We start from the raw sequence: 57,671 nt of genomic DNA, 5'->3' as shown, positions 1-57,671 counted from the left end.
TGGTTTGTGTACTTGTCGAGCCATCACCGAAGTCCCATAAGACGCTGACGATCTTCCCGTTTGGGTCTGTACTGTTTTCACTGCTAAATGTAATGCTTTCACCGACTTTCCCCTTGTTGTTTGCGGTTATGACTGCATTAGGTGCACCATTTGAGACAAGGGCTTGCTGCCACTGCTCAAACTCACTTTGATATAAATTCGCCCATTGGGTGATCGTTGCCTTGTAATTGCTCCAATTCCCTTGGCGTGTTTCCACCAGCATTTGGTTTACGTCATCTTTATGATTTTCAAACATAAAACGTACAGCTAAGTACCCCCAACGATAAATTCGATCGACATCAAACCCATCATAAGTAGTCTCGAAAATCTCACTTAAGGTATATGTCGAGCCGTCTAAAATCGTCTCAAGTGCTGCTTGGTTGTCATTTTCTTGAGCGACATACTCTGCAATGCCTTCACTCCACCACACTATTTTTTCAGTTGGATGACTAAACCCTCCATAGAGATCAAATCGACCATCTAAGTAATGCACGTATTCGTGCTCTAGGTTCCAGACAAAGTGATCCGCGTTCGCATAAGAGGCTTCATAAGCAATAAAGTTGGGAATATTCCCCGGCTGGGAAGGGTCGCCCTCCAAGTACATACCGCCATTGTCAGTACTAATATCGAAAATTGGCCCTGCGTACTTACCATAATCAGTGCTTGAATCGAAGATATTGACTTGGAGCTGAGTGTTGTGGTCATCTTTTACTGGCTGTTCACCCGTTTCTAAAGACTGATGAAAGTAACCCTCTTCGTAACCCATTTTAGAACATGCGGCCGCGTGTTGCTCTTGCGTCATATTCTGGGACAATATTCGAATTGTCGGACTACAGGTATAAGTTTGCGATAGCACCAAGCCTTTTAGCTCAGTTTCGAAATTACAAATTCCGAACTCACTACAATCTGCGTAATATGAGGCGGTGTCCGCCGCCGCAAGCCAAACCGCGTCACCCCGACCATACATTTCATACTGTTCAAAGATTCGACTCAGCTGACTCTTCACAACAGAACTCGCGTTACCTGTATACTTGGTCAGACGCCCGAGCTCTCGCCCCGCATTCGCGGCCATAAACTCATCTTCAGCACCGATTGATGACGCCCTCAGAGCAAAATCGCCTAAAGCTTTGGCAAGGTCCGTTTGGTTGCCAATTATTTGCACAAATTGCTCGTTCCACTGCCCACCAAACAAAATAGTGAAAACACCGTTAACTGCATTGCGCATATACCAGTGCTGGGCGTATTGATCATTCCAACGTGTAAGCCACTGGGTCACTTGCGGTAGGTACGCGTGCTGCAAGCCCGCACTATCCATAGTGATGATGACTTCACTAAGCACTTTGCCGTGACGGTCGCTGTTCTCATAGAAGTTTGCGTTATTAACAAACGCATCCACGGATTCTTTCACCGCTGGGGTAACCCATTCAATAAATGAGATGTTGTCATTGTAAAACTCGGCGTAATAACCCGCGCGCAAGTATAAGAAAAACGTTTCGAGTTCATCGCTCCCGCCACCTGTATACCCCTTCGCCAATGTCGTAGTGCGCTTCGCAATGTTGTACATATGATCGGAGCTAAATACCGACTCCTGAATCCGACTTTCAGCAGAGAATAACTGGTTCACGCACGTCGCGCCCTGACTTAAAATTTCGCTGATCAATTGGTTACTGCTTTCGGTAACCAATGCTTCCAAATCACAAGCAGTGCTCGACTCATCAAGGCTTTCAAGTGACTGTACTCGAGTTGCCTTGGAGGGCTGAATAGGGAGAGTTGCGGTTGGTTGGTATTCAACTCGATTGGATTCAACACCGTGTGTATGAGCCGAATGTGCATGTTGCTCTGTAACTTGAGAAACTGGCTCGCTTAACGCAAATACGCCAGTGCTGGTTAATGTTGTCGCAATCGCGACACTCAAAGTCTTCAGTTCCATCTAATTTCTTCTATATTGAGTTTTCCTTAAATGCATTACGTCTTTTGCATCGCCACTGCCCTTATTACTGCAAGAGCATCTCCATATAATCTACTCGCAAGACAAGATGAAACATTTTGTTAACAACTGAACGTGACGGTGTCAGTTTTTGGTACTCGAGTTGCCGTTGCACGAGCTTGCCAGAAATCGATTTGCTTTAGTAATATTGATCAACTAGTTGTTTATCTTTCCATTCAAATATCTTTTATTGCTCCTCACAAAAGCGATAAAATGGTTTCTTTTCTTTTTGCTAAACAACTCCTATGACCGACGCTGATATTGAGCTACAACATCTTTGGTTAGAAGTCCAAGCCGAACGCTGGCAAAACCTGCCACGCTTTTTATTCAGTTACTACTGCTACAAGCACAACCTTGTCAGTAAAACCAACAAAGTTTGTTGGGAGACGGCACGTGCAAGACTGCCCGCTTCAACATCAATAAAAGAGCGAAAAAAGGCGGTGGTTGAACCGTTAGTCTCTGAGGAAACCGTCGTTGGGTTATTGAAATCCATCAGCAAAGATGGGGAAATGACGTTTAACGTGATGGTAACCACACTTAATGCGTTTTTGCACTATGTTGTGATTAGCAAGGAAGAGAAAGCCCGACTTAAACCAAACATGCCAGCTAGTTGGTATCAGCGATCAAACAAGTCGCCTTTGGCACGTTTCGAGCAGGCTGGCATTAATCTACAGGAGTGACATGTCAGTCATCGCTGATGATAAACACAAAAGACAAGCGCCTACAATGAGGCGCATTTGGTCAAAAATTGAGGAGCACCTAAACAAAAGTGCGTAGCGAGCAACAAAGAAAAAGTTTGGTTATTCTTGAATGCCTCGAATGCGTACATTACGCCTACGTAGAACTTCTAAAGTCACGAGCAAACACACCGACATAAAAATCAGCAACGTAGCGACCGCCAATATAGTCGGACTGATTTGCTCTCGAATTCCTGACCACATCTGCCTAGGAACGGTTTTTTGTTCTGCCCCAGTCAGGAATAACGCCACCACAACCTCGTCGAACGAAGTGCCAAAAGCAAACAAGCCGCCAGAAATCATCCCCGGACGAATCAGAGGAAAGGTAATGTGTCTGAAAGTATAAACAGGGTTTGCTCCTAAGCTAGCCGCCGCTTTTACCAAGCTATGGTCAAAGCCGCTTAACGTCGCAGTAACGGTAATGACGACAAAAGGCGTACCTAACGCAGCGTGTGCCAAAATGACGCCTAAATAAGTTTGTGATAAGCCAAGGCGTGTGTAGAAAAAGTACATCGCAGCAGCAGAGATAATGACTGGTACGATCATGGGCGAGATCAACAGCGCCATAATCGTATTGCGAAAAGGCAAGTTACTACTTGCTAAACCCAACGCCGCCAGAGTTCCCAGCCCTGTTGCAACGAGTGTCGCCATAAAAGCAATGAACGTGCTATTTTTCAGCGCCAACAGCCACTGATCACTAGTAAACATTTCTTGATACCAGCGAGTAGAATACGCTTCCGAATCAAGGTTTAACATCCCCTCGGTAAAAGTAAAGTAAGGCGTTGCATTAAACGATAACGGGATGATGGTCAGAATTGGAGCGATTAAAAAGAACAGCACCAACCCACAAAAAGCTAAGTAACCTGCGTAAGCAACTCGCTCTACTTTTGATGCATAGTTTGGTAATGCCATGGTTATCCTCCTACCTTAAGGTTATTAATACCAACCACACGGTTGAATATATAAAACAGAACCAGTACAACGAACAAAAGCAGTCCACCCAATGCGCCAGCCATCCCCCAGTTCAGTGATGTCTGCATATGATAGGCAATCATATTGGAGATCATCTGTCCGCTTCTTCCACCAACCAAAGCGGGCGTAATGTAGAAGCCAATAGAAAGAATGAAAGTAAGCAAGGCCCCCGCACCTATCCCCGGTAACGTAAGCGGCATATAAACTTTGATGAACGCAATGAAAGGCGTCGCGCCTAGAGAACGAGCGGCACGGAAATAAGTTGGGCTAATTCCTTTCATTACGCTATACAGAGGCAGGATCATAAAAGGCAACAGAATGTGCACCATAGACACCACCGTTCCGAAGGTATTGTGAATCATCTGAATTCGCTCAGAAGTAAAACCCGACCAAATAAGGAGATCATTAATGACCCCTTGGTTTTGCAGCAGAACAATCCAAGACGTGGTTCTGACTAACAATGATGTCCAAAATGGCAGCAGCACAATAATTAAAAGTAAGTTCGCGCGCTTATCAGGTAAATTGGCAAGCAGGTAAGCAACGGGGTACGCCATCACCAAACAAATTAAGGTGATTGAAATAGACATCCAAAAAGTTTTAAAGAAAAGGTCGACGTATATTTGGCGTTTTTCTGGTTGGGGCTCAATGTCTCCAAACTCATTCACTTGCAAGTCTAGCGCTGCAAGATAGTGACTGAATGTTAATGCGCCACTAAGATTCTTAAACGCCGCCCAATATTTAGGATTAGTCCATCGCTTATCCAGCTTAGCCAACTGTGTCACCGAGCTCGGCAGCGACGTCAAACGAGACAACTTTCTGCCGGTTTTCATGAGTAAACTGCGCATACCAGACTCTTCAATATTCATCCGGTTGGCTATTTTCGGCAGCTCTTTGCTTTGATAAAGCGCAAGTACTTCAACAGAGAATGCCTCAATGACTTCTTGATGAGGCTGACCTTGATAATCCCAACTTTCTAAGGCTTGAATAGTTTGTGGTAGTGACAGGGATATTTCTCGGTTATCCACGCTTCGATAAAGCATGTCGAGGATAGGAAAAGCAAACGTAAGCAGAATAAAACACACCAATGGCGTTGTGAGCATAATGGAGCGAAGCTTTTTTCGGCGCTCGGCCTTTTGCAACTGCGCTTTCAAATTGGTTTCTTGCTCATGAACTTGGCGTTCGATTTCCAATACAGAATCTAATGCGGTTAGCTCTCGACTCATGCTGCTACCTCGCTACTTTGAGTTTGTGTCCCATCAAGAGCATGGCAATCGTCACTTTGCCAACCAATACGACAAATTGAGTCAGGCGTTAACTGCAAGTGTTTACGATTATCGTTAGGTACTTTAACGATGAAGTGACCAACGCTCTCTACTTCGACGACCAGACGATAATGATCACCGTGATAAATCAATTCTCGTAGGACGCCCGAGACTTGGTTCTCACAAGACGCTTTCTCTGGTTGAATAACAATCTTTTCTGGTCGAATGGAAAGTGTTGTTCTCTGCCCTTGCTCAGAGACTCTGACAGGTTTCGCAGTAAATAACTCTTTCCCAACGAGCACTTGGCAATACTTTCCGTTCCACTCTTTGACTAAACCTGAGAGTTGGTTGTTTTCTCCGATAAACTGCGCAACAAACGTATTACTCGGAGATTCATAAAGCTCGGTTGGTGTCGCGAGTTGTTGCACTTCGCCGTGATTAAAAACCGCAATACGGTCGGACATAGTGAGAGCTTCGTCTTGATCGTGCGTCACATACAAAATGGTAATGCCAAGCTTTTCATGCAAATGTTTAATTTCCATCTGCATTTGCTCACGCAGCTGCTTATCTAACGCGCCTAGTGGTTCATCCATCAACACGAGTTTAGGCTCAAACACTAATGCTCGCGCTAACGCAACACGCTGTTGTTGACCACCTGATAACTGCTTCGGGTATCGAGTCGCAACATGCTCAAGCTCGACCATTTCTAATACACTCTGAACTTTGCTTTGAATCGTGTCACTGTCGAGTTTTCGCACCTTTAAAGGAAACGCAAGATTCTCAGCAATGGTCATATGTGGAAACAACGCATAGTTTTGAAACACCATACCAATATCGCGCTTGTGCGGCGCGAGATGATTGACAGGAACGCCATCGATATAAATGTCTCCACCGGTCGCAGTTTCAAAGCCTGCTAGCATCATCAAGCAAGTGGTCTTGCCCGATCCTGACGGCCCCAACATAGTAACGAACTCTCCAGGAGTAATATCTAAGTTGAAGTCTTTCACCACCAAATTCGTGCCATCGTAGGTTTTCTTAACGTGTTGAAAGCTGACATAGTCCTTGTTTTCCGTGCTCATGACTTCCCTCTTCTCATTTTTTGAATATTACGAATGAGTAGAGCGTCAGTTAACGCTCTACTAAACAGCACAATTACAGATTGTATTTGGATAGGTCTAAGCGGGTTTCTAACGCATGTTCAACCATTTGAATGACTTGTTGACGCTCTTCACCTTGTAAGAGTTGGCGTGGCGCACGAACTTGTTCAGAGCCACGTCCGCAGACTTGCTCGGCCAATTTTATGCACTGAACCAGCGTAGGAATGGTGTCTAAACGCAGTAGCGGTAAGAACCAACGGTAGATTTCTAACGCTTCAGCATAACGACCTTGGCTTGCCAGTTTATAAATCGCGACGGATTCTTCTGGGAATGCGTTGGTTAAACCAGAAATCCAGCCGGTCGCACCTAGCATCAATGATTCAAGAGCGATGTCATCAACACCACTGAACACGGTAAAGCGGTCATCAAATTTATTGTAAAGCTCAGTGATACGACGAGTATCAGTGGTCGACTCTTTGATAGCTACAATACTTTCAAACTCAGCCAGTTTCGCCATAATATCGAGGTTTACATCGACACCATAAGCAACCGGGTTGTTGTAAATCATGATTGGCATTTCTGGCGTTGCTTCTGCTAGCGTGCGGTAATATTCGAACGTTTCGCTCTCAGACGTGCGGTAAACCATGGCAGGCATCACCATACAACCATCGATACCAATTTTGTGCGCATCCTGCATGTAATCAACAGCTGCTGTGGTAATAGACTCTGCTGTACCAGCAATCAAAGGCACACGGCCATTTACGACTTCTTTTGCCGCTTGCAAGACCTGGCGTTTCTCCTCCGGGTACAACGCACAGTTCTCACCGACAGTACCCAAGCAGATAATGCCATTCACACCATCTTTAATTTGGTTATCTATAACAGTTTGCGTTGCGTCTAAGTCGATTGACTGATCTTGACGGAATTGCGTACTGACCGCCGGATAAACACCTTTCCAATCAATTTTCATGAACTACCTTCCTTATATGTATATTGTATGCAATTTAAATGAACGAGCGAAAATGCTCAGACATGGCTATCTATGCCATTTTCTAACAACACCGCCTTTACAGCGGCCAAATCAGCCAAAGCACTGCCAACTGATTTGTATAAAGTAATGACCTCATCGTTTTGACGTCCTGAGATTTGTTGGGCGCAAAGCTGCGGTAATTCCCCTTTGATATCGTCTGAAGTGAACACGCCCTCTTGAATTGGAATGAGAAGATCGCCCGCTTCGGCTAATACATTAATACGGCTATCAACATACACCTGTGCTCGTTGCACTGCTTTAGAGTCGCATTCACGCTTGTCCAAATCATGATTACCGACCAAATCAATATGGGTGCCCTGCAGCACGTCTGCGCCATTAAACAAAGGCTCTGCTGATGCGGTAATACAGCTGATGATGTCAACGTGTTTGATAACGTGGTCCACTTTTTCTACGACTGAAACACGGAACCGACGCTCATCAGGAAGCGATTGATACTCTGAAGATGACACAATGGCATCTACCGTCGCCTCGGCTTTGTCTGAGTTACGCCCCCAAATATAAACCTGCTTAAGTGGGCGAACCGCAGCGTATGCCCACGCAAAATAAGGCGCAAGATTGCCCGTTCCGCAGATCAACAGACGATCAGCACCGGGACGCGCCAAATAGTCCGCTGCCAACGCAGAAGCTGCGGCGGTGCGCCAAAACGTTAAAACTTTACCGTCCACGAGTGCGAGCGGCTCACCATCGTTTCGTCTAAAAACAAGCAGCTTAGATGCAAGCGTATCTTTTCCTTGCTCGGGGTTATGCGGGAAATACGTAAAGGCTTTCACCGCAATTAACTCCTGGTTCCAAGCAGGAAGTAGCGCAAACGCCTCGTATTCTCCCTCTTCTAAGGGCATGACTCGGCGTTGAGGTATTGTTGCTGGCCGCGAGTACATTTCACGCATCGTTTCAATAAGAGACTTCATTGTTAAACATTGCGCGACTTGCTGTGCTTCGATGACTTTCATCATTTCTCCGAAAACATAAATACAGTTGAGGAAAAGTACGGAACCTCGCTTATGGATGAAAACTCGGCCCCATACAAAAATTAACGCCTAGTTAAGCAGCCAGGTGTTGAACTCTTCATTGAGTTCATCCGCGTAGTCTGACCACCATTCATCGTTAATCAGGAAGGCGGTTTGGAAGTTTTGAGGTGCGGTAGGAAGGTTCGCTAAAATGTCTGGGTTCACCTCCGCCGAAGACGACTTACGCGTAGGCCCATAGGCAACGTACTTAGCTTGATCAGCTAATGGTTTTGTTCCTGAAGAAAAAGCAATAAAGTCCAATGCAAGCTTTGTGTTCTCACTCCCTTTAGGTATCGCCCATCCATTCATGTAACCCATTTGACGGTCCCATATAATCCGAAATGGTTGACCTTCATCTTTACGGGCATTGTGGATTCGGCCGTTAAACGCCGAGGCGATCACCACTTCTTTGTCTGCAAGCATTTGAGGTGGCTGGGCACCTGTTGTCCACCACAGTACTTCTGATTTGATCGTATCCAACTTAGCAAAAGCACGCTCACGCCCCGCTTCGGTTTCGAGCAGGCTGTAGACCTCTTCTGGCTTTACACCATCAGCCAATAGTGCCCACTCAAGATTGCCCTGAGGTTGTTTTTGCAATGCACGTCGACCTGGAAAAGTTTTTAGGTCAAAAAGATCGGTCAACTTGCTTGGCAAAGCCTTACCTTTAAACGCGTCTTCGTTCACCGCTAATACAGTGGACACAACGATGGTATTGATTGCGCATTCGTGAATCGCACCATCAATAAAATCCTCTTGTGCTGGTGTTCCATCAGCTCCCGGAGGCAAAATACTTGGGCTCACTGGTTCTAATAGCCCTTCTGCACAACCACGAACAATGTCCGGCTTGTCGAGAGAAACCAAATCCCAGCGCACATTGTTCGCTTCCACCTGTGCTTTAATTTCGGCTAATCCGCCGCTGAAATCCTCGGATACGATCTCAACACCTGTTTTTTTAATGAAAGGCTTATGATATGCCTCCACTTGGCTCTTGGTGAATGCACCACCCCAAGATACGACCGTCAATTTGTCTTCAGCATAAGCAGAGGTCCCCAACAGCATTCCTGAGATCAACAGCGCCAATGGTGCTTTGGTCATTCGTGACATGTTTTACTCCTTTTGGTTGTTTTTCTGGAGGCATCCGAGTACGGCTGTTGGATACCAGTTTTTGTTAAAATTAAGTTAACATTAGCATTTAATATATTTTATACAATATTTAATATTAAATTTTTCAGGCAAATCGTTGTAATGAAAAAGGTGAAAGATCAATCGATGTCGGCTTTCCTTCGATAAGCTCTAAAAGGAGATCTGCCGTAATCGCCGCTTGAGTTAATCCAAGGTGTTGGTGGCCAAATGCCAGTAATACATTTCCATCCCAAATGCTATCAATAACCGGTAACGAGTCGACTGTTGAAGGCCGATTACCCATCCACTTTTCTCCTTGCTTGAGTGAATGTAACCCCGATTCAAACATCTCATCACCTAACTGAAAAAGCATTTCTGAACGTTTCATATTGGGTGGTGATTCTACATCGGCATACTCCACAGTGCCTGCCAAGCGTAGCCCACCTGACATCGGAGTCATGATGAATTTTCTATCGGCAGAGCTAATAGGAAATGGCAGTACATCACGCTTGTCATCCACCATTAGGTGATAACCACGCTCGGCTTGAATAGGCACTTTGACTCCGGTTAGTTGCCGTATCAAAGGCTTAGAATGTACACCAGCGGCAACAATGATTCGGTCAAATGAATGTGTTTGAGACTCAACCAGCACATCGCCATTTTTCGCCAACGCAGATACACCTTTTTGTAAAACCTTACCGCCAAGAACTTCAAAAGCTTCACTTAGCTCAGCACAGAGCTGATAAGGGTCTAGCGTATGACCGGTTTCGGGAAAAAAGACTCCGATACGAACCTTATGGCTGAGATCAGGTATTCGCTCTCGAATCGCCTCTTGTGTCCAAACTTGATGCGTCACACCGTTTTTAGCCAGTGAGTTAAGCGTACTTTGATAATTCTGAAACAGTTTCTCGTTTTCAAAAGTGAGCAATGAACCATTCATTTTTATTAGATGCGCTTTTCCGATTGAATCAAGCACGCCACGCCAACTTGCCACTGACCGCTCGTTAAGACTCTTAATCGCGTTTTTTGCCCGCTCCGCGGCTGATGGCTTGGTTTGTAATAGAAAACGAATCATCCACCCGATTGTGTTTGGAATATCTTGCCAACGGATCGAAACCGGACTTTTGGAATCTAGCAGCATTTTAGGTAATTGTGGAAGCAGCGCTGGCGTTGCAAGAGGGAAGATTTGCTCAGTCGCGATATGACCTGCATTTCCCTTAGAGCATCCATTCCCCACGCCATTGGGATCAAAAATCGTGACTTGATAACCTTGCTGCTGCAACTTCAATCCAATTGATAAGCCAATAATCCCCGCACCTATCACGGCGATCCTTTCCTTTTTGGTTTCATCCTTGACCAACATAAATATGCTCCGAGTCACACTTGAAAACGTAGATTGTATACAATATATTTTACATTACGTTAACATCACTATTGTTTAATTCAACCATTTTTTCAGCAAGGAGCGAAAAATGAGACAAGGAACTTTTTTCTGTATTGATGCCCACACCTGCGGCAACCCAGTTAGGCTGGTCGCAGGCGGTGTGCCTCCACTCGAAGGCAATACCATGAGCGAAAAGCGCCAATACTTTCTTGAGCATTATGATTGGATTCGTCAGGCACTCATGTTTGAGCCTCGCGGACACTCAATGATGTCGGGGTCAGTTGTCTTGCCTCCTTGCAGCGATAACGCAGACGCTTCAATTCTGTTTATTGAAACTAGTGGCTGCTTACCAATGTGTGGCCACGGCACCATTGGAACCGTCACTACCGCTATCGAGAATCGCCTTATCACTCCCAAAAAAGAAGGCCGTTTGATACTTGATGTCCCAGCAGGACAAATCGAAGTGCACTACCAAACAAAAGGTGACAAGGTCACGTCGGTGAAGATATTTAACGTACCAGCTTACCTTGCCCACCAAGACGTAACCGTGGACATAGAGGGCTTAGGTGAGCTCACTGTCGATGTTGCTTATGGCGGAAACTATTACGTAATCGTCGATCCTCAAGAAAGCTACGCCGGACTTGAACACTACTCTCCAGATGAAATTTTGATGCTTTCACCAAAAGTCCGCGAAGCGGTATCTAGAGCGGTTGAGTGCGTACATCCAGAAGATCCTACAGTATGCGGTGTTTCTCACGTGCTATGGAGCGGAGAGCCCACACAAGAAAACGCCACCGCTCGAAATGCTGTGTTTTACGGTGACAAAGCGTTGGATCGCTCGCCATGTGGTACGGGCACAAGTGCACGCATGGCGCAATGGCATGCAAGAGGCAAACTCAATCAAGGGGAAGACTTTGTTCACGAAAGTATCATCGGCAGCCTATTTCAAGGACGTATAGAAGGCATTACCGAAGTGAATGGCAAAGCCGCTATTTTGCCAAGTATTGAAGGATGGGCACAAGTATACGGTCACAACACGATATGGGTAGACGATGAAGACCCATATGCGTACGGATTTGAAGTGAAGTAATAAGGATAGTAAGGAAGAATGATGAACCCACAAGAACCAACCACTTTTTACGCAGTCAACGCCTTTACTGGTGAGCCTCTACCCACAGAGTTTCCGGTGCATGGGGAGCAAGAAGTTAATCAAGCAGCCTCAGCCGCCCAAAGCGTTGCGCGTGAGTTTCGCCAACTAAGCAATGCAAAGCGAGCGAGCTTACTTTGCTCTATCGCCTCTGAATTGGAAAAGAAGAGTGAAGAAATCGTTGCTCGTGCTCATTTAGAAACTGCCCTTCCCGAAGCACGTTTAAGCGGTGAAATAGGACGTACCGCCAACCAATTACGACTATTTGCCGAGGTTGTGAGCTCGGGTAATCACTATCAAGCAATCTTCGATACGCCAAACCCAAACCGTCAACCACTGCCAAAACCAGATATTCGCCGTCAACAAATCGCAATTGGCCCTGTCGCCGTGTTTGGTGCGTCTAATTTTCCGCTCGCATTTTCTACTGCAGGTGGTGATACGGCTTCGGCACTGGCTGCTGGCTGCCCTGTGATTGTAAAAGGCCATACCGCCCACCCTGGCACCAGTCAACTTGTTGCTGAGTGTATTGAGGCTGCACTTGAGAAAGAGTGCTTACCGCAAGCCATCTTCACGCTATTGCAAGGTAACAAACGTGCACTTGGCCAAGCACTCGTTACCCATCCAAAAATTAAAGGGGTTGGGTTTACAGGTTCAGTCGGTGGTGGCCGTGCGCTGTTCAATCTAGCCCAGCAAAGACCAGAGCCAATCCTCTTCTATGGCGAACTAGGGGCGATTAATCCAACATTTATTCTCCCTTCAGCCATACGGGCAAACGCATCATTGGCTGAAGAATTTGTGGCTTCTATGACTTTGGGCTGTGGACAATTTTGTACAAAACCAGGCGTTGTATTTGTCTTGAATAGCCCAGAAACGCAAGCCTTTATCGAAATCGCTCAAGGGTTAATTCGACAACAATCAACGGCCACTTTGCTAACGCAAGGAATCCGAGAAACGTATGAATCCGAAGTGGATAAGCGAGCTTCCGAAACAGGCATTAACGTCACTCGTTCTGAACAAGCAGAAGCGACCAATGTCTCACCAGCACTGTTCGTGACGGACAGTAAAAACTGGCGTGAAAACCCGCAATGGGAGGAAGAAATATTTGGTCCTCAATCGTTAATCGTAATCTGTGAAGATTTCGATGACATGTTGAAACTGAGTGATTCACTGACTGGATCGCTCACCGCAACCCTTCACGCTACCGCTGAAGACGAAGAACAAGCCAAGCAACTGCTTCCAAGTTTGGAAGAAATCGCCGGACGCCTTGTATTCAACGGTTGGCCAACTGGCGTCGAGGTTGGTTACGCTATGGTTCATGGTGGACCATATCCGGCTTCAACCAATTCTGCCTCAACATCTGTCGGTGCGGAGGCTATTCATCGTTGGTTGCGTCCGGTCTCTTATCAAGCTTTGCCAGAATCTTTATTGCCGGATTCATTAAAAGCGTCGAACCCACTGGGTATCCAACGCGCCATAGATGGCAGTGTGTCCCAATAAGCCCACCAAATGGCTCAAAAAGGCATCAACTGATGCCTTTTATTTCACTCTACTTCTCAAAACCTTCTTTCCTAGTTGGTTTGTGCCAGAAAAACAATAAACTACTAAAGTAAAATGGATTGGATACAATATTAATTTCACGGGAGACTTCAATGTCACAGAAACCTGTTTTTAAAACGCGCACTCAGCTCGTTGAGGAAGCAATTCGAACTCAGATCTTGAAGGGCGAGTTAAAAACTGGTCAACCTTTACGTCAAGATGCGTTAGCAAAAGAGTTTAATGTTAGCCGAATTCCTGTGCGTGAAGCGTTAGTTCAATTGGAAGCACAAGGACTCGTTAGCTTTGAACCTCACAAAGGTGCGACGGTCACTGAGCTATCTCCAGAGAAAATCAATGAGCTATTTGAACTGCGCGCTGTCGTGGAATGCCACATTTTAGAGCGCGCGATTCAAAATATGACAGACGCTGACCTTGAACGCGCGCGCGAAGTTCGTGAACGTTTCGAGTCAGTAGTGAACAGTGGCGACGAAGTAGAAGAATGGAGCAACTACAACTACGAGTTCCACAAAGCCCTATATGCGCCAGCCAACATGCCTGAAACTATGGACGTCATTTACAACCTGAACACAAAGTGTGACCGATACATACGCATGCAGCTATTGTTTACTACAGGCATTAAAAAGGCAGAAGAAGAGCACTTAAACTTGTTTGAAATGTGCCAAAATCGCGATATCGAAGGCGCCAAGTATCTACTGAAAAAGCACATTCTAGAAGCGGGCACAGCGATTCGAAACCTGCTGCTTGAAAGGCAAAATATCAGCCAGTAAATGGAATAACGAATAAGGTGATATTCAAGGATGAATGTTGGACCAAAGTTTTTACTTGCAGCGCTACGACAAAAGATTAAAGAAGAAGGGCTTTGCTACAATTCCTTGTCAGAGAAAAGTGGCATCCCTTTATCTAGTATTAAACGCCACCTACATAATCCAGCTTTAGGTTTGGATAAAGTACTTATTTATCTGAACTACCTGAATACCGATCTCATCGAACTCGCAACCTTAGCCAACGAGCTTCAGCACCAAAACGAGCAAATGCTAACAGATGAAGAGAGCGCCCTTTTCGTTGAGCATCCTTATTTACTTGATTTTATTTATATGCTGACTTCTCGTGATATTAAACCGCAAGAGATAGCCCAAACTTACGGACTTTCTGATACAAGCTTACGATTCTATTTGCGTATCGCGGAAATTCTAGGATATGTCGAAAACTTCGGAGACGGCTTGTTTTACCGTTCTGGTCGTCGATTTATTATGGAAGAAGGTACGGCATTAGACACCTTATTCAAAGAGCGATTTCAACAAGATTCGCTTTCTCATGATATCAACCCAGGCGTATGTATAGGTCGCATTAGGCTCACCGAAGAGCAGAAAGTGCAAATAGAGGACGAGCTTTGTAATAAATTAGCGAAACTTAACGCAGTTAACACTTCCAACAATGAAGGTGAACTAACAAATATATTAATGCGCTGCACTCCCGGTGCTCAGATATTTTTCGCTGATGATTTACCTAACATTGACGGAAGCCTATTAAAGCACGTCGCTCAACTCACTAAATTAAGTTAAAGCATCAGACAAATAAATCAAACAAACCCCAGATAACATCATATACCCCTACCAAACTATTGATTCAAAGCGTTTCCTGAATCTAATTCTGATTTTTTATTTAGCAAGCGTCGCTTAGTCAACTAAGAACTTGTCTTAATTTCACACTTATTAATTGTCTTGTTAGCTCTTTTGAAATAGACAGAAAACTTAAGTAATGACTAATTTAGCTTAAGTATAAAAGACAACTTTTTTACGTTATTTACCTCACACTATTTAACTATAAATTTGCAGACGAACAAATTAAATTAATACATTCACCTAGCTAATAAAAACAAAAGCAAAACACATAATTATAATTCTATTATTTATAAGGACATAGAAAAGTGAAATTTAAGTATTCTTTAGCAACGGCAGTCACTCTCGCATTATTACAAGGCTGTGGCGGTGGCGGCGGTGATGGTTCATCACCTACTCCGTCCACTAGCAGTGCAAACGGTCCAACATGGAAAGTTCATGATTTTAGCCAACCGTCGAAAACGTTTATCAACCAATGTGAAACGCCCCGCGTCGGACTGGACCCATATGACAACTATGCCGCCTATCCAGATAAATTGGGCTCTGCATTACACGAAAAACTCTTTTTAAGAGCTTTTACTAACGAAACGTATCTATGGTATGACGAGGTTCCTGATAATAATCCAGCAAACTACAAAACTGTTACTGATTACTTCAATACGCTGGTCACCTCTGCTACTACCGCGACGGGTAAACCAAAAGATCGCTTCCATTTTACCGTCCCTTATGAAGATGATATGAAATCATCGCAATCCGGTTTAGTTGCTGGATTTGGTTTTAACTGGGCATTCCTACGTGGCGTACAACCTCGAGACGTTCGTATTTCCTACACTGAAGAAGCCTCGCCAGCTGATAGAAGCGGCATTGCTCGTGGTGATAAGCTTCTGAAAATCAATAATATTGATGTGGTTAACACCGGTAGTCAGTCCGACATTGATTTTATTAATAAAACGCTTTTTAACCCTGACATCAATCAAGATTACACCTTCACATTTGAGAGTGTCGACGGTCTAGAGAAAACCGTGACGCTTACCGCCTCTGATGTCATGACCTCTCCAGTTAAAAATGCCAAAGTGATTACACACAATGGTATGCGAATCGGCTATCTGCAATACAACTCCTTCGAACCAAGCGCTCAAGCCCCGCTTATTGAGGCGTTTAGTACGCTCTCAGCAGAGAATGTTGACGAGATCGTCGTTGATTTACGTTACAACGGCGGTGGTTTAGTCCTTCAGTCCTCGCAAGTAGGCTACATGCTAAGCGGTGCTGGTCAGAACCGAGTCTTCAGTGAATTGATTCACAATGACAAAGTGATGCGTACCATTAAGGATGGGGATAACATCTATCGCTTTACGAATCTAGCAATAGACTGGGCAGCACAGAAATATTCGGACCAAGTGCTTCCGACACTGAACAAAAAGCGCGTATATGTACTGACTTCAGGAGGCACGGCTTCCTCAAGTGAACTGTTAATCAACGCTTTGCGCGGCATTGATGTGGAGGTTATCCAAATAGGCTCAACAACCACAGGTAAACCGTATGGGTTCTCACCAGAACAAAACTGCGGCACTATGTACTACACTATTCAGTTCAAGTCGGCGAACGAGAAAAAATTTGGCGACTTCGCTGATGGTTTTATTCCTACTCCAAAGAGCCAAATCAATACCGAGCTAGGCTTAAACAATAGAGTGGAAGGTTGCTGGGTCAATGACGACCTAACAAAACCATTAGGCGATCCGTCTGAAGGTATGCTTTCTGCGGCGCTAAACTACATGGAAACTGGAACCTGTCCGCCAGTCTCCTCTTCAAGTTTCAACGCCATGCCGCGTAACATTTCATCTCCGGAGTTAAGCGATCTTCGCTCTCCGCTACGAACAGAGGCAATTCATGTTGAGATCAACTAGCTTTTTACGAATGCTGATTCGGGTTGCGCTTTTCTTAGGCACTTCGATTTCTTTGATTGGATGCCAAGCTATGTCACAAGAACCCGTTGAAGCATTGAGTAAAAAGAACTCTCCGGAAACAGTCATAGAGATTCAAAACGCGATCGCAGAAATCCAAGGGACACCAGCACCTAGAATCGCAAATAACGTATTTGAATCCTCACCGCATGTGTTGATTGAAAAAGGACGAGTAAAAGGGAAAAACAATCAACTGTTGGATGGCAGCTATACGGATCTTCCAGACCAATATACGTTGCAGATCAGAGGTGAAACCTGTGGCTTGTACTATGCCAAAACAGATACTTTTGTCTCTCTCAGTTCACTAGATTGTGAGCCCATCATTAAGTTTTAGATCTCCCAAAATAGAAGCCCGCTGATATCAGCGGGCTTTCTACTTTATTGCTCAGCGTGAAACGGTCAATGTTACTTTAATTCAATCCATGCTTTACGCTGTTGTTTATCCATGTATGACCAAGCTACAAAGCGGCTCACTTTCTGTCCTTGACTCATTTCAACCACACGAATGGCTTTCACACCCAATTTTTCAAGCTGCTTGCGCATCGGGCGAACGTTGTCTTTTTTGGATATAAGTGTTGTAAACCACAAGACCTGCGCAGCAAAAGCTTGGCTTTCATTCGCCATTTTTCGGATAAACGCCGCTTCTCCGCCTTCACACCACAATTCAGCGTTTTGACCGCCAAAATTCAACGCAAGCTTACTTGTCTTTACTTGTGCGGTTTGAGGTTTTAGCCCTTTCTTACGCTGGTTTGCTTTTAGATTATCGATTTTACGCCGGCTGCCCATAGCGGCATCTTCCGCCGAACGGTGGAATGGCGGATTACATGTCGTCACATCATAACGATCATTCGGTTGAATGATACCTCGATAAATATTGGCATCATTGTGTTGCTGTATTAGTGCAATTTTTCCCGTCAAAACACGATTGTGCTCTACGATCGTTTGAGCCGATTGGATGGATTTTGGATCGACATCGCTGCCCGTATAGTGCCAACCGTATTTTGTTACACCAACAATCGGATAAATACAGTTTGCTCCCACGCCAATGTCCAACGCTTTCACTTTTTGGTGCGCGTACTGACCTTTTACTTCACCATCAAGTAGTTCTGCCACTCGGTGAATGTAATCAGCGCGGCCCGGAATCGGTGGGCAAAGGTAGGTGTCGGGAATGTCCCAGAACTCGATACCATAATACGCAGCAAGCAATGCTTTATTGAGCATTTTAACAGCATTAGGATCAGAGAAGTTTATGGAGTCTTCCCCTTTCGGATTTTTAATAACGAATGGCTTTAACTGTGGTTCACTTTCCACGAGTTTTTTAAAATCGTAACGACCTCGATGAACATTACGCTCATGCAAACCATTCTTCGCTATTTTTATGAACTCGACTTCGCTCTTTCCTGCAGGCTGCGAGGATTTGCGCGCAACTTTGTCTTTAACACGCTTCGGCTTGGCTTTATTCGCGTCTTTATTCTGACCCGCCATTGAAGTCTTTGGCTTTGCTTGCTTCGCGTTGTGATTATTGTTCTTCATTCAAATTCGCTTTTAAATCGAGGTAAATCATAAACAAACGAGCATCAAATTCGAGTTGGTGATACTCAGGCTCCATATAGCAACATAGCTGATAGAACGCCTTGTCGTGGTTTTTCTCACGAGTATGCGCCAACTCATGTACCACCAGCATTCTTAATAGTGGCTCGGGCGCATCCTTAAATACATTGGCAATGCGAATCTCGTTTTTCGACTTCAGCTTACCGCCATGGTTTCTACTGATTACACTGTGCAAACCAAGCGCGTTGTTTACCGCGTGAATTTTCTTATCGTAGACAACTTTACTGATTGGCGCGGCTTTCTTCATGTAGCGGTTTTTGATTGCCATGGCGTACTCATAGAGCGCCCTTTCGCTTTTGATTTGGTGCCTATCGGGATAACGCTTTTCGAACCAAGGAACAAACTTGCCACTCGCTATCAATGAGCTCACCTGCTCTACGATGTTTTGTGGGTAGCCCTGAATGTATCGAAGTGACGGATGCATAGAGTTAACGTCTGTTATGACAAAATAAAGGCGCTCAATATACCTGAGATAAAAGACAGTTTCACCTTAGCTTTCGCCTTTCATTTATGGTGAAAGGCCGTTAAACTTCGCCTCCCAATGATAATGGAGAGAAATTCAATGAAACGTGTCGTTCTTTATGTCAAAGACAAATGCCCTCACTGCAAAGATGCTCAACGTTATCTGGATTCGAAAAATATTAACTATCGTTTGTGCAATGCTAAGATGCAACGCGGTCGCAAAGAACTTGATGCGCTTGGTGCTCGTTCAGTGCCAGTTTTAAAAATTGGTGATCGGGTAATGATTGGCTGGAACCCAAAGAACTTCGAGAAGATGTACAAAGGCGACTAGTGCTCGGACGATGAATCTGCGCTGCGTTTAAACGTAGCGCTTGATAAAGTCGATAAACGTTCGATCTGCTATTGATAAGTACCCCTGCTTGCGCCAAGCAAGTGCCAGATCCAGCGTCACTGGTGGTTCAAACGGTAAGCCAACAACGCCCGACTCATGTTGAGTCACCAATTCCAGTAACGCGGTAATCGCAAACTCTTGTTTTACAATACTCAAAATCAAAGGCAGTAAGTTGGTCTCGAATGATGACTTCATGGTAAACCCATGCTCCTCACTCACCTGATCCAAAAATTCGCGGTGAAAATAGCCATGCTGAAACATAACCAAATCGTGTTCAAAGAACTCATCAAAAGTAAGAGCGTGTCGCTGGGCTAACTCATGCTCAGGTGAAACAACTGCGACCATTTGGCTAGTAAACAAATGGTCAGTTTCTAGGTCATCAGGCACGTTATCACAACTGATCACACCGATATCGAGTTGACCATTGAGCAGCATACGACGAATCGATTGAGTCCCAGCTTCGACCAAGGTCAATTTTAACTCCGGGAATTGGCTTTTAAACGCCATCACAATTCGTGGAAAGAAATAACTGCCCATCATTGATGGCGTTCCGAGTCGTACTTCTCCTTTCGCTAAGCCTTTCAACTCATCAATCGCGAGCTGCGCGTCGTGCAACTGTTGAATCACCCGCTTGGCATGTATAAGTAGCGTTTCGCCCTCTTTCGTTAAGCTGATTTTTTTATCATCACGGCGAAATAGGGTAACGCCCAAAGACTGCTCAAACTTTTTGATAGAAATGCTTAATGCGGGCTGGGCAATATGCAGGGCTTTCGCTGCATGGGTAATGTTTCCATGTTCAGCGACCGCCAGAAAATGTTTAAGTTGTTTCGATTCCATTAGATCAAAAATATATGGTGTCCATATTTTTAATATATTTTTTTAATTTACAACGAACTGATAGATTGATCACAGTCTCTCCATTTGCTCACATTAGGCAGGATTCATGGTCAGTTTTGGCACACCGGAATACAAACGCATTACGCTCTCGCTAGCGCTTGGTTCCTTCTTGGTTTTTTCAAATTTATACCTACTACAGCCAATGCTGCCCACTTTTGCCCAAATTTTTACGATCTCAGAAACGCAAGTGAACTGGTTATTTGCGGCCTCAACACTCGCTCTCTCTTTTAGCCTCGTTCCAATGGCTGTGTTATCAGAATCAGTGGGACGAAAACCAGTCATGATGGCCGGTCTGTTTTCGATTCCTACCCTTTCCGCTTTGATGCTGTTTGGTGACTCATTCCTGTTTTTGGTGGTATGTCGAGCACTGATCGGTGTCGCGCTCGCAGCTTTTGCTGCGGTCGCCGTGGCTTACATGACAGAAGAGCTCGACAAGCACGCTTTCTCGATGGCAATTGGAACGTACATTGCGGCTAACTCATTAGGCGGTATTGCAGGACGTATTAGCGGCGGCTTATTGGCGGACAATTTCAGTGTTGATGTCGCCATTGAAGTTATGATGGTGTTCACTCTTCTTGGTGTCATTGGCGTTCACTATTTATTGCCAACACAGCGCAACTTCACCCCGTCATCAAGCAGCTTGCGCCATCAAAATCGTGCGCTTATTGGTCATTTTAAAAACCAACGCGTGTGGTTCTCGATGCTGATAGGAGGACTCAACTTTGCTTTGTTCGTCAACCTTTACTCCGTCATGGGTTTCCGTCTGGTGAGTGAACCTCACAATGTGCCCGTCGGGTTGGCCTCACTGATCTTTATTTGTTACTTGGGAGGGACTTTCTCCTCTCGTTGCGCAGGCCACTGGAGTAAACGTTATTCCTCAATCCTAGGTATGTTCTTAGGCGCGATAGTAAGCATGACGGGAATGTGGATTGCGGCGGTTGAAAGCCTGACTGCAATGCTAGTTGGGTTGTTGCTGATAAGTTTTGGTGCCTTCTTTACTCATACCCTCGCCTACGGGTGGGTCGGTCAGAATGCCACTCGCGCCAAAGCCACCGCAACAGCGCTCTACTTAGTACACTACTACGTAGGCGGTAGCTTGGGAGGATTCTTACTTCTTTATTGTTGGCAGCATGGAGGTTGGTCGAGTGTTCTTATGGGGGGAAGCGCAGTCTACCTAGCGATGTTTGCTGCGATTGCGTATTTGAAACACATTGCCGAAAGAAAGCATACTGACCAAACACCTGACGCTGCGAGTTTAAAGAGTAGCTAAGGTACGCTCATTTGCGTAATACCTCTCTGGTTACTTGGATAACCAACTCTGCTATGCTTGGGCTACTTTAATAAAAACCAGAAAGTCGTATGTCAACGCGTTCAACACAAAACACAGATATCGAAGCGATCACTCAACAGGTCGCTCAATGGCTCAACGATGTGGTAATCGGACTCAACCTTTGTCCGTTTGCTGCCAAGCCGCAACGTAATAAACAAATCAAAATCTTTGTTAGTGAAGCGACTCAAGAAGAAACGCTTCTTGAAGATATTTTATTGCAACTGATTGAGCTGAGTAACACAGAGCCCGAACAACTTGAGACCACGTTGGTTGTGGTTCCCAACATGCTACAAGATTTCTGGGACTACAATTTTTGTATCGATTGGGTTGAAGGGTTAATTAAGCAGCAGAACTGGGAAGGCATTTTCCAAGTAGCGACTTTCCATCCTGATTACTGTTTTGGCGGCGCTAGGCCTGAAGACGACGAAAACCTGACCAATCGTTCTCCTTACCCGATCTTCCATTTGATTCGCGAAGAGAGTATGGAAAAGGTACTAAAACACTATCCTGATCCTGAATCCATTCCCGATACGAACATCGCTCGTGTTTCCGCCCTTTCAGAGGAAGAACGTAAAAAGCTGTTCCCTTACCTATTTCGTTAAGCCCCACCATTCCCCAAAGGCAGATTTATCACCAGTTAGATGCAATGCCCTTGGGGTTCAAAGTGCGGTTTGGTATCATTGCCGCTTCAATCGATTCAATGGAAATTAGAATGCAACTGTCAAAGCTAACCCAAGAGATTTTTGATCACTTATACCGTGATATCACCGAGTTCCGTAGTACGTTCGACTTACCAGTCGCAGACGCTGCAAGCCTTGATACGCAAGCAGACACACTACACACCTCTTTGGCGATCGAAGAGCTAACAGAGCTAGCAGAAGCAGATTGTAAAACTGAGCAAGCAGATGCCATCGTAGACAGCGTGTATGTATTAATGGGCCGTCTCGTTCATCTTGGCCACAGCAAAGTAGAAGACAATCTGGCGATCAGCTACTTAATTGATCTTCTATTAAACGTTGCGGTAAACCGTGGTATCGAGTTTATTCCTTGCTGGGATGAAGTACATTCAAGCAACATGAGCAAAGTATGCCGTAACGAGCAAGAGTACTCAGAAACAGAAGCATTCTACGCAGAACAAGGCATCAAGTTGATGGCGGTGCAGAAAGGTGAATACATCATCGCGAAATGCGCCGAAGATTTCGTATCGGAAGGTAAAACCATTCGTAAAGGCAAAGTACTCAAATCTGTTTACTACCGCCCAGCAGATCTAAAACCGCTAACTCAGTAAGCGTTGAGTTTGGCTTTCTCGATTAAAAAAACGACCTCAAGTAGGTCGTTTTTTTATTGTCCCTAAATACTAATCAAAGATTAAATAAGGTTGCTCATCTACGATGACCTTTTTGACTTGAGTATTGAACACTTCCCCGAGCGCTTCTTCCGTTAGCACAGTATCGGCACTTCCTGATGAGTGCAGCACACCGTTGTTAAGCAGCAATACTTTATCTGCGTGCTTTAATGTGCGATTGAGATCGTGATTAGCAACCAATACTCCAATTCCCTGCGCCGCCATAGCGTTAATCAATTGATAGAGCAGACCCTCTTGCGCAATATCTAACGGTGCTGCTGGCTCATCCAAAATTAAAAACTGCGAAAAAGGATTAATAGTACGCCACACCTGCAAACATACACCTGCTAATCGGACACGCTGCCACTCACCACCGGATAATGTTTGAATACTGCGATGAAGCTTATCTTGCAGTTGTACCAGCTCCACCACCATATTGACGGCATCACGCACTTTGATATCCGCAATCTCAGCACCACTTGGCAGAGATAAAGCGAGATACTGAAACACATCAACATTAAACGCTGGGCGCGATTGCTGACACAAATAACCTCGAACATGAGCTTGCTCTGACAACGGTAAAGTAAGCAAGTTTTTGTTGCCAACGTACACTTCACCACTCATACCGTCTCGGTGACTTAACGTACCAGAAATCGCAGCCAATAAAGTGCTCTTACCGGAACCATTAGGCCCAACTACATGTACGATTTCGCCAGCTTTGCATTCAAAAGAAAGAGGCAATAATCGACTACCGACCGACATATGTTTAACGTGCATCATGACTCTTCACCAGCATCCAGATGAAAATAGGTGCGCCAATCGATGTTGTCATGACACCTAAAGGTAACTCTGCGGAGTCCAATAACAATCTTGCGCCGATGTCAGCAAATACAAGCAACGCAGCACCAGATATTGCAGAAAGTGGCAATAAATAACGGTTTTCCGTACCAAAAGCCAAACGCAACAAGTGCGGGACCACCAAACCAACAAAACTGATGATGCCACCCAAAGCGACTGAACTACCCACCAAAACAGAAATGGCGAGGATCAATTTCCAACGCATTTGATGCACATCGACACCCAATTGGGTCGCATGAATCTCACCCAGCATCAATTTATCAAGCGACTTGCCTTTACAACATAACCAGATAAGCACCGGTAACATCACTAAAGTAACGGTATGTTGATACCAACTTGCACCGCCAATACTGCCCATTAACCAATACATCAGTTGGCGTAAACTGAGATCATCACTAAAGTAAAATGCCCACGTCACAATCGCGCTCGATAAAATACCCAATGCGACCCCAACCAAAAGCAATCGAGCCGTCGTCAGGTGCATTGCCCTTGCTATCGCCACCAAAACAAACGTGAATACCATCGAGCCTGCAATCGCTGCCAACATAAAAACAATCGGGGTAGGAAGAACAGGTGACGCGAACATGATTAAGACCATTGCTAAGCTTGCACCACCAGATATACCAAGCACGCCAGGTTCAGCCAACACGTTCCCAAGCAACACTTGTAACGTCGCGCCAGATACCGCTAACGCAGCACCAATAATTGCCGCAGACACTAACCTCGGTAAACGCAAGTCCACCAATAACTTCTGTTCAAATGCAGATAAGGATTGAAAAGGAGAAAGGAAAATTTCTCCGACCATCAAGTGAATGGCAGAGAGTACAACGAGCACGATCGACATAACCATCAGGTTACGTTGCCAGCGTCGTTCCTTGTTCAGGATAAGTTGTTGAAAATCCATAGCGACCGATAAAAACAAACGAGGCTTAACCTTACAGTTAAGCCTCGGTAAATTGCAATTAACTTCTCAAAGCAATGTTGGATTAATCGTAAACCAACTCACCCTCTTCAAAACGGGTTTTCACTTCACAAACCATCAGAGCTGCACGTTGACCTATTGCGACGTGGCGGTTCGGGAAGACAATCGCTTCGTTTTCATTCTTCGCCATTAATGGTTTGTCGCCATCATGACCAAACACTTCGCCGTGAACAAATGAGGTGAAGTTTTCAACATTGTCGTCGAACATAAAGTCAAAGTCTTCGTTCAAACGAACGATTGTGCGACTTACGCGATACTTAATGCATGGTTTTGGTAGGTGTTCTGGCTTCGTTTCCGCAATCAAATTACGTAAAGACAAATCAAACGCGGTCAGTTTATCGAGGTCATTTTCACCGATACGAGCCACACGGCCAAGCTCCATTGTGAGAGCCTGCGCACCAAAGTTCTCGGCACTGTACCAGCTAAACGTGCTCGATGGTGAGTTTGACAGGAGCACTGCTTCAATGTGTGCACTGTCCAAGAAATCGATCAATGCTTTGCTGCGCACAGGATGACGAGTCTTGGGACTTACTGCAAACGTATAGTGCTTCGAGCCTCTAATCGCGCAGTGTAAATCAAGGTGCCAGCGTGTTGTCGGGTCGGTATCCTGATAAAAATCTCGAACAAGCAGCTTAAGCGTATCGGCGATAACAAGCTCTTTTGTCTGTTTGTGTTCTTTTTCGTCAAACAAACGGTTGAGGTTTTCTTCAAGGAATCGCGTGTGCGCCAGAGTGGACTCTGGGTGAGCGATAATGAACAGACAACGGGTATCGACCGTCTGGAACCCAGATTCTATGTCTTGAATAATGGAATCCACCAGCTCCATCGGTGCGGTTTCATCTCCGTGAACCCCACAAGAGATGATGATGTTCTTCGTATCCTGAGTATAATTCGCAGGGATTACTTCTAATACACCACGCTGATAGAGTTTAAGTTTTACACCGTTAGAAAGCACCTGCTCCGCTGGTGCGACATCAATATGAACATCTAACGTGTCAGTTAAAAACGATTGGCGAAAGAGAGACTTCGTCATGCGTTACTCCTTAATAGCACGGCGGATATGTTAATAAATTGTACAAAGGATTTTTGTTGCTGCGATCTCACTTATGAGTAGAAATCACTATTTCCCTCGAAAATCCGATGCCTTTTCGCGCCAGGCACTCAAATCAAGCATTGAGGCGTTTAATTTTCAAACAATTACAAAGTGTTAGGGCTGTGAACTTTACCACAGCCCTGATTAAGATCATTATGATTTGATCAAATTTTTGTAGCTATAAAGCAGATTATGCATCAACACTGCGAAAAACTTAGCCGCGCTGTGCGAGCAAACGCTCAAACTCATCGACTTTTTCACGCACTAGCTCAACACTCTGCTGCCAAAACGTTGGCTGGGTTAAATCCATCGACAGATGCTTTTCGACGACATCTTCCGCCATCATGCAGCCTGTATCGCGCAGCAAATTGATGTAATCGGTGTAAAACGCTTCGCCTTTGGTTTCTCGCTGTGCATAGATACCCTTGCTAAACAAGAAACCAAATAGGTATGGGTAGTTATAAAAGCTCACGCTATCAATAGAAAAGTGCAGCTTGCTTGCCCAGAAGTACGGATCCGGTTCGCTCATTACGTCGCCATACCATTCTTTCCAAGTTTCTGACATCAACTCACAGAATTCATCTGCGGTTAACTCTCCATCCTGGCGGCGTTCATAGAACGATTTTTCAAACTCGTAGCGAACCGGAATGTTGATCATTAAAGCTAGCGCAGATGACAACTCTTCCCACAACATCTCGAGCTTTTCATCAACGCTCTCCGCTTTCGAAATCAAATGATCACGAACGATGTTTTCTGCAAAGATAGAGGCGGTTTCTGCTAACGTCATTGGGTAGTAAGTTTGGCAAAGTGGCAAATCACGAATAACCCAGTTATGGAACGCATGGCCAAGTTCATGTGCCAGAGTCATAAGGTCTGAACGGCTGCCACTCCAAGTCATAAACACAAGTGGTGTTCGCGTTGCTGGCAGTTTGGTGCAGTATGCACCAAGACGCTTGTTAGCATTTGGCGCGGCATCAATCCAACCATTTTGTACCATCAAACGGACAAATTCCGACATCTCAGAGTTTACTGTTTCAAATGCTTCACAAATAACATCAATCGCTTCATCAAAGTCGTAGACCTTCGCTTCACCGCTCAAGGCGGGCATAGCTGCCAGATGATTCCAAGGTTTCATCTCATCCAGACCATGTACTTGCGCCATCAATAAACCCGCTTTCTGACCAATAGCTCGACTGTCTTTGGCTACGGTCATCATCGCATTTAAAGTTTCAGCTTGGATTCGGCTACCATGCAAACTCGGCTCTAGGAAGTGAACTTCACGCTTCGTAGAACGCTTTTTGTTTTCAGTTAAGCGCCATCCTGCTAACGCATTCAAAATCGCAGCGAATGATTCTTGGTGCGTTTGCATTGCATCTTGTACGCCTCGCCACGCGGCTTCTTGACGCTCGAATTCAGAACCATAAAGAATGCTTGCCGCTTGAGAAAACCCAAGCTCTTCACTATTACCATCTGTGTACTCAAGCTTCACTTTCAATGAGCCAGTCAGGTTATCGTATAGGTTACCCCAAGCCGATTTGCCATCCACACTCATCGCAGCCAGTAACTGTTCTTCTGCGTTGCTAAGACGAGTATCCGCCAACTTTCTAGAATTCAAGATAGAAAAAGCTTGCCCACTGATATCAGGATTCTCATGGTCTAACACGCGCAAGATAAACTCTTCGTCGGCATGCGTTAGTGTCAAATCAAAGGGACTGAACGCTTGGGAAAGCTCCGAAAAGATGCGGGTCATTTTACCAAGTAACGATTTCGCTTCGGCGTTTGTTGCATCAACAGAAGCATAACAACTCGCAAAATTTGCAACTGTACCCGCTAAACGACTCGCGGCTTCATTGGTCAAAATCGCATTTTGCATGATCTCTACGTTGCCACAATCTGCTGATTGTTTATTCAAAAGATCAATACATTGTTCCACAAGAGCAATATCGTCTTGAATTCGTGGGTCAGAAAGGTCGTTATAAACGATGGACAAATCCCAACTCGGCGTTGTCATTTCTATATTTCCTTTTTATGTAACTGAGTCAATTTTCGCTTCCTGCACCTAGCAGATGGGCTTCCACTGACATCTTCCGTGACTATGCCCGTAAGCAATATCGTTCTGGGCATTTTAATATTTATAAATTAACGAGTTAAAAGAGGTACGCCAATCGAACGCACCGAGGCGTAAATTTGCTCATCTATGGTAACTGTTACATGCGTGACAGAAGCGTTTCCTATCGACAACGTCGAATACCACTTTGGGTTACGCCAATCTAACTCCAATACATGAGCAAGAATCATACGAATGACGCCACCATGCGTGACGATAAGTAGATTGTCATTGATATCGTTGATGATTTGAGACCAAACGCGACATATGCGCTCAGAAAATGTGCTTAAGCTCTCAGCATTCGGCAACGTATGTTGTGCTGGCGATTGCCAAAAAGCATCTAGCTTTTTCCACTGCTCAGTGAGCATATCAAAAGGCATACCATCAAAATCACCAAATGCCATCTCTTGTAAAGACTCATCCGTCATTACTGGTAATAATTGCTGTTCAGCAATGATGTTTGCCAGTTCTTGACAGCGTGAAAGCGGAGAAGAAATTATTCCACCCACACCTCGTCCACTCTCGGCCCAAGCCCGAGCAATACTCTCTTGATCAGCAGGCGTAACTTTTACATCTGTTTGGCCATGGAGTCCTGGTGGAGCGTCTACTTTTCCATGACGCACAAGATAGATATTGAGTGTTTTCATTTTGTTCCATCCTACTCTTTAAGAACCAACGGCAAACCAGCAGAAACAAAGGTAACGCGATGGCAAACACTGGCTAGTTTTTGATTCATCCGTCCTGCATTATCCACAAAATAACGACTAACCGCCCCCAAAGGTACAATTCCCATTCCAACCTCGTTAGAGACGAATATTAACGTCGCATCTGAGCCACATACCACCTGTATAAGCTTTTCAATTTCTGCTTCTAGCTTCTCATTGGAACATTCATCACCTAACTCAAATATCCAATTGTTGAGCCACAAGGTTAAACAGTCGATCAATACAACATCGGTGATAGCGAAATTTGTCAGTAACTCAGATAAATGAAGGGGGCATTCATGCTCTTGCCACTCGCCCCCGCGTTGCTTTTGATGATGCGCTATTCGCTCTCGCATTTCTTGGTCAAATGGCAGCGCGGTTGCAACATAGTGTAATGATCGATGAGAAGCGACCGATAATTGCTTAGCTGTTTTTTCTGCCAAATGCGACTTCCCAGAGCGCGCGCCACCGAGTATCAATTGCTTCATGAGGAGTGATACAACCCAATCATAGTGAGATAAATAAGCAGTTCCGACAACTGTTGCGCTGCGCCAAGGCAATCCCCCGTAAAGCCGCCAATTCTCTTGGTTAACCAACGTTTGAACATCAAACGAAATACCACGAGAACAAGCGATATCAAGATCGCATCCGCGATACCAAGCACAAGCAATGTTACGCCACCAGTAAACAACAAAATGGAGACTTCTAGAGAAGACTGGCGACTTGCTAGCGGTTTACTTTTCGACGTATCACTGTCACTGACATAAGGCATGTCATAAATAAGCGTCGCTGCTAGTGATCGGCTTGCGGTGTAAGCGACGACAATGACCAACCAAAAGTGCGGCAAGTTAGCCAGTTCACTCCAAAAAACATACTTAGCCAATAACGCCATAATGAGAGTGGCGGCACCATAAGTGCCAATACGACTGTCTTTCATAATAGAGAGGCGTCGCTCTACGGTCATGCCACCGCCAATGCCATCCGCCATATCGGTCAAGCCGTCTTCGTGAAAAGCCCCAGTTAACAATAAGCTAAACACCATCGTTAATACTATGGCAACCGACTCTGGGAAAAAAATTGAGGTGAGCGAGAATACTAAAGCGCAAAGTGCTCCAAGCACGAGACCAACTAACGCAAAGTAACGGCCTGCCTGATTCATGCGTTCTTCACTGTAAGGCAACGCTTGGGGCACGGGTAAGCGGCTAAAAAAACTGGTAGCTAATAGAAATAACTCCCACTGGTATCTTAACGATGACGGCGTGACTTTCTCAGAATTATCAGGGACTGACACTAAACTGTAACTCCTGCACTCTCAAAGCTCGCCATTTTGTTGTAAAACTGGGCAGCAGCTTTTAACAGAGGCAAGGCAAGAGCGGCTCCTGTTCCCTCCCCTAGCCGTAAACCAAGGTCGAGCAGAGGTTCTGCTTTAAGATGTTCCAATACAAATTTATGTCCATTTTCTTCAGAGCGATGGGCAAACAACATGTATTCACGCGTTTCTTCGTCTAACAACGTCGCAATATAAGCCGCTACCGATACGATAAACCCATCCACTAAAACTGGAGTTTTAAGCCGCTTGGCTTCTAAAAAAGCGCCCACCATTTGTACGATTTCAAAACCCCCAACCTGTGCGAGAATCGCTTTGGTATCAAGACCTCGACATCGGTTTACCCCCTGTGCTGCCAGTTTATATTTGCGGCTCAACTGCTGTTGATTGATTCCGGTGCCAACGCCAACACAATAATCAATATCTAATGAGCTCAGCGCCGATAACAGTGCTGAGGCCGAACTGGTATTACCGATGCCCATCTCGCCGAACATTAAGAGGTTTGAACCATGCAAAATGGTATGCTCAGCAATCTTCGCACCATATTCTAAACCTAACGCCACTTGTTCTGGGGACATCGCGGATTGTTTAGAAAAATTAGCCGTACCGTTACCCAACCGTTGTTCAACCAAGTTGGGATGGGATTTAAATTCTGGAACCAGCACATCAATAGGAGCCAACATGCCGCAATCTATTACTTTGAGTTGAATGCCATTAATGTCGCAAAAACAGTTGATGGCTGCGCCGCCAGCGAGAAAGTTAGCCACCATTTGCTGAGTGACTTCGCTTGGCGCAATGCTCACACCCTCCTCTGCAACGCCGTGATCTCCAGCAAATACCAGCATGCTCGGTTTGCAGATAGCGATGGAATCAACTGGCTGAGGTTTATTCTGACTTTGAATAAGAGCTAACTGCAGTGCCACTTTTTCCAATAAGCCTAAAGAACCAACGGGTTTGGTTTTGTTATCTATGCGTGCTTGTATCTCCGCAGCAAAAGAGTCATCCATTTTTTACGTTCCTTTGATGTTGTCTGGGTGAGAGGTGTTCTGTTGTTCAAGAGGTCTTGTTCAGCGACAGTTTTTGCGCGCCCACTATTGTATACACTTGCATCCAATTGGGGCAGCGCTAATCAAGTTTATCTCAGGATAGTCTGCCGAGTTCGCAGAGCGTCTCACCTTTCTTGCACGAGATTATAAGTAACTCGTTGAAATCCGCTACAATAGCTTAGACTATGTTCCCATATAGGAGAAAAGATATGGACAACAACACCTGCGCAATCATCGCCGGTGCAACTGGCTTAGTAGGCTCAAAAGTCATTGCAAACCTCATAAATCAATCAGGTGTTGGAACATTATATTATCTTTCTCGCCGCCCACTCGATGGCGTCCTAGATGTGGACAACAAGCTTATTCCTCTCATTGATGCAGACCTTTCTATCCACCAATGGGATGAGAACCAACCAACACCAACCATCGGCTTTATCTGTTTAGGCACGACCCTTAAGCAAGCAGGCAGTAAGGATAATTTGCGTAGAGTAGATGTTGATCTGGTGTGCAAAGTCGCCCAACAAATGAAAACAATCGGAGTCAAACGCCTTGCGGTTGTTTCTAGCCTCGGTGCAAATAGTAAATCGCCATCCCATTACTTAGCTTGTAAAGGACAAATGGAACAACGAATCGAAGCTATGGATTTTGAGGAAATCGTATTTGTTCGCCCAGGCCCGCTTGTTGGTCAACGTCAAAACCCAAGAATGGACGAGAAGTTAGTACAAACTCTGTTTAAGGTAATTCGCCCACTTATGCTAGGCAAACTGTCCAACTTTTTACCTATTCGAGCAGAAGATGTCGCCAAAGCGATGATTTATCAACTTTTCAGTTATCAAGAAGACTCGGTGGTTTACTTACAAAGGAAAGAAATGCGTGAATTACTGCATCACTACGAATAACCATTTTGTACAATTAACGTGCTAATTCACACTCTCACGCGACTTAGATCTCGTTTTTATATTCATTTTAGATCTAGCTAATACCCGTTTGTCATTTTTAAAGTTATATCACGAGCGTTATCTTACGCTCCATAAATAAATCCGTATAAAACCCCGTATAAAAAACAACCGCCACTTCGGCTGGTTGATAAGGTCAAATTATGAATTTTGCAGTGATAGCCTCTCTAGCCGTCTTTGTTGGAATATTGTTCTTTCTATTTAATCAGCAACAAAAGAAACACACTCTTTCACGTCTCGTTTTGATCGGTCTTGTTACCGGTTCTCTTTTTGGTCTTGCTTTGCAACTCATTCACGGTGAAGGCAACAGCGCAATTGCTCAAACACTTGAATGGGTAGGCATTGTAGGCAGTGGCTACGTTGGTCTACTGAAAATGGTCATCATGCCACTAGTATTGGTATCGATGATCTCTGCAGTTGTTAAGTTGGAGAAAGGTGGATCTTTAGGTAAAATTTCTGGCCTGACCATCTCTGTTCTTCTAGTAACGACTGCAATTGCTGCACTTATCGGTATTTTGGTGACAACGACATTTGGCCTGTCAGCAGAAGGGTTAACTGAAGGTGCGCGTGAAACCGCTCGTATCGCCGTTTTAGAAAGCCGTGCCGGTACAGTAAGTGACTTAACTATTCCTCAAATGCTAGTTAGCTTCATTCCAACCAACCCATTTGCTGATCTAACAGGTGCTCGCTCGACATCAATTATCGCTGTTGTGATTTTCGGCGTGTTAACTGGTATCGCCGCTCGTAAAGTGATGATGGAAAAAGCAGAGTTGGAATCACCGATTCGTACTTTCGTAGAAGCTGCTCAATCTATCGTTATGCGACTAGTGAAGATGATCATGGCCCTAACGCCATACGGCATCGCAGCACTGATGGCAAAAGTGGTAGCGACATCAAGCGCAGGCGACATCCTAAACCTACTTGGCTTTATTGTGGCGTCTTATGTTGCTATCGCACTGATGTTTGTTGTTCATGGCGTATTAGTCTCTTTTGTCGGCGTTAGCCCTGCGGAATACTTTAAGAAAATCTGGCCTGTACTGACCTTCGCGTTTACATCTCGTAGCTCAGCAGCAACAATTCCACTAAACGTAGAAGCGCAAATCACGAAGCTTAACGTACCACCAGCGATTGCAAACCTATCAGCATCGTTTGGTGCCACTATCGGCCAAAACGGCTGTGCGGGTATCTATCCTGCAATGCTTGCAGTGATGGTAGCTCCGACAATGGGCATCAACCCACTTGATCTACACTTTATCCTGTCATTGATTGCGATTATCACCATCAGCTCATTTGGTATTGCAGGTGTCGGCGGCGGTGCGACGTTTGCAGCCTTGATTGTTCTTCCTGCAATGGGCTTACCTGTGACCATCGCGGCACTGCTTATCTCTATTGAACCACTGATTGACATGGCACGTACCGCACTAAACGTTTCAGGCTCAATGACTGCGGGTACAATTGCTAGCCGAGTGCTGAAGTCACCAGAAAGTGAAGCAACATTGGAAGAAACACGAGCATAGAACTCAAATTCCTTCCAAAGCGATAAAACATAAAATATCAAGCCGATGGTTCGCCATCGGCTTTTTTCATTTTCAAAAATTCAACTTGCATCTTTCGTTGCTAGTCAAGGCGTTGAATGGTCTAATACTGTCATCGGTTTTGTAAACGGTAAGCAGAATGCACCAAGATAATCAGCCCACTTTTTTCTTCTTTGATTATGAGACATGGGGAACCAACCCCGCGAAAGATCGCCCAAGCCAGTTTGCTGGTGTTCGTACAGATGAAAACTTTAATATCATCGGCGAGCCTTTAGTCATGTACTGCCAGCCACCTGCTGATTATCTTCCGTCTCCTGAAGCTGCACTTATTACTGGTATTACTCCGCAAAAAACGGTTCAAGAAGGCCTTTCTGAGCCAGAGTTTATCGCTAAGATTCACGCTGAACTCGCGAAACCAAATACTACCAGTTTAGGCTACAACAGCATTCGCTTTGATGACGAAGTGACCCGTTATACTTGTTATCGCAACTTTATCGATCCATACGCATGGAGTTGGCAAAACGGTAACTCACGTTGGGATTTACTCGATGTACTACGCGCGTGCCATGCCCTTCGCCCAGAAGGCGTAGAATGGCCAGAAAACGAAGATGGCTTCACTAGCTTTAAATTAGAACACTTGTCTGTGGCTAACGGCATAGAGCATAGTAACGCGCACGATGCCATGGCAGATGTGGTTGCGACTATCGAAATGGCAAAGAAAGTAAAAGCAGCGCAACCAAAATTGTTTGATTACTTTTTTTCTATGCGCCAAAAGCGCAAGCTCAATGATTTAGTCGACATCGTCAACATGACACCGTTGATGCACGTTTCAGGCATGCTAGGGCGCGAATGCCAGTACACTAGCTGGATTGTGCCTGTTGCTTGGCATCCAACCAATAATAACGCCGTTATCACCATCGATTTAGCGAAAGACCCTCAACCTATTCTTGAGCTATCCGCAGAAGAGCTGCACGAAAGACTCTACACTAAGCGCGAAGATCTTGGTGAATTGCTACCAGTGCCAGTTAAACTAGTTCATTTGAACAAATGCCCTATTCTCGCCCCTGCAAAAACGTTAACGGCTGAAAATGCGGAGTCTATTGGCATTGATCGCCAGCAATGTCTCGCTAATCTCGCTTTGTTGCGCCAACATCCTGAAATTAGAGAAAAGCTGATTAGCCTCTTTTCAGTCGAGCGTAAATTCGATAAAAGTGATGACGTCGATACACAGCTTTACGACGGGTTCTTTTCTCCGGCTGATCGCGCAGCTATGGATATCATTCGAGAAACCGACCCGAATAATCTTGCTGCATTAGACATTGAATTTGATGACAAGCGTATTAAACCTCTATTGTTCCGCTATCGTGCGCGTAACTTCCCAGGCACATTAGACGAGCAAGAACAAAGACGCTGGGCACTACACTGTCGAGAAGTGTTTGAAAGCCAAATTGAAGAGTACATGCTGAATTTAGAAAACTTAGTTCACGAACATGAAAGTGACGAAAAGAAGATTGCGATATTAAAATCCGTGTACCGTTATGTAGAGAGCTTAGCTTCCTAACTCCTCCTAATACAAGCGCACCTTATGGTGTGCTTGTTGTTTATATACTGTCAAAATGATTAAAGAACGATTCTTACAACTGATCCAACTGCTCATTTCAATCTTCCTCATCATGGGAGCACTTGGCATCGGAATTACCATTCAAAAGTTCACTGGCGTTTCCGTTCCAGGAAGTGTCATCGGTATGCTCGTACTGTTTTTCTCCATGACTCTTGGGCTTGTAAAAGTCGACTGGGTCAAACCGGGCGCCACGCTATTTATCCGCTATATGATCTTATTGTTCGTTCCTATTAGCGTGGGATTAATGCAACATTTCGATATGCTACTCGCTAATGCCCTCCCTATCATTGCTAGCGCAGTTGGAGGCTCACTCATTGTACTAGTCAGCCTCGCTTGGCTGCTGGACTACTTGTTAAAGGAGAAGCACTGATATGTGGTTAGTTGTTACCATTGCGGTTTTTCTTGTCGCGCGCCAAATTGCAATCAAAGTGAATAATCCTCTAGCAAATCCTTTGCTGATCAGTATTGCAGTGCTCATTCCTTTGCTTACTTACTTAAATGTACCGTTTGAAACGTATTATGCGGATAACGAAGGGATCAGTTTTTTACTTCAACCAGCCGTAGTTGCTCTGGCTTATCCACTATATGAACAACTACCACAAATTAAAGCAAACTGGCGAATCATCACTTTTGCTTGCACAGTAGGCAGTGTGATGTCGATGATGACAACCACCTTGATCGCAGTCGCTTTCAAAGCGGATATCAGTTTAATCGCGAGTCTAGTGGGTAAGTCCGTCACTACACCAATAGCGATGGAAATATCGAGTCACCTCGGTGGTGAAGCCGCCGTTGCAGCGATCTTGGTTCTGATTGTCGGTTTATTGGGCGCAATTTTGGCATACCCAATTTACAATTTGATTGGAATTAAACACCCGATTGCACGTGGTCTGACAATGGGTACAGTCTCTCATGCCTTAGGCACCGCTACTTGTGCAGAGAAACAGCCCATAGATGCCGCGTTCTCATCACTCGCATTGGTTTTATGTGGGATCATAACTTCTATTTTGGCTCCAAGCTTTTTTGCTTTGGCTGTCTGGCTATATCAATAGTTAAGCGCTCTCGGTCTGCCCTCCTTCCGGCAGGCCGTAGCCTTTCCGCTTCTTCCTTACCCTTTTCAAAACCCTATCTTATCTATCAACCTCACCCAGTAATATCGTGAAGGGACTTGACTGAGATATACATTCATAGCGTTAGCATTCTAGGTGCTACCACTCGCTCTAGATTACGTAGGTATAAAATAGCATAGCGGTAAAAGTCGCGTTAGTAACATACTCCTGCTCCTTGGTCATATGAATATATACTAATATGGTTAATTGTGAGACGGAGATAACGCTTCACACCTGTGCAATCGAATACATGTGTGAGCTCACTCTAATTATGTAACAGAATTATCAATTGCATTATTTATCGTGATCTAACGCACGGAACATTTCTATCTTTCACATAGAATAACTGTCCATGCAATAACAAGGATTCAACATGAAAAGTCGCATTGAACAGGCGCTAGCAGGCGCTCCAGAAGCACTTTCCAAACAACTTGCTCCTATCATCCAAGCTGATGATTTTGATGCTACGCTTTCAGTTCAACAATTTGAGCAGTTGCTTTCAGCTACCGGTCTATCAGACAAAGAGCTTCGTGTTGCGCTACTTCCTTTTGCCGCAGCGTACTCCTATGCTCCCCTTTCTGACTTTTATGTCGGCGCTATCGTTCGTGGTCTTTCAGGTCGCCTTTACTTCGGTGCCAACATGGAATTCTTTGGTGTACAGTTGGGTCAAACGGTTCACGCAGAGCAGTCTGCGATTAGCCATGCTTGGATGAAAGGCGAACGTGGTGTTAAGGATATCACTATCAACTTCAGCCCATGTGGTCACTGCCGCCAGTTCATGAATGAGTTATCTACCGCAAACGAGCTTAAAATCCAGCTCCCGGAACGTGAAGAAAAGTCACTTCATGAATACCTGCCTGAAGCCTTTGGACCAAACGATCTCGGTATCGAGTCCGGCTTAATGGCAGAAGTTAAACACCAATTCTCATGTGATGATGAAGACGCACTCATCCAAAGTGCAGTTGAAGCGATGAACATGAGCCACTCTCCATACACCAACAACTTGAGTGGTTTAGCATTAGAGATGACTAGCGGCCGTGTATTCCAAGGTGCTTATGCAGAAAATGCAGCGTTTAATCCTAGCTTGCCACCGCTACAAGTTGCGCTAATCCAAGTTTTACTTGCGGGTGAAACCTTTGACAGCATCAAAGCCGCTGCATTGGTAGAAAACTCAGAAGGTAAGATCAGTCACTTAGCCGATACGCAATCAACGTTGGAAGCGTTGAATCCAGATATTCCGCTTAGTTTTGTCAACGTATAAACGACAAATTCAACAAAAAGCTCTACAACATGTAGAGCTTTTTTATTACCTAAAAACCAAAAGCAAACGTTTGCTTTGTCATAAAACTTCAGTATGATCTCCTGCAATTTCTGTCTCATCACTCTATTTTGTAAGGGAACACTATGTTTGGCACTGCAACTAGCGCAAATGCTACCCGTGTATTACTTTTAGGCTCTGGCGAACTCGGTAAAGAAGTCGCCCTTGAATGCCAGAGACTTGGTTTAGAAGTGATTGCTTGTGATCGCTATGCCAATGCTCCAGCGATGCAAGTTGCTCACCGTAGTTATGTTATCGACATGTTAGATGGGAACGCCTTAGAAGAAGTTATTACGAAGGAACAACCTACTTACGTCGTACCAGAAATTGAAGCCATCGCAACCGGCAAACTGGTAGAGCTTGAAGAAAAAGGACTGAATGTTGTTCCAACCGCTAAGGCAACCAGGCTAACAATGAATCGTGAAGGTATCCGACGTTTGGCAGCAGAAGAACTGGAATTGACGACTTCACCTTATCGTTTTGCAGATAATTTTGAAGACTTCAAAGCCGCGGTTGAGCATGTGGGTATTCCGTGCGTGGTGAAGCCTGTGATGAGCTCTTCAGGTAAAGGGCAAAGTGTTATCAAGACCGAAGACGACGTTACAAAAGCATGGGATTACGCTCAGGAAGGCGGGCGTACGGGTGCAGGTCGCGTTATCGTGGAAGGTTTTATCGACTTCGATTACGAAATCACTTTATTGACCATCAGAGCCGTTGACGGTGTGCATTTCTGTGCTCCAATTGGTCATCGTCAGGAAGATGGCGACTACCGCGAATCATGGCAACCGCAAGCTATGTCAGAAAACGCAGTAAAAGCAGCTGAATACACGGCTGAGAAAGTGGTAAACGCGCTCGGTGGCTACGGCATCTTTGGTGTAGAGCTGTTTGTCAAAGGCGATAAAGTCATTTTCAATGAGGTCTCTCCTCGCCCTCACGATACGGGTATGGTTACAATGATTTCGCAGGAAATGTCTGAGTTTGCTCTCCACGTGCGCGCGTTTACCGGAATGCCAATTAATAATATTGTGCAATATGGCCCATCTGCGTCTGCTGTTATTCTTGGACAAGGGACTTCCACAAACATTCGCTTTGAAAACCTAAGCAAAGCTTTAGCTCAACCTCAAACACAAGTTCGTCTATTCGGTAAGCCAGAAATCGATGGTCGCCGCCGTTTAGGTGTTGTCCTTACGCGACGAAAAACCACCGAAGAAGCCGTTCAAGATGCTGTTGAAAGTGCTTCAAAAGTGAATATCATTTATTAAATACGAACCACTCATACAAAAATAGCGCAGCTCAAATTGCTGCGCTATTTCGTGTTCCAAACCGAAGAGAGCCTATTCACTCTCGATTAAGTACACTTCTTCAGAGAAGCGACTTAAGCCTTTTTTCGCAATTTTAGGATGATTCTCGTCAGCTTCATCTACGTTCAAACAAGTAACTTTGTAACCTGAAAATAACTGCTCAATCTCTTCGACCGGCACGCTAAATGGAGGCCCCGCCATCTCTTCTTGAGGATAGTTGAGTGTAACAAGCAAAATACGACCGCCTGGGTTCAAAAGTTGCTTGAGACGCTCTACATACTCCTCTCGCATATCTTGCGGTAAAGCAACCAACGCGGCGCGATCATAAATGATATCGGCTTGAGATACTGGTGCAGTGAAAAAGTCCCCAGTATAAATAGAGAGCTCATCAAATTGATAAAGCTCGTGCATGCCATTAAGAGGCGTTACCGTTGGCGTGTAAAAATGTTCAGCAAAAAAGGCACGCACAGCAATATGGCTTAGCTCAACACCTTCAACCGAATCATGCTTCATCGCTAGCCAAATCAAGTCTTCTGACTTTCCACATAAAGGAACTAACACTTTATCTTCACGCTTTGGATTAGTGTGTTTCCAATATACTGGTAATAGCGGGTTTACATCTTCCAAGTGAAATCCGATCTGATTGCTGGCCCATTTGTTATGCCAAAATTCTTGGTCTCTCATTTTACTTTCTACTTGTCGGCTGTTTTCATTTTGAGAGGTAAGACTAACGTTTTTTTTCAATTTGTCTATGCCGTTCATCTTTGGTTAATACTGCGGTGATAGGATGTAATCGGTCTCATAGGAGACGCGCCTTTATCTGATAATCAGAATAAAGAAAAGAGAAATGGTGATCTAACGCACGATTCTACTTCAAGATAAAACTGAAACCTTGGAATCTTTCGTAATGGCCCCATTTATAAGTTAGTACCTGATTTGCCGAACTTAGCGACCTTTATGTTCCCTATTTTCTAAGTACAAGCAAGTTAAGGAGAGTGAATGAGCTTATTTCTTCGTACTACAGCATTGATGCTTTTGGTACTTAGCCGTGCACCGGCATTTGCCGCACTTCCAATTACCCCTGCGCCTAGTGGCGAACAAAATCGTTCAACCAGCCAAAACGAAGTTTGTTCGAAACTTTTTAAACACAGCCTTAGCGGTTTATATGGCATTCAGTCAATCGACACCACACCAACTCAGCCATATTCTGACTTCGACATTCTTTACAGCAAAGCTCACCAAGCACAATTTGAACTTGAAACTATCTGTAAGAGTACCGCACTTCTTAATGACGCTCAGCCATACTTCGCAGGCGTGAAATCCAAACAACGAGCAGAAGAAAAGATAGCTTTAGAGTTAGATGGGAAAGTTGAACGTATTACTGACCTAGCACGTGCAACGATTGTAGCTGAAGACGTCGCGAGCTTAGTCTCCATTTATGAAACGTTAGAGCGTGAAACAACGATTGTGAAAGTAAAAAATCGATTCAAAAAACCTGGCCCTTCAGGATATAGAGACTTGAACTTGCTCGTTCGTTTACCAAAAACAAACCTAGTAGCCGAAGTTCAACTGCACTTGAAAGCAATCGCAGATGTAAAAAGCGGTCCCGAACACGACCTATACGAAAAAATCCAGAAACTAGAACGTCAAGCGATGTTGGAAAAACGTGAGCTAAGCGAAATAGAGCTTGCCTCTATTCGCAACATGCGTACACAGTCTAAGAACTTGTACCAACAAGCATGGCAACCATACTTAACAACGCATCTAGAAGCGGCGTAACCGATATCATTAAGCGTCTCTCATAAACAGAAAAACCACCGCATTGCGGTGGTTTTCATTTGTATGCACACGAATTTTACGCAAAAAAAAAGACCACGCCTTAGCGTGATCCATTTATTCGGCTTACTGTACTTTCTTCAGGTTTTCTACACGAGCTTTTAACTTCTGACCCGGGCGAAAAGTCACTACACGTCGAGCAGTAATTGGAATATCTTCACCAGTTTTCGGGTTACGACCAGGTCGTTCATTCTTGTCACGAAGATCAAAGTTACCAAAACCTGACAGTTTTACCTGTTCGCCACTTTCCAGTGCCTTACGAATCTCTTCAAAGAACACTTCCACCGTTTCCTTGGCGTCCCGCTTACTAAATCCTAATTTATCAAACAGGTTTTCTGCCAGTTCGGCTTTTGTGAGCGCCATAAAACTTTCCTCAAAGCTATGTTAAACAATGCTACGTTAGTGTAGCGCCAGAGCAGTTTTACCCTACCAATTCAACAACATATCGGGGTTACATCAGGAAGTGTATGACAAGCTTATGATTTTCGCCAACTTTTTTCTTGGCGAACAAAAGGAATAGCACTACGTAAATTATTGTTAAACGCCAGAAATTTGATATTTTTGTTTTTGTTTCATCTTTATCAGGAAAAACATCCAGATTATAAAACTAAAATTAGTTTAAATATCAACATTAAACACTATTTAATAAAAATATCAGATATTGGTTATTTAACAGACACTTGACATAGAACTTGTCGTAAATTCAGTGATTTGTATGTAACTCGATACGTAACAATTAGATTAAAAGGTATGACCACCTGTACTTTGCAACTGTGCTTAGAAAGCTTGATTAAACCCACGCTTCTCGCTGTTTAACGATGACGCCATATACAAAGATTGATAATGTGGAAGTTCGTGTATTTCCTCATTGGCTTCTTACACTGCTTCTAGGCGACCATGATTAATCAAATCATAAATATTCTTTTCCCTGTTTTTGCTCTTGTCGGAGTTGGCTATTTGGTCGGTCGTTACATCAAGCCTGACTTTCGCCCAATAAACCGCATTAATATTGAGGTTTTTACGCCAGCACTGGTATTTTCGTCACTCGTTAGCATGCCGCTCGATTCAAATCAGGGGCCACTTCTTTTGGCGGCAATTGTTGCGGTTTTAATTCCCGCACTACTCATGATCCCGGTATGTCGATGGACGTCACTCTCGTTTAAAACCTGGGCGCCACCACATATGTTTCGCAATAGCGGAAATCTAGCTATTCCTTTGTTTACCTATACGTTTGGAGAAATTGCGCTGTCGTCAGCAGTGCTTTTATTTGTCGTGTCAGCATGCTTGCATATCAGCTTAGGCGTAATGCTGCTTAGTCATGGCAACCCTTTTAAGCAAATAGTCAAGATGCCAATCTTTTTAGCAGCGTCGTTGGCTCTGTTTCTCAACGTGTCAAATGTGGGAGCATGGGCGCCTTTATACGAAGCCACGGCTCTACTTGGGCAAGCGGCCGTACCCGTGATGCTTTTATCTCTGGGGGCACAAATGTGTCATTTAAGGTTGGACGGTTTAAAGATTGGTGTGCTGTGTACCGTGCAGTCACTGGCAACTGGTGCTGTCGCTTTTGCACTTATTTATTGGTTAATTCCCCTTCCAACGATGCAATTGCAAATGATGGTGCTCTTCACAATGCTGCCGCCAGCCGTCATGAATTACCTATTTGCGGAAAGGCTGAATATAGAACCCATGAAGGTGGCGTCAATGGTACTATTTGGCAACTTTTTCAGCATTCTTACGCTGCCTCTTCTGCTTAGCTATACCCTCTCACTCGCTGCCTAACCGCCAATAAGCTATCGTTAGCGTGTATTAGCTGAAAAACAATACGTTCCTAATCTCGGGTAAGGGCCATCCCTAGTTTGGTCTAGTATTTTAAAATAATGAGGGGGGGGGTGCGAGCAGTAAGGAACTTGAACAACGACAAGGTAATCCTAAAAATAAAAAACCCTGCCAAACTGGCAGGGTTTTCATTTCTTAAGAAGATACGTTACGCGAGATTAGTCACGCAGAGACGCACCAAACTTCTCAGAAACGTGAGCAACGATAGCGTCAACCGCACCAGCGATATCTGCATCTTCCAGCGTACGCTCAAGTGACTGTAGAGTCAGAGCGATTGCTAGGCTCTTCTTACCATCTTCAACGCCTTTACCTACGTAAACGTCGAACAGTTTCGCATCTTTAAGGAACTCGCCACCTTGCTCTAGACAAGCGTTAACGATGTCACCAGATGCAACAGCTTCATCCACTACTACCGCGATATCACGACGGTTTGAAGGGAATTTAGAAAGTGCTACCGCTTCTGGGATCACTTTGCTGTTGATTGCAGACCATTCGATTTCGAATACGATAGTACGACCGTTTAGACCGAACTTACGCTCAAGCTCAGGGTGAACGGTACCGATCACGCCTACTTCTTTGCCGTCTACGATGATTGCCGCAGATTGACCTGGGTGAAGAGCTGGGTTAGCTTTTTTGCTTTCAGGTGACAGTGCAGCGAAAGAGTACGCTTTTTCGTTCGCAGATAGCTCTAGAATCGCTTCTAGATCGCCCTTAAGGTCGAAGAAATCAACCGTGTTAGTTTCGATATCCCAATGTTCTTCACCGCGAGTACCAGCAATAACACCTGCAAGCATAGGCTCTTGGCGCATGCCGTTTTCTGCAGTTTCACATGGGATGAAACGTAGGCCGTATTCGAATAGACGAACGCGTGGCTGTTGACGCTTCTGGTTGTGAACAACCGTGTTCAGCAGACCTTGGATAAGACCAAGACGCATTGCTGACATGTCTGCAGAAATTGGGTTTGGAAGCACTAGAGGCTCAACACCAGGTACAACTAGCTTTTGCTGCTCAGGCTCAACGAAGCTGTATGTGATTGCTTCGTGGTAACCACGGTCAACAAGAAGATCACGAACGCGTTTCAGTGGAAGATCCGCTTCAACGTGGTTGTGCATCTTAAGTGCTGCTGCTGGGTTTTGGTTAGGAATGTTGTCGTAACCGTAGATACGGCCAACTTCTTCAATCAGATCTTGCTCGATAGCGATATCGAAACGCCATGTTGGCGCTACTGCCACCCAACCTTCTTCTGAAGCTTCAACAGTCAAACCTAGGCGCTCTAGGATTTCTACTACATCAGCATCAGCGATGTGGTGACCTAGTAGGTTGTCTAGTTTCGTGCGACGTAGTGCAACTTTGTTTGGCTTAGGTAGGTCTGCTTCAGATTCTACAGCTACAACAGGTGCTACTTCACCACCACAAATTTCAACAAGAAGCTGAGTTGCACGCTCCATTGCACTCACTTGTAGTGCGTAATCCACACCACGCTCGAAACGCATTGAAGAATCAGTGTGAAGACCGTAGCTACGTGCGCGGCCACGGATGTGGTCAGGTGCAAAGAATGCACACTCTAGTAGAACGTCTTTAGTCTCAGTTGTTACACCAGAGTCTTCACCACCAAAGATACCTGCGATTGCAAGTGCTTTGTTGTGGTCAGCAACTACTAGTGTATCTGCGTTTAGTTCTGCTTCGTTGCCGTCAAGAAGCGTTAGCTTCTCACCTTGCTCAGCCATACGAACTACGATGCCACCCTCGATCTTCGCTAGATCGAATGCGTGCATTGGTTGGCCTTGCTCTAGAAGAACGTAGTTAGTGATGTCTACTACAGGGTCGATCGAGCGAATACCACAACGACGCAGTTTCTCTTGCATCCATAGTGGCGTTTCAGCTTGAACGTTTACGTTCTTAACTACACGACCTAGGTAACGTGGACACGCAGCTGGCGCTTTCACTTCGATAGACACTTTATCGTCGATTGAAGGGGCAACTGCTTCTACTAATGGCTCTGTCACGTCAGCACGGTTTAGTACGCCAACTTCACGAGCTAGACCACGAATGCTGAAACAGTCTGCGCGGTTTGCTGTTAGGTCTACGTCTACCGTTACGTCGTTTAGACCTAGGAATTCACGGAAATCAGTACCGATTACTGCGTCTTCTGCTAGTTCCATGATACCGTCTGACTCAACGTCGATACCTAGTTCAGTGAATGAACAAAGCATGCCGTGAGATGGCTGGCCACGTAGTTTCGCTTTTTTGATTTTGAAATCACCTGGAAGAACAGCACCAACTGTTGCTACTGCTACTTTCAGACCTTGGCGACAGTTAGGTGCGCCACAAACAATGTCTAGAAGCTCTTCTTCACCCACGTCAACTTTAGTTACGCGCAGTTTGTCTGCATCTGGGTGTTGGCCACATTCAACAACGTGACCGACTTTAACGCCAGTAAAAGAACCAGCAACAGGAAGAACGTCGTCTACCTCTAGGCCGGCCATTGTAATTTGGTGAGTTAGCTCGTCAGTAGTAACCGCAGGATTTACCCACTCACGAAGCCATGATTCGCTGAATTTCATGTTGATGAACCCTCTGGATTACTTGAACTGTTTTAGGAAACGAAGATCGTTCTCGAAGAACGCACGTAGGTCGTTCACGCCGTAACGAAGCATTGTTAGACGCTCAACACCCATACCGAATGCGAAACCAGAGTATTTTTCAGGATCGATACCTACGCTACGTAGCACGTTCGGGTGAACCATACCGCAGCCTAGTACTTCTAACCATTTACCGTTTTTGCCTTTCACGTCTACTTCAGCTGAAGGCTCAGTGAATGGGAAGTAAGATGGACGGAAACGTACTTCTACTTCTTCTTCGAAGAAGTTACATAGGAAATCGTGCAGGATGCCTTTCAGCTGAGCAAAGTTTACGTTCTCATCAACCAGCATGCCTTCCACTTGGTGGAACATTGGCGTGTGCGTTTGGTCGTAGTCGTTACGGTATACACGGCCTGGTGCGATGAAACGGAATGGTGGTTTACCATTTTCCATCGTACGGATCTGTACGCCTGACGTATGAGTACGAAGCATCAAGTCTGGGTTGAAGAAGAAAGTATCGTGGTCAGTACGCGCTGGGTGATCAGCTGCGATGTTTAGCGCATCGAAGTTGTGGAATGCATCTTCGATCTCTGGTCCAGCCTCGGTGTTAAAACCAAGTTCGCCAAAGAACTTCTCAATACGCTCTACAGTACGAGTTACTGGGTGTAAACCACCGTTTTCAATACGACGACCTGGTAGTGTTACGTCGATTGTTTCTGCTGCTAGTTTTGCTTCAAGCTCAGCACGTTGTAGTGCATCTTTACGAGCTGCGATAGCTTGCTGAACTACGCCTTTCGCTTTATTGATCTCTTGACCAGCTTCACGGCGTTCTTCTGGTGGTAGTTTGCCTAGGCTTTGAAGTTGAGCAGTTAGCTCACCTTTTTTACCCAGATACTGAACACGCACTTCATCAAGTGCGACTAGCGATTCGGCAGCTTCAATTGCAGTGCTCGCGCTAGCAATGATCTCTTCTAGATGTTGCATCGTTTCCTCATCTACCTGTAGGTAGTGTCCATAAGGGAGTGATTGGTTTTTTGATAGCTGTACATAGTAGCCAAACCGGGCACCAATGCCAAATTGAATTACGAAAAGAAGAGGTTATTGAATAAAAAGAGCACAAAAACGTCAAAAATGTCATCTTTAGTTAATCTGCCGTTTAGCTGTGCCCTTTTGTTTTAGAAATAGTATTGAATAGATAGCTCGATAAAATCGTCATCTCTAGCGAAGTAGAGCAAATCATTTGGTGTTTCATTTTTAAACAACCAAGCATCAATTTGCCACTTAACGTGATTCGATATTCGGCTCGATGCTTCTAACTTAGCATTGTAAACATCATCGTTATCTAAATCCTTCGTAATTCCCGTCAATACTTCCGTTCCGTCCTCATCATTGAGCGCCCAACGAATACCTGCAAACACATCATTTTGACCGATAGTTTGTGCGTTGTTCCCACGACTGTCATAGAGGTACTCACCAATAACCCCCACATCCCAAACCGTGTCAAATGCACCGACGAAGGTATACTCAAAGCCCGTCACAAGACCGACATGATTATCAGCACTATCTCGATAAATACTTTCCAGTTTCCATAACCAATCGCCAACGATTCCTTGCACATCCAGACCGACATGACTCATCAGACCGTAGTAAGGCTTTAATTCTCCGTACTCAAAACGAAAGTAAGGATCCCGGTTTGTTCCATATAAATAGCTCAGGCCTACGTCCCAATCGCCAAGCATTTTCGAATATCGAAAAGCCACATCTACGTGCTTCTCTTCTCTGCTTGATTCATAAATAGCATCATCAGAGACAACGGGGTCGGTTCGCAAGCGGCCATCTGTACCCGCAAACGTTCGTTCCCTAAAGTAAGGTAACAACATTGCGTGGACGGTGCCCCAGTCTTTGAAAGAGGTAAAATGTAACATCGGCTGACCGAGTTTATCTTCACCATCGACGGCTTCAATGGCATCTGTTTGGTTTACTACATCAACTAAATGGGCTGATTCAGTCACTCCCCAAAAGACCTTACTAATCCCAACTCGAAGCTCATAATCATCCCAATAAGTCAGATAAAGTGCCTCTCGTATGTCACCATGACTTCGCTCATCGTCTAGACCATCCAGGCGATAGAAAGGTGTGAAAGTAAAGTTTGCATCACCATTTTGCATCTCCCAGTAAAATTCTGGCTGCAAAACCAGTGACGTTTGCGCTTTGCTCTGACCCTGAGAGCCCGTTTTAAAAAACTGACGATGCTCAATATTGACTTGTCCTGCAAGCTCGACGGCAGTCAGAGGCATCGAGTAAAAAAAGGCTGCTGCACTAAGCAACAACCCAGCATTTAATCGCTTCATTTTTCCTCCACTACCTCACTCGCTTCAACACATTCTTATGAAAGTCATTGTCTTGTAATCCAGTGTTAAAACGCATTTCGCTAGTCGTTAGCTCAGTACTTTTTCCTGTTTGATGGTTTGTCATCGCCATAGTGTGCGCTCGCCAATATTGGTTGAGATATTGCTTGTAATCGGAAAAAGAAAGCGTTTTTAACAAAGAGCCTTTGCGGTCGTAAAACTCAACTTTAAGTGGACGATAATGCGCTTTATCTAACCATACCGTTTGCTTGGTATAACCTGAGTTCTTATCGGTCGGAATTTGCTCTACAACGAAAGCATCTTGCCCGTTTATGCTGTCATCTTGTAGGTAGTTGAAACGGTATTTTTCAATCTCAAAGGAACTGAGATCCTCATACGCGAATTCACTGCCCATAAAAGGACCTGATTTGTTACGCGAGGAAATACGTTTCACACGTTTCAGTGCAGGAAGGTAAAGCCATTGGTCATCGGCACCCACCGTATGAGAATGGTTAAGAAACGCCGTGCCTTTTACATCTCTCGGTTCATCAAATATCGTGAGCCCTTTGTCACCATCGCCATCAACTTCGAGTGATTGTAAGCGCATTAAACGTGTGCTGCTTTCTCCTTGCGCGTTTCGCAGAATCATTTGCATCGTAGCAACAGAATCCCCCCACCCTTCATCACGGGCTTTGCGCTCTTGGGCAATTTCTAGTCCTTTGGCTTCATCCGCCAACACCGCATGACTCATAATAAGCGAGACAGAAAGTACTGATACTTTTAAGGCATTTTTTACTAAATTCATGTTCGATCCTTTAATTCGTTATGACTGAGTAACAGTCTTGGTTTGAGAGTCAGTTGATTTAAGCTTATTTCGGCGCTCCACCTCGTCGTAAACGCCTTTGTCAAACAACATCAGTAGAGTCGGTAGGAAGATGAAATCCACAACAAGGGCAATAAAGATGACAATGGCACTCAGCTGTCCCATATCGGCATTTAAACGGAAGCTCGACATCGCCAGAACAGAGAAACCAGCAACAAGCACGACCGTCGTAATCCAGAGTGCGCGCCCCACGGTACGAAAGGCGTAGCGAACCGCTTGCTCCGCACTGTGGCCATCTTTACGAGCGTGTTGATATTTAGAAAGAAAGTGAACGGCGTCATCGACAACAACACCAAGCGTTAATGTCACAACGACAGACAATCCCAAGTTAATCTCGCCAGAAACCAGCGCCCAAATACCAAAACCAATAAGCGCAGGAGCAATATTCGGGACAAGACTAATTAAGCCAAGCTTGAACGAACGCAAGGCAAAGATCAGTAATGCAGAGATTAAGACAAGAGTAATGGGCAAGGTTGACAGCATGCTGGCCATATTCGTTTCACCAATATGCGCAAACATCAGTGAAGGACTAGACGCAACAACATCATATTGAGGCGCGTTTTCGTTAAACCATTGGTAAATGCGATTTTCCAAATCAACAAGCTCGACGCTGCCCAAGTTCTCCACGGTGAGAACCATCTTGATCGACGACTTATCTACATTGATTTGGTTGTTCAAATCTAAACCATACGGTAGTGACATTTCATAAAGCAGCAGATATTGAGCCGCTAATTCTCTGTCTTGAGGGAGCGAGTAATAAGCCTGATCATCTCCATGCATGTTCTTGTTTAGGCGCTTATAAACATCGCTCAAGGTCGCAACATGGTCCGTTTCTGACTGCAACCTTAGCCAGTCAGTAAATTTACCCACGGAATTGAGAAAATTAGGATCGGCAATGCCCTGCGATTCGTTGGTTTTTATCGCGATACTGATGTTCGCCATGCCACTGATTCGCTCTTCCATAAAATCAGCCGCTCGGCGAAATTCATTGCTATGGCCAAAGTACTCGACGGATTCATCATTGACTTTGTTCAGCGGAATCAAGCTCGCACTCGCGACAATAACAAGCACCGACAACGGCAATAACGCATGTCGCTTTGACACCACGAAATCTCCTAAATGATCCATAAAGTGCTTTCTTTCATCAGAAGTATCCGACTTCACCGTAACCGGAAGGATATTAAGCAAGGAGGGAAGTAACGTGATGGAAAGGAAACAAGCAACCATGACGCCAAGGGCTGATAGGTTGCCGAAATCTCTCAGGATTGGAGAATCCGACATATTCATCATTAAAAAGCCGATCGCGGTGGTAATGGAGGTAATCAAGATAGGCATGAAATTGAGCGCAATACTTCGCTCAATAGAGTGGGCTTTACTAAAGCCGTTTTGCATAGACTGACGCATTGTCGCGATGATGTGTACACAGTCTGCGACGGCAAGCGTCATCACCAAGGTAGGCACATTAACGGTCGCCGTGCTTAAGAACATACCAGCCCATCCTGACAAGCCCATTGTAACCATAACCGAGCCGATAATAACGATGAGTGTCGCGATGACGCTAAGCAATGAGCGCAACATGATGGTCAGAAACACCAATATCACTAGTAACATAGTAGGCACTAATGTTGCGCTATCATCTTGGGCTGCGGTCATAAACGCGTAGTTCATTGCAATAATACCAGCCTTATGGAATTCCGTGTCTGGGTACACTTGCTGATAACGCTCAATCATTCCGTTTATGTAAGCAACCACCTCTTGTACTTCAGCAGTTTTATCTATTTCAGGGAGTTGGACCGTAATGTTTACGACCGTGACATCTCCTTTTTCAGAAATCAGTGAACTTTTCAAAACCGGCTCACTCAACGCAATACTTTTGACTTTCTCTACTCGTTGAGGTGTCAATTCATATTCGCTATACAGTAAATCTTCGACAAGAAGATCATCTTCAAACGCTTCGGTATGCTGGTAGTTGGCGAGGGAATCAACGCGGGTCGAGTATGGAACTTGCCACGCCTCGTCAGTGATCTGCTGAATAAGAGATAATGTGCTAGGAGTAAAAACAGTGCCGCTCTTTGGCGCTATAACCAAAGCAAGACTGTCAGATTTTGCAAAGGTGGTTTGAATTTCATCAAACGCAAGTAACTGCTCATTTGTTCCATCAAAGAAGATGTCGTAATCTCCTCTAAAGTAAAGATTTTTTCCTCCAATAGTTGCTATGACAATCAATAAAACGGTAGCAAGCATCACCAATACACTGTAATTCGTTGGTAGCTTACCCCACCCTGAACGGGCGTATTGTTGAACGTTGTGATGTGGCATCACACTCTCCTTTTGTGACGTTTCGTCAAATTTAAAAACTAAAAAAACAGCAAATGCTGTAAATAACCAGACAAACTCGACATGCAAACTTTAGATCGAATGAATTTGGCTACATAAGTTAGTTTTTAGTAACTTCCTATGCTTCTCGTGATCATTGGCTGAACGCCAACCTTCGAGATTTAATGACGATTCGTCACAATAGTGCGATAAAAAAGCCAACCATAACGTCAGATTGGCCTTTCCAGTTTATCAGCGATTCACTGACTCTAAATAAGCAAGCTCTTCACTAAATAACTCCTGCTCCACTCGACGCCAGGTTTTACGGTAGTCCCATTCTGTAGATAAAGGCGACCAACCTAAACCATCAAGTAACATATTCGCGTTGTGCAGTACTGAGAATGGGTCTTGAATTCGCTGAATACATCGACTGTTCGATGCATTTTGCGCCAAAGCGTTTGAACCGAAGGCAATAGACCAGTTGGCGAATACAATAGCATCTGAACCAATTGCGGGAGAAAACTTAAGATCACCACATTCTACCGCATTGTTCACTAGCGCATCAGCACCATCTATTACTTGTTCTTCCAAGTTATTCAGTTCATTCACACGTTTAGGCGAAGCCTTCTCTAGAACCCAAGGCGTCTTTGCAACAATCGCACAAGTTGATAGTACTGGCTCCATACGAGCGTAAATACGATAACCTACATGCATCGCAATGATTTTTTCTCTGGTATTGCCATTAAATTTGGCGGTACGTTCGAAAAATATTGCTTCGCTTTTCAGCGAATGAATACAAAGCGCAAGAATCACATCTTCTTTGCTGCAAAAATGATTGTAGATCGTCCCTTTAGAATAAGGGCTTGACGCTGTAAGCTTGTCCATCGTTAAGTTGGCAAAGCCTTGCTCTTGAACTAAAGACTTAGCCAATTGAATAAGCTCTATCTCACGATCAGCAATCGCCTGTTGCTTTTTTGTTAGCCCTGAAGACACACGACATCCGTCTTGCTTGCTATATTTTTTACAGCGAAAGTTAAACATAATCCTTTGATCCGTATACCAACACACTCCCAATAATTGTAACACGATTCTTTAATACAGGAACGCAACTAAAGTTGACGAACCGTCACAAATGACACTTCGTCATAATAGATCAAAAAACAAACATTTCAAGTATGAATTTATAATTAGAAGATAAATAGCTACCAATTATGCATACCCAAGTAGCTACAGGATGCTTGGTTCAACGAGAATGGTTTCTTTGTAGAGGAAGCGAGAGAGGCTTTGGGAGGAACAACGAAGGAAATCAGCATGTTAAAAATGACGAAAGTAGATACTGAACAGGTATTATTCGAAATAAGCCCAAAACACTTTAAGTCTGAATTAAGAGCAAACACCGCTGAATGCCCTACTTACAAAGTATTTGCTGTCTTAGGCTTTTTCTTTTGCAACGCCCTTTCAGAAACTCTCTTCAAAAAAGGCTCAAAATCTATATAGATAGGCTTGGCTTATCACCTGCAGATGCGATGGCATAACGAATATCATCAATAAATCGCCCCTCTGTCTCAATAATGCCGTCAGAGAATGTGACTGGCTGATGTGGCCCAGCAAGTAGAACAATATTAGTAAAATCAGAGACATTAAAGTTCTCTGCTACAACATTTTTGGAATGAAAATCGATGACGGTCTTTGCGACTTGATCTTCCAGTAACAAAAGCTGTTCTTCGGTAATTTTCATACGCGCCAAAGCAACGCGAACACACTTATCGTGGGTAGTCGTCTGCTCTTTTATGATTTCGGTATATTTGTCGTTGAGCTTGGAGTTCTCTGCATAGCTATAATATAAAGGTCCGTGCAGCGTTATATTTTTATCTTCATCAACGTAAACGAGATCCAACAACTCTAATGCTTTTAAGTAATCGGACATGCTCTGCTCAGACAAGTCATACTTTTTCTTTAAAATAGAATAGCCGTCTTTACCTCGTAACATTCTCAATTCACGATAAAAGTCGTAAAGGTGAGGGAATTGAAAGAATACTTCATCCTGTGTGCGACTAAAGTAATCCTCGTCTTCACCTTGCAATTGATTTGCGAGCTTTTGTAGTTCATCTAACGTGCAATCAACCGCTCTACAATATTCCAGCAACTTATCTAAAGCGAGATTCGTGCTTGTAAGATGTCTCTTAAAGGTAGATAGTGGCATACCCATTTTCTCAGATAGCTCTCGATATGTTAGCCCTTTTGTTTTAATCGCTTGGCGTAATGCGGCTAGCAAGTATTCGGGAGTCAGATCTCTCATCTACAATTCCTTTTGGCAATGTTACAGCTGTATAGTATTTGTAACAATTTAGAACCGCTTGGCAAGGTATAAGTTCATATTTTTATAAGAAAAACATGAATTAATATACCGAAAAGAGAATTCACACAACAAATGAAAAATTCAATATGAATTCAATTTCATTATAGATATAAAATAATATGCAAAATAAAAGTGAAGCAATTACTCTAAATCATCGTGATTAATTTTAATAGTAACGTAAAGTTGAGAATATAAACCTATTCTCTCTACAAAAATCTAGAATAATTAACCTAAAAGGAACAGAACGGTAAATGCATAATAATTCACCGCTCTCTATTAGCATTTTTGCAATGCTATTCAAGTAGACTAGTCCGCTAGTTTCACTGCAGTACCAAATGCCAAAATTTCCGAAGAACCATCTACGATTGAGCTTGTGGTAAATCGAATCCCTACTATTGCATCGGCACCTTTAGATTCAGCGTCCGCCACCATGCGCTGTATAGCAATATCACGCGCGTCGGTCATCATTTCCGTGTAACCACGAATTTCGCCGCCAACAATGCTCTTGATACCCGCCATGAGGTCACGGCCAATATGCTTTGATTGAACAACATTACCAGTTACAACCCCTCTGATTTCAGAGATCTGCTTGCCAGGAATGCTTTCGGTCGTTGTGTAGATCATTTTTAATCCCTTATAAACGTAAAAATTTATACCCAAGCTACCTTATAACTAACATAAGATGCTAACCAATAAATTGAGAAGACTGATAAACAATACTCTAAATAGCCAAGCTAAAAGTCATTTGGGTATAAATTTTAGCAATAAAAAAGGAGAGCTAATGCTCTCCTTCTCTTAATCCTAAACTGCTAATTAAAGAGCAGCTTTCGCTTTTTCAACTAGAACTGCAAATGCAGCTTTGTCGAATACTGCGATGTCCGCAAGGATCTTACGGTCGATCTCGATAGATGCTTTCTTCAGACCGTTGATGAAACGGCTGTAAGATAGACCATTTTGACGAGATGCCGCATTGATACGTGCAATCCATAGTTGACGGAATTGACGTTTCTTAGCGCGACGGTCACGGTAAGCGTATTGACCAGCTTTAGTAACTGCTTGGAAAGCTACGCGGTAAACACGTGAACGCGCACCGTAGTAACCTTTAGCTTGTTTTAGAACTTTCTTATGACGTGCACGAGCTTGTACACCACGTTTTACGCGAGGCATTATGCTTCTCCTAAACTAAACGATTGATAACTAAAAAGAATTAAGCGTATGGCAACATACGGATTACTGCAGCCACTTCACATTTTGGAAGGATTGCATTCGGACGTAGTTGACGCTTGTTCTTAGTAGTACGCTTAGTCAGGATGTGACGTTTTGTAGCGTGCTTGTACTTAATACCACCAGCAGTTTTCTTAAAACGCTTAGCAGCACCTTTGTTGGTTTTCATCTTAGGCATGATGAATAACTCCGCATTGAGTAGGTTTAATAAACAACGTAATTAGGGCGAACAAAACCCAGCCATATGCCTTTATATAAAGGAAAGCGGCTAGGTTTTAATTACTTGATGAGCCGTTAATTACTTCTTTTTAGGGGCTAGCACCATGATCATCTGGCGACCTTCAATCTTCTTAGGGAAAGATTCAACTACAGCAATTTCTGCAGTATCTTCCTTAAGACGATTTAGAACGTCAACACCGATGTCTTGGTGTGCCATCTCTCGGCCACGGAAGCGAATTGTTACTTTCACTTTGTTGCCTTCTTCAAGGAAACGCGTCAGGTTGCGTAGTTTTACCTGATAGTCTCCAATATCAGTTCCAGGACGGAATTTTACTTCCTTGATCTGGACCTGCTTTTGCTTCTTCTTCTGCTCTTTAGCAGTTTTGCTCTTCTCGAAGAGGAACTTACCATAGTCCATCACACGACAAACAGGTGGCTCGGCGTTAGGACTGATCTCAACGAGATCCATACCAGCTTCTTCAGCAGCTGCAATGGCTTCTTGAATCGATACAACACCAACTGATTCACCGTCAGCGCCTGTTAGTCGAACTTCACGAATACCACGAATTTCACCGTTGATACGGTGCGGGTTTTGTTTTACCGGCTGTTGGCCACGTCTTCCGCCTTTAATAGCTTATTCCTCCAGATTGAGCTTACGGCTAGAGATCTCGTCTTGGATGTATGCAATAAAATCATCCACTTTAAATTTACCAAGATCTTTACCTTTACGAGTACGCACTGCAATTTCGCCAGCTTCCATTTCTTGGTCACCAACAACAAGCATATACGGTACACGCTTCAAAGTATGTTCGCGGATTTTAAAGCCAATCTTCTCATTTCTCAAGTCCGCTTTAGCTCTAATTCCACTTTTTTGTAGTTTTTGTACTATTTCTTGAACATAACCTGACTGTTTATCAGTAATGTTCATAAGAACTGCTTGTTCTGGCGCCAACCAAGTTGGGAAGAAACCAGCATATTCTTCGATAAGGATACCGATGAAGCGCTCTAGTGAACCTAGAATCGCACGGTGAATCATTACCGGTACAAGACGTTCATTGTTTTCACCTACATAAGTTGCACCTAAGCGATCTGGTAGGTTGAAGTCTAGCTGGACAGTACCACACTGCCACGCACGGTCTAGACAATCGTATAGTGTGAATTCAATCTTAGGACCGTAGAACGCACCCTCGCCTTCTTGAATTTCGTATGGAATATCCATCGATTCAAGAGACTGCTTCAATGCTTCTTCAGATTGATCCCAGATTTCATCTGAACCTACACGTTTCTCTGGACGAGTAGACAGTTTCACTACGATGTTGTCGAAACCAAATGTTTGGTACGTATCGTACACCATCTTGATACAGTTTGTTACTTCTTCTTGAATTTGGCTCTCAGTACAGAAAATGTGAGCGTCATCCTGAGTAAAGCCACGTACACGCATAATACCGTGTAGTGCACCAGATGGTTCGTTACGGTGACATGAGCCAAACTCAGCCATACGTAGCGGTAGGTCGCGGTACGATTTTAGACCTTGGTTGAAGATCTGTACGTGACCTGGACAGTTCATTGGCTTAATTGCGTATTCACGGTTCTCAGAAGAAGTTGTGAACATTGCATCAGCGTATTTATCCCAGTGACCTGAGCGTTCCCAAAGAACACGGTCCATCATAAGTGGACCTTTCACTTCTTGGTAACCGTACTCATCTAGCTTAGCGCGGATGAATACTTCTAGATCACGGAAGATAGACCAACCATTGTGATGCCAGAACACCATACCCGGTGCTTCTTGCTGCATGTGGAATAGGTCTAGTTGCTTACCAATCTTACGGTGATCACGCTTCGCCGCTTCTTCTAGGCGAGTTAGGTGCGCTTTCAGTGCTTTCTTGTCGTGGAAAGCCGTACCGTAGATACGTTGAAGCATTTTGTTGTCGCTGTTACCACGCCAGTAAGCACCTGCAACATTCAGCAAAGTGAAGTGTTGACAGAAGCTCATGTTAGGAACGTGAGGACCACGACACATGTCGATGTATTCTTCATGGTGGTAAAGGCCTGGACGATCATCACGAGATACGTTTTCGTCTAGGATTTCCACTTTGTATGGTTCGCCACGTGATTCAAACGTATCACGCGCTTCCTGCCAGCTTACTTTTTTCTTAACCACTTCGTACTTGGTTTTCGCTAGCTCTTTCATACGCTTTTCAATCTTTTCAAGATCTTCTTGCGTTAGAGATTCGTCTAAGTCGATATCGTAGTAGAAGCCATTGTCGATGGTTGGACCGATCGCCATTTTAGCTTGAGGGTAAAGCTGCTTAAGAGCGTGACCAAGAAGGTGAGCACAAGAGTGACGAACGATTTCTAGACCGTCTACTTCATCTTTAACTGTGATGATTTCAAGGCTTGCGTCTTCTTCAATTAGATCACACGCATCAACGCGGTTACCGTTTACACGACCAGCGATAGTTGCTTTTGCAAGACCAGGACCGATCGATTGCGCAACTTCCATAGTAGAAACTGGGTTGTCAAATTGACGCTGACTGCCGTCAGGAAGAGTAATAATAGGCATGCTATGTCCTTTACAGTGGTGTTGCACACCAAGCAACACATGTTATTCAAATTAGAAGCTATTTGTTGAAAATAGTTGAGAGTCAATAAAGGCCTCTCGGTAACACGAATACCGGACCGTTATCGAAAATGGGATTGTACATAGCTCACATTTAGAATGCAAAGCGCGATTTTGTTTTGTCATAAGAACTTAACCGCAGACCCGTCACTACAATCTGATCATGCTTTTTTTAAGAGACCGCATAGCTGATGAATGGAATTGCCCCTCAATGAACTTACACAACAAATTACAATATCCCCTATTACGTGTGAACCGATACAAAGCCTAACACGCTGGGCGAGAGCTCAACGTGCGATTTAGGTATATAGTTGTTTTATAGAGTAGTTTGTATGTAGGTATTCATCATGGTCTATTTCAAATCGCGCTTTATGGTGCTTCTAAGCACCTCGATATGTTCTTTGCAAGCCTTCGCATCAAATGACTTATATGGCCCGCTGCGTTCTTACGCACAATCCCCAATGCAAGTGGTTAGTCACACCAACATACTGCGTTCAGGACATAGTTTGCCCTATG

55 protein-coding genes (2 of these 55 cut by a window edge) are annotated in these 57,671 nt (G+C 44.4%); 22 read left to right on the top strand and 33 right to left on the bottom strand.

Translation table 11 applies throughout. From position 1 onward, the window contains the following. Positions 1-1,969, bottom strand: partial view of a collagenase gene (locus R7041_RS03085; RefSeq protein ID WP_213915736.1) — the 5' portion only. 476 nt of this gene lie to the left of the window's left edge; 1,969 of the gene's 2,445 nt are visible here — the first part of the coding sequence; its start codon is at positions 1,967-1,969; the stop codon falls past the left edge of the window. Positions 1,970-2,271: 302 nt separating this feature from the next. On the opposite strand from R7041_RS03085, the gene R7041_RS03080 reads away from it, so the two are divergent. Further along, positions 2,272-2,706 carry a hypothetical protein gene (locus R7041_RS03080; RefSeq protein WP_042521922.1) on the top strand — a complete coding sequence of 145 codons (435 nt, stop codon included), beginning with the start codon at positions 2,272-2,274 and terminating at the stop codon, positions 2,704-2,706. Positions 2,707-2,826: 120 nt separating this feature from the next. Here the strand turns inward: R7041_RS03080 and R7041_RS03075 are convergent, their stop codons facing one another. The 7 genes from R7041_RS03075 to R7041_RS03045 form a co-directional block, all read right to left on the bottom strand. Further along, positions 2,827-3,675, bottom strand: coding sequence for an ABC transporter permease (locus tag R7041_RS03075; protein WP_025766753.1), 849 nt, complete (start codon positions 3,673-3,675; stop codon positions 2,827-2,829). A gap of 2 nt (positions 3,676-3,677) precedes the next feature. Continuing rightward, positions 3,678-4,958 (bottom strand): ABC transporter permease, encoded by a 1,281-nt coding sequence (locus R7041_RS03070; RefSeq protein WP_053350407.1) that lies wholly within the window; start codon positions 4,956-4,958, stop codon positions 3,678-3,680. Then, entirely contained in the window at positions 4,955-6,076 is a 1,122-nt protein-coding gene (locus R7041_RS03065; protein ID WP_258512760.1) for an ABC transporter ATP-binding protein, read from the bottom strand. Before R7041_RS03065 ends, R7041_RS03070 begins: the two co-directional genes overlap by 4 nt. A gap of 73 nt (positions 6,077-6,149) precedes the next feature. Further along, positions 6,150-7,064 carry a dihydrodipicolinate synthase family protein gene (locus tag R7041_RS03060; protein WP_033905160.1) on the bottom strand — a complete coding sequence of 305 codons (915 nt, stop codon included), beginning with the start codon at positions 7,062-7,064 and terminating at the stop codon, positions 6,150-6,152. Positions 7,065-7,120: 56 nt separating this feature from the next. Beyond that, positions 7,121-8,095, bottom strand: a complete 975-nt coding sequence (locus R7041_RS03055) for an ornithine cyclodeaminase family protein (RefSeq protein ID WP_193837471.1) — start codon at positions 8,093-8,095, stop codon at positions 7,121-7,123. 87 nt (positions 8,096-8,182) lie between these two features. Then, positions 8,183-9,256, bottom strand: coding sequence for a polyamine ABC transporter substrate-binding protein (locus tag R7041_RS03050; RefSeq protein WP_017633955.1), 1,074 nt, complete (start codon positions 9,254-9,256; stop codon positions 8,183-8,185). A 124-nt stretch (positions 9,257-9,380) separates the two neighbouring features. Continuing rightward, a complete protein-coding gene (locus tag R7041_RS03045) occupies positions 9,381-10,637 on the bottom strand; it encodes an NAD(P)/FAD-dependent oxidoreductase (RefSeq protein ID WP_017633954.1) in 1,257 nt (418 codons plus the stop codon). Between the two features lie 109 nt (positions 10,638-10,746). On the opposite strand from R7041_RS03045, the gene R7041_RS03040 reads away from it, so the two are divergent. The 6 genes from R7041_RS03040 (at position 10,747) to R7041_RS03015 (ending at position 17,276) form a co-directional block, all read left to right on the top strand. After that, positions 10,747-11,748 carry a 4-hydroxyproline epimerase gene (locus R7041_RS03040; protein WP_017633953.1) on the top strand — a complete coding sequence of 334 codons (1,002 nt, stop codon included), beginning with the start codon at positions 10,747-10,749 and terminating at the stop codon, positions 11,746-11,748. A 21-nt stretch (positions 11,749-11,769) separates the two neighbouring features. After that, positions 11,770-13,302, top strand: coding sequence for an aldehyde dehydrogenase (NADP(+)) (locus R7041_RS03035; RefSeq protein WP_206949133.1), 1,533 nt, complete (start codon positions 11,770-11,772; stop codon positions 13,300-13,302). A 152-nt stretch (positions 13,303-13,454) separates the two neighbouring features. After that, positions 13,455-14,129, top strand: a complete 675-nt coding sequence (locus R7041_RS03030; protein ID WP_053303155.1) for a GntR family transcriptional regulator — start codon at positions 13,455-13,457, stop codon at positions 14,127-14,129. A 30-nt stretch (positions 14,130-14,159) separates the two neighbouring features. Then, entirely contained in the window at positions 14,160-14,924 is a 765-nt protein-coding gene (locus R7041_RS03025; protein ID WP_005377865.1) for a hypothetical protein, read from the top strand. A gap of 365 nt (positions 14,925-15,289) precedes the next feature. Next, on the top strand, positions 15,290-16,885 hold the full coding sequence (locus tag R7041_RS03020) for a S41 family peptidase (RefSeq protein WP_064368181.1): 1,596 nt from the start codon (positions 15,290-15,292) through the stop codon (positions 16,883-16,885). Then, positions 16,869-17,276, top strand: coding sequence for a hypothetical protein (locus R7041_RS03015; RefSeq protein WP_231972240.1), 408 nt, complete (start codon positions 16,869-16,871; stop codon positions 17,274-17,276). Before R7041_RS03020 ends, R7041_RS03015 begins: the two co-directional genes overlap by 17 nt. 71 nt (positions 17,277-17,347) lie before the next feature. Here the strand turns inward: R7041_RS03015 and rlmF are convergent, their stop codons facing one another. Both rlmF and R7041_RS03005 read right to left on the bottom strand, forming a co-directional pair. Beyond that, positions 17,348-18,475: a 23S rRNA (adenine(1618)-N(6))-methyltransferase RlmF gene (gene rlmF, locus R7041_RS03010; protein WP_064368180.1), complete on the bottom strand. Its 1,128-nt coding sequence runs from the start codon at positions 18,473-18,475 to the stop codon at positions 17,348-17,350. Next, the gene (locus R7041_RS03005) at positions 18,462-18,977 is read right to left on the bottom strand and encodes a M48 family metallopeptidase (protein WP_005377870.1); all 516 of its coding nucleotides are present in this window, start codon (positions 18,975-18,977) and stop codon (positions 18,462-18,464) included. The genes rlmF and R7041_RS03005 overlap by 14 nt, the downstream gene beginning before the upstream one ends. A gap of 138 nt (positions 18,978-19,115) precedes the next feature. Here R7041_RS03005 and R7041_RS03000 point away from each other — a divergent pair, with 138 nt between their 5' ends. Continuing rightward, on the top strand, positions 19,116-19,346 hold the full coding sequence (locus R7041_RS03000; protein WP_005377871.1) for a glutaredoxin family protein: 231 nt from the start codon (positions 19,116-19,118) through the stop codon (positions 19,344-19,346). A 27-nt stretch (positions 19,347-19,373) separates the two neighbouring features. Here R7041_RS03000 and R7041_RS02995 read toward each other — a convergent pair whose 3' ends face one another. Continuing rightward, positions 19,374-20,243 carry a LysR family transcriptional regulator gene (locus R7041_RS02995; RefSeq protein WP_017820887.1) on the bottom strand — a complete coding sequence of 290 codons (870 nt, stop codon included), beginning with the start codon at positions 20,241-20,243 and terminating at the stop codon, positions 19,374-19,376. A gap of 106 nt (positions 20,244-20,349) precedes the next feature. On the opposite strand from R7041_RS02995, the gene R7041_RS02990 reads away from it, so the two are divergent. The 3 genes from R7041_RS02990 (at position 20,350) to R7041_RS02980 (ending at position 22,921) form a co-directional block, all read left to right on the top strand. After that, positions 20,350-21,573: an MFS transporter gene (locus R7041_RS02990; RefSeq protein WP_206949101.1), complete on the top strand. Its 1,224-nt coding sequence runs from the start codon at positions 20,350-20,352 to the stop codon at positions 21,571-21,573. Between the two features lie 89 nt (positions 21,574-21,662). Further along, positions 21,663-22,235: a DUF1415 domain-containing protein gene (locus R7041_RS02985; protein WP_064368176.1), complete on the top strand. Its 573-nt coding sequence runs from the start codon at positions 21,663-21,665 to the stop codon at positions 22,233-22,235. 110 nt (positions 22,236-22,345) lie between these two features. Further along, positions 22,346-22,921, top strand: coding sequence for a nucleoside triphosphate pyrophosphohydrolase family protein (locus tag R7041_RS02980; RefSeq protein WP_005377875.1), 576 nt, complete (start codon positions 22,346-22,348; stop codon positions 22,919-22,921). 69 nt (positions 22,922-22,990) lie between these two features. On the opposite strand, the gene btuD is transcribed toward R7041_RS02980, so the two are convergent. From btuD to cobT, 8 genes are all read right to left on the bottom strand, one after another. After that, positions 22,991-23,758 (bottom strand): vitamin B12 ABC transporter ATP-binding protein BtuD, encoded by a 768-nt coding sequence (btuD, locus tag R7041_RS02975; protein ID WP_081048880.1) that lies wholly within the window; start codon positions 23,756-23,758, stop codon positions 22,991-22,993. Beyond that, positions 23,745-24,740: a vitamin B12 ABC transporter permease BtuC gene (gene btuC / locus R7041_RS02970; RefSeq protein WP_182039695.1), complete on the bottom strand. Its 996-nt coding sequence runs from the start codon at positions 24,738-24,740 to the stop codon at positions 23,745-23,747. The genes btuD and btuC overlap by 14 nt, the downstream gene beginning before the upstream one ends. A gap of 82 nt (positions 24,741-24,822) precedes the next feature. Next, positions 24,823-25,851, bottom strand: coding sequence for a succinylglutamate desuccinylase (locus R7041_RS02965; protein WP_005377878.1), 1,029 nt, complete (start codon positions 25,849-25,851; stop codon positions 24,823-24,825). Positions 25,852-26,125: 274 nt separating this feature from the next. After that, a complete protein-coding gene (locus R7041_RS02960; protein ID WP_064368170.1) occupies positions 26,126-27,922 on the bottom strand; it encodes a M3 family oligoendopeptidase in 1,797 nt (598 codons plus the stop codon). A gap of 128 nt (positions 27,923-28,050) precedes the next feature. Next, positions 28,051-28,665, bottom strand: coding sequence for an alpha-ribazole phosphatase (gene cobC / locus R7041_RS02955; RefSeq protein ID WP_005389801.1), 615 nt, complete (start codon positions 28,663-28,665; stop codon positions 28,051-28,053). Positions 28,666-28,676: 11 nt separating this feature from the next. Then, a complete protein-coding gene (cobU, locus tag R7041_RS02950) occupies positions 28,677-29,210 on the bottom strand; it encodes a bifunctional adenosylcobinamide kinase/adenosylcobinamide-phosphate guanylyltransferase (protein WP_064368167.1) in 534 nt (177 codons plus the stop codon). Then, positions 29,207-30,013 (bottom strand): adenosylcobinamide-GDP ribazoletransferase, encoded by an 807-nt coding sequence (locus R7041_RS02945; protein ID WP_031778983.1) that lies wholly within the window; start codon positions 30,011-30,013, stop codon positions 29,207-29,209. Before R7041_RS02945 ends, cobU begins: the two co-directional genes overlap by 4 nt. Beyond that, on the bottom strand, positions 30,013-31,056 hold the full coding sequence (cobT, locus tag R7041_RS02940) for a nicotinate-nucleotide--dimethylbenzimidazole phosphoribosyltransferase (RefSeq protein ID WP_206949102.1): 1,044 nt from the start codon (positions 31,054-31,056) through the stop codon (positions 30,013-30,015). Before cobT ends, R7041_RS02945 begins: the two co-directional genes overlap by 1 nt. A gap of 248 nt (positions 31,057-31,304) precedes the next feature. Here cobT and R7041_RS02935 point away from each other — a divergent pair, with 248 nt between their 5' ends. From R7041_RS02935 to purT, 7 genes are all read left to right on the top strand, one after another. Continuing rightward, on the top strand, positions 31,305-31,994 hold the full coding sequence (locus tag R7041_RS02935) for an NAD(P)H-binding protein (RefSeq protein ID WP_005377884.1): 690 nt from the start codon (positions 31,305-31,307) through the stop codon (positions 31,992-31,994). Positions 31,995-32,194: 200 nt separating this feature from the next. Next, entirely contained in the window at positions 32,195-33,568 is a 1,374-nt protein-coding gene (locus R7041_RS02930; RefSeq protein WP_005377885.1) for an L-cystine transporter, read from the top strand. Positions 33,569-33,725: 157 nt separating this feature from the next. Then, complete coding sequence (gene sbcB, locus R7041_RS02925) at positions 33,726-35,147, top strand: exodeoxyribonuclease I (protein ID WP_085569561.1); 1,422 nt, start codon at positions 33,726-33,728, stop codon at positions 35,145-35,147. A gap of 55 nt (positions 35,148-35,202) precedes the next feature. Next, positions 35,203-35,577 (top strand): CidA/LrgA family protein, encoded by a 375-nt coding sequence (locus R7041_RS02920; RefSeq protein WP_005397786.1) that lies wholly within the window; start codon positions 35,203-35,205, stop codon positions 35,575-35,577. 1 nt (position 35,578) lies between these two features. After that, complete coding sequence (locus R7041_RS02915; protein WP_005377888.1) at positions 35,579-36,256, top strand: LrgB family protein; 678 nt, start codon at positions 35,579-35,581, stop codon at positions 36,254-36,256. Positions 36,257-36,686: 430 nt separating this feature from the next. Beyond that, the gene (gene cdd / locus R7041_RS02910) at positions 36,687-37,574 is read left to right on the top strand and encodes a cytidine deaminase (RefSeq protein WP_005377892.1); all 888 of its coding nucleotides are present in this window, start codon (positions 36,687-36,689) and stop codon (positions 37,572-37,574) included. Between the two features lie 143 nt (positions 37,575-37,717). Continuing rightward, positions 37,718-38,893, top strand: a complete 1,176-nt coding sequence (gene purT, locus R7041_RS02905; RefSeq protein WP_064368105.1) for a formate-dependent phosphoribosylglycinamide formyltransferase — start codon at positions 37,718-37,720, stop codon at positions 38,891-38,893. A gap of 72 nt (positions 38,894-38,965) precedes the next feature. On the opposite strand, the gene R7041_RS02900 is transcribed toward purT, so the two are convergent. Further along, complete coding sequence (locus R7041_RS02900) at positions 38,966-39,616, bottom strand: thiopurine S-methyltransferase (RefSeq protein ID WP_021707633.1); 651 nt, start codon at positions 39,614-39,616, stop codon at positions 38,966-38,968. Positions 39,617-39,931: 315 nt separating this feature from the next. Between R7041_RS02900 and R7041_RS02895 the strand changes: the two genes are divergently transcribed. Further along, positions 39,932-40,711, top strand: coding sequence for a phosphoribosylglycinamide formyltransferase (locus R7041_RS02895; protein ID WP_025766820.1), 780 nt, complete (start codon positions 39,932-39,934; stop codon positions 40,709-40,711). Between the two features lie 123 nt (positions 40,712-40,834). On the opposite strand, the gene ihfA is transcribed toward R7041_RS02895, so the two are convergent. Next, positions 40,835-41,131, bottom strand: a complete 297-nt coding sequence (gene ihfA / locus R7041_RS02890; RefSeq protein ID WP_005377899.1) for an integration host factor subunit alpha — start codon at positions 41,129-41,131, stop codon at positions 40,835-40,837. A 534-nt stretch (positions 41,132-41,665) separates the two neighbouring features. Between ihfA and R7041_RS02885 the strand changes: the two genes are divergently transcribed. Then, positions 41,666-42,547: an AEC family transporter gene (locus tag R7041_RS02885; protein ID WP_005377901.1), complete on the top strand. Its 882-nt coding sequence runs from the start codon at positions 41,666-41,668 to the stop codon at positions 42,545-42,547. Positions 42,548-42,762: 215 nt separating this feature from the next. Here R7041_RS02885 and pheT read toward each other — a convergent pair whose 3' ends face one another. From pheT to R7041_RS02855, 6 genes are all read right to left on the bottom strand, one after another. Beyond that, complete coding sequence (pheT, locus tag R7041_RS02880; RefSeq protein ID WP_104975257.1) at positions 42,763-45,168, bottom strand: phenylalanine--tRNA ligase subunit beta; 2,406 nt, start codon at positions 45,166-45,168, stop codon at positions 42,763-42,765. Positions 45,169-45,186: 18 nt separating this feature from the next. Next, entirely contained in the window at positions 45,187-46,170 is a 984-nt protein-coding gene (pheS, locus tag R7041_RS02875; protein ID WP_005385470.1) for a phenylalanine--tRNA ligase subunit alpha, read from the bottom strand. A gap of 191 nt (positions 46,171-46,361) precedes the next feature. After that, positions 46,362-47,537 (bottom strand): hypothetical protein, encoded by a 1,176-nt coding sequence (locus R7041_RS02870; protein ID WP_411978877.1) that lies wholly within the window; start codon positions 47,535-47,537, stop codon positions 46,362-46,364. Between the two features lie 10 nt (positions 47,538-47,547). Then, a complete protein-coding gene (locus R7041_RS02865) occupies positions 47,548-48,339 on the bottom strand; it encodes an outer membrane lipoprotein-sorting protein (RefSeq protein ID WP_104975256.1) in 792 nt (263 codons plus the stop codon). Between the two features lie 18 nt (positions 48,340-48,357). Continuing rightward, on the bottom strand, positions 48,358-50,736 hold the full coding sequence (locus tag R7041_RS02860; RefSeq protein ID WP_054574058.1) for an efflux RND transporter permease subunit: 2,379 nt from the start codon (positions 50,734-50,736) through the stop codon (positions 48,358-48,360). Between the two features lie 249 nt (positions 50,737-50,985). Next, positions 50,986-51,774 carry a TetR/AcrR family transcriptional regulator gene (locus tag R7041_RS02855; RefSeq protein WP_005377913.1) on the bottom strand — a complete coding sequence of 263 codons (789 nt, stop codon included), beginning with the start codon at positions 51,772-51,774 and terminating at the stop codon, positions 50,986-50,988. A 270-nt stretch (positions 51,775-52,044) separates the two neighbouring features. Here R7041_RS02855 and R7041_RS02850 point away from each other — a divergent pair, with 270 nt between their 5' ends. Continuing rightward, on the top strand, positions 52,045-52,230 hold the full coding sequence (locus tag R7041_RS02850) for a hypothetical protein (RefSeq protein WP_017821820.1): 186 nt from the start codon (positions 52,045-52,047) through the stop codon (positions 52,228-52,230). Here R7041_RS02850 and R7041_RS02845 read toward each other — a convergent pair. The 6 genes from R7041_RS02845 to thrS all read right to left on the bottom strand — a co-directional run bounded on the left by R7041_RS02845 (position 52,223) and on the right by thrS (position 57,098). After that, a complete protein-coding gene (locus R7041_RS02845) occupies positions 52,223-53,032 on the bottom strand; it encodes a helix-turn-helix domain-containing protein (RefSeq protein ID WP_005377917.1) in 810 nt (269 codons plus the stop codon). The two genes, R7041_RS02850 and R7041_RS02845, sit on opposite strands and share 8 nt — an antisense overlap. A 366-nt stretch (positions 53,033-53,398) precedes the next feature. After that, positions 53,399-53,716, bottom strand: a complete 318-nt coding sequence (locus R7041_RS02840; RefSeq protein ID WP_005377919.1) for a heavy metal-binding domain-containing protein — start codon at positions 53,714-53,716, stop codon at positions 53,399-53,401. A 189-nt stretch (positions 53,717-53,905) separates the two neighbouring features. After that, positions 53,906-54,259: a 50S ribosomal protein L20 gene (rplT, locus tag R7041_RS02835; RefSeq protein ID WP_004727974.1), complete on the bottom strand. Its 354-nt coding sequence runs from the start codon at positions 54,257-54,259 to the stop codon at positions 53,906-53,908. A gap of 40 nt (positions 54,260-54,299) precedes the next feature. Next, positions 54,300-54,494 (bottom strand): 50S ribosomal protein L35, encoded by a 195-nt coding sequence (gene rpmI, locus R7041_RS02830; protein ID WP_005377932.1) that lies wholly within the window; start codon positions 54,492-54,494, stop codon positions 54,300-54,302. 120 nt (positions 54,495-54,614) lie between these two features. Next, positions 54,615-55,166: a translation initiation factor IF-3 gene (gene infC, locus R7041_RS02825; protein WP_080276913.1), complete on the bottom strand. Its 552-nt coding sequence runs from the start codon at positions 55,164-55,166 to the stop codon at positions 54,615-54,617. Positions 55,167-55,169: 3 nt separating this feature from the next. Further along, complete coding sequence (thrS, locus tag R7041_RS02820) at positions 55,170-57,098, bottom strand: threonine--tRNA ligase (protein ID WP_170902116.1); 1,929 nt, start codon at positions 57,096-57,098, stop codon at positions 55,170-55,172. Positions 57,099-57,502: 404 nt separating this feature from the next. On the opposite strand from thrS, the gene R7041_RS02815 reads away from it, so the two are divergent. Next, positions 57,503-57,671, top strand: partial view of a DUF3187 family protein gene (locus tag R7041_RS02815; protein WP_025766827.1) — the beginning only. Its footprint extends 809 nt past the window's final position; the window shows 169 of its 978 coding nt (coding positions 1-169); its start codon is at positions 57,503-57,505; its stop codon lies beyond the right edge, outside the window.

This window comes from Vibrio sp. 1751, assembly GCF_033339895.1.
Taxonomy (GTDB): domain Bacteria; phylum Pseudomonadota; class Gammaproteobacteria; order Enterobacterales; family Vibrionaceae; genus Vibrio; species Vibrio alginolyticus.
Note: the sequence above shows the minus strand (reverse complement) of the source record. Positions and strands in the feature narration are given on the sequence as shown.

What these genes read in the sequence shown, in the direction of transcription:
- R7041_RS02865 (WP_104975256.1), bottom strand. Translation starts at nt 48,339, where the DNA reads ATGAATTTAGTAAAAAATGCCTTAAAAGTATCAGTACTTTCTGTCTCG.
- R7041_RS02845 (WP_005377917.1), bottom strand. Translation starts at nt 53,032, where the DNA reads ATGAGAGATCTGACTCCCGAATACTTGCTAGCCGCATTACGCCAAGCG.
- btuD (WP_081048880.1), bottom strand. Translation starts at nt 23,758, where the DNA reads ATGATGCACGTTAAACATATGTCGGTCGGTAGTCGATTATTGCCTCTT.
- R7041_RS02965 (WP_005377878.1), bottom strand. Translation starts at nt 25,851, where the DNA reads ATGACGAAGTCTCTCTTTCGCCAATCGTTTTTAACTGACACGTTAGAT.
- R7041_RS03080 (WP_042521922.1), top strand. Translation starts at nt 2,272, where the DNA reads ATGACCGACGCTGATATTGAGCTACAACATCTTTGGTTAGAAGTCCAA.
- R7041_RS03055 (WP_193837471.1), bottom strand. Translation starts at nt 8,095, where the DNA reads ATGAAAGTCATCGAAGCACAGCAAGTCGCGCAATGTTTAACAATGAAG.
- R7041_RS03035 (WP_206949133.1), top strand. Translation starts at nt 11,770, where the DNA reads ATGAACCCACAAGAACCAACCACTTTTTACGCAGTCAACGCCTTTACT.
- R7041_RS02895 (WP_025766820.1), top strand. Translation starts at nt 39,932, where the DNA reads ATGAGCTTATTTCTTCGTACTACAGCATTGATGCTTTTGGTACTTAGC.
- R7041_RS03050 (WP_017633955.1), bottom strand. Translation starts at nt 9,256, where the DNA reads ATGTCACGAATGACCAAAGCACCATTGGCGCTGTTGATCTCAGGAATG.
- cobU (WP_064368167.1), bottom strand. Translation starts at nt 29,210, where the DNA reads ATGAAGCAATTGATACTCGGTGGCGCGCGCTCTGGGAAGTCGCATTTG.
- R7041_RS03005 (WP_005377870.1), bottom strand. Translation starts at nt 18,977, where the DNA reads ATGCATCCGTCACTTCGATACATTCAGGGCTACCCACAAAACATCGTA.
- cobT (WP_206949102.1), bottom strand. Translation starts at nt 31,056, where the DNA reads ATGGATGACTCTTTTGCTGCGGAGATACAAGCACGCATAGATAACAAA.
- btuC (WP_182039695.1), bottom strand. Translation starts at nt 24,740, where the DNA reads ATGGATTTTCAACAACTTATCCTGAACAAGGAACGACGCTGGCAACGT.
- R7041_RS02990 (WP_206949101.1), top strand. Translation starts at nt 20,350, where the DNA reads ATGGTCAGTTTTGGCACACCGGAATACAAACGCATTACGCTCTCGCTA.
- R7041_RS03040 (WP_017633953.1), top strand. Translation starts at nt 10,747, where the DNA reads ATGAGACAAGGAACTTTTTTCTGTATTGATGCCCACACCTGCGGCAAC.
- R7041_RS02900 (WP_021707633.1), bottom strand. Translation starts at nt 39,616, where the DNA reads ATGAGAGACCAAGAATTTTGGCATAACAAATGGGCCAGCAATCAGATC.
- R7041_RS02850 (WP_017821820.1), top strand. Translation starts at nt 52,045, where the DNA reads ATGTTAAAAATGACGAAAGTAGATACTGAACAGGTATTATTCGAAATA.
- R7041_RS03065 (WP_258512760.1), bottom strand. Translation starts at nt 6,076, where the DNA reads ATGAGCACGGAAAACAAGGACTATGTCAGCTTTCAACACGTTAAGAAA.
- R7041_RS02855 (WP_005377913.1), bottom strand. Translation starts at nt 51,774, where the DNA reads ATGTTTAACTTTCGCTGTAAAAAATATAGCAAGCAAGACGGATGTCGT.
- sbcB (WP_085569561.1), top strand. Translation starts at nt 33,726, where the DNA reads ATGCACCAAGATAATCAGCCCACTTTTTTCTTCTTTGATTATGAGACA.
- R7041_RS02930 (WP_005377885.1), top strand. Translation starts at nt 32,195, where the DNA reads ATGAATTTTGCAGTGATAGCCTCTCTAGCCGTCTTTGTTGGAATATTG.
- R7041_RS03060 (WP_033905160.1), bottom strand. Translation starts at nt 7,064, where the DNA reads ATGAAAATTGATTGGAAAGGTGTTTATCCGGCGGTCAGTACGCAATTC.
- R7041_RS02920 (WP_005397786.1), top strand. Translation starts at nt 35,203, where the DNA reads ATGATTAAAGAACGATTCTTACAACTGATCCAACTGCTCATTTCAATC.
- R7041_RS03025 (WP_005377865.1), top strand. Translation starts at nt 14,160, where the DNA reads ATGAATGTTGGACCAAAGTTTTTACTTGCAGCGCTACGACAAAAGATT.
- R7041_RS02995 (WP_017820887.1), bottom strand. Translation starts at nt 20,243, where the DNA reads ATGGAATCGAAACAACTTAAACATTTTCTGGCGGTCGCTGAACATGGA.
- ihfA (WP_005377899.1), bottom strand. Translation starts at nt 41,131, where the DNA reads ATGGCGCTCACAAAAGCCGAACTGGCAGAAAACCTGTTTGATAAATTA.
- rpmI (WP_005377932.1), bottom strand. Translation starts at nt 54,494, where the DNA reads ATGCCTAAGATGAAAACCAACAAAGGTGCTGCTAAGCGTTTTAAGAAA.
- thrS (WP_170902116.1), bottom strand. Translation starts at nt 57,098, where the DNA reads ATGCCTATTATTACTCTTCCTGACGGCAGTCAGCGTCAATTTGACAAC.
- R7041_RS02985 (WP_064368176.1), top strand. Translation starts at nt 21,663, where the DNA reads ATGTCAACGCGTTCAACACAAAACACAGATATCGAAGCGATCACTCAA.
- R7041_RS02980 (WP_005377875.1), top strand. Translation starts at nt 22,346, where the DNA reads ATGCAACTGTCAAAGCTAACCCAAGAGATTTTTGATCACTTATACCGT.
- R7041_RS03030 (WP_053303155.1), top strand. Translation starts at nt 13,455, where the DNA reads ATGTCACAGAAACCTGTTTTTAAAACGCGCACTCAGCTCGTTGAGGAA.
- purT (WP_064368105.1), top strand. Translation starts at nt 37,718, where the DNA reads ATGTTTGGCACTGCAACTAGCGCAAATGCTACCCGTGTATTACTTTTA.
- R7041_RS02870 (WP_411978877.1), bottom strand. Translation starts at nt 47,537, where the DNA reads ATGAAGCGATTAAATGCTGGGTTGTTGCTTAGTGCAGCAGCCTTTTTT.
- R7041_RS02840 (WP_005377919.1), bottom strand. Translation starts at nt 53,716, where the DNA reads ATGATCTACACAACGACCGAAAGCATTCCTGGCAAGCAGATCTCTGAA.
- cdd (WP_005377892.1), top strand. Translation starts at nt 36,687, where the DNA reads ATGAAAAGTCGCATTGAACAGGCGCTAGCAGGCGCTCCAGAAGCACTT.
- pheS (WP_005385470.1), bottom strand. Translation starts at nt 46,170, where the DNA reads ATGCAACATCTAGAAGAGATCATTGCTAGCGCGAGCACTGCAATTGAA.
- R7041_RS03070 (WP_053350407.1), bottom strand. Translation starts at nt 4,958, where the DNA reads ATGAGTCGAGAGCTAACCGCATTAGATTCTGTATTGGAAATCGAACGC.
- R7041_RS02860 (WP_054574058.1), bottom strand. Translation starts at nt 50,736, where the DNA reads ATGCCACATCACAACGTTCAACAATACGCCCGTTCAGGGTGGGGTAAG.
- R7041_RS03045 (WP_017633954.1), bottom strand. Translation starts at nt 10,637, where the DNA reads ATGTTGGTCAAGGATGAAACCAAAAAGGAAAGGATCGCCGTGATAGGT.
- R7041_RS02935 (WP_005377884.1), top strand. Translation starts at nt 31,305, where the DNA reads ATGGACAACAACACCTGCGCAATCATCGCCGGTGCAACTGGCTTAGTA.
- R7041_RS03015 (WP_231972240.1), top strand. Translation starts at nt 16,869, where the DNA reads ATGTTGAGATCAACTAGCTTTTTACGAATGCTGATTCGGGTTGCGCTT.
- R7041_RS02915 (WP_005377888.1), top strand. Translation starts at nt 35,579, where the DNA reads ATGTGGTTAGTTGTTACCATTGCGGTTTTTCTTGTCGCGCGCCAAATT.
- R7041_RS02960 (WP_064368170.1), bottom strand. Translation starts at nt 27,922, where the DNA reads ATGACAACGCCGAGTTGGGATTTGTCCATCGTTTATAACGACCTTTCT.
- R7041_RS03000 (WP_005377871.1), top strand. Translation starts at nt 19,116, where the DNA reads ATGAAACGTGTCGTTCTTTATGTCAAAGACAAATGCCCTCACTGCAAA.
- R7041_RS03075 (WP_025766753.1), bottom strand. Translation starts at nt 3,675, where the DNA reads ATGGCATTACCAAACTATGCATCAAAAGTAGAGCGAGTTGCTTACGCA.
- rplT (WP_004727974.1), bottom strand. Translation starts at nt 54,259, where the DNA reads ATGCCTCGCGTAAAACGTGGTGTACAAGCTCGTGCACGTCATAAGAAA.
- R7041_RS02885 (WP_005377901.1), top strand. Translation starts at nt 41,666, where the DNA reads ATGATTAATCAAATCATAAATATTCTTTTCCCTGTTTTTGCTCTTGTC.
- rlmF (WP_064368180.1), bottom strand. Translation starts at nt 18,475, where the DNA reads ATGAAGAACAATAATCACAACGCGAAGCAAGCAAAGCCAAAGACTTCA.
- pheT (WP_104975257.1), bottom strand. Translation starts at nt 45,168, where the DNA reads ATGAAATTCAGCGAATCATGGCTTCGTGAGTGGGTAAATCCTGCGGTT.
- cobC (WP_005389801.1), bottom strand. Translation starts at nt 28,665, where the DNA reads ATGAAAACACTCAATATCTATCTTGTGCGTCATGGAAAAGTAGACGCT.